The sequence below is a fragment of the Streptomyces adustus genome (assembly GCF_009377175.1).
GTDB lineage: Bacteria > Actinomycetota > Actinomycetes > Streptomycetales > Streptomycetaceae > Streptomyces > Streptomyces adustus.
Window position 1 is genome coordinate 115,344 of sequence record NZ_VJZD01000001.1, and the last position, 41,869, is coordinate 157,212.

Sequence of the window (41,869 nt, forward strand, 5' to 3'; positions counted from 1 at the left end):
TAGTCGAGTTCGAAGTCCGCCGTCCCGGTCAGCTGATGGAACCCGTAGAGGTGGCCCCGGGCCCGCTCCGTGGTCTCCAGCGCCTTCGACAGCGCGCCCAGGGCGCGTACCGTCTTCTCGTCGACACCGTGGGGCACCTGGTGGGCCTCGTCCAGCTCGCGATCGTTCTCCATGGTGATCCTCTGCCCGCAAGGCACCCCGCCCAGCGGTCGACTGCGCCGTGCGGCCTACTCCGGGCTCACCCTCCGACTGCGACGGGTCCTCCTGGCCACGGCCCATCGTCGGCCCCCGCAGCCGGGGGTGACGCACGGACAGGCACGGACTTCACCACCCGCTTCCCCGGAGTGGCGGGCCACCACTCCGCCGTCGCGTGCGGTTCCGATTCCGCGGTGACCGGTACGGAGCGCATATCGGGGGTACCCGCCGGACAGCCGGGACGGAAGAGCGACCGCTGTCCCGGTTCCGGATTCGATCCGATGCGCGTGACGCGGTGAATGCGGGACCGACGAGGTCCGGGGGGACGCAGGACCCGCCGCGCGCGACGTACGAGCCAAGAAGGGTTCGGCAGAAGCCTTTTCCGCCGTCCCCCATTGACCGGAGGAGTTGTTTTTCGCGTGACTGAGCATGTGTGGAACTACCAGCCGACCGCCGGCCGTCTGGCGGGTGCGGACCTGACGGGCTACAAGGTCGAGGCGACCGACGGGAGCATCGGGAAGGTCGACAAGCACTCCGACGAGGTGGGTGACGCCTACCTGGTCGTCGACACCGGCGTATGGATCTTCGGCAAGGAGGTCCTGCTGCCGGCGAGCACCGTGGTCAGCATCGACCCCGACGACGAGAAGGTCCTGGTCGACCTCACCAAGGAGCAGATCAAGAACGCTCCCGAGTTCCACCGGGACAAGCACCTCGGCGACCCCGGGTACCGGGACGAACTGGGCGCGTACTACAGCACCCCGTACGGTGGCCCCTTCGCCTGACCTGGCCACGCACCGCTCTGGTCCCGGCGCCTCTCGGGGTGCCGGGACCAGGCACGTCCGGGGGCACGGCTTCTCAGGTGACCGTGCAGGGCAAGCGAAGCCGCGGCTGTCCGCCTAAGGTCGCCTGAGGGAGCAGGCCGACGTACCGCCCTGCCTCTTCCCGGCCGGGCGACTTCACCCCACACCGGCCGGGATCTCTCCCGGGCCGACGCTCACGCGTGGGCCACGACCTCGCCGGCCATGACCCGGGGAGGGTTGGGGAGCAGCGCCGCGAGGTGGTCCCGCACGAAGTCCGCGGCCCTCGCATTCGACGCGTCGGCCCCGGACCGGTCCTGGTAGACGCTGGTCGAGACCATCACTCCGTCCCCGGCATCGATCCAGTAGTAGGCCACGAAGCCGGGGACCTGGCGCAGGAGCGGCACGAACCCCTCGTTCACCAGACGTGCGGCCTCGGCCGGATCGGCCACCCCTTCGTACCGCCGGACTGCTGCGTACATCGCCAAACTCCTCACGGCGTCACGGGTTCGTCCTCTGCCTGGACCTCGTACCCCCACGACCGCCGGCCGGGCTCCCGAGGCGTCCGGCAATCACCCGAAGGGCCGCCTCGGACGATCCGAACGGCGGCTGTCGCCGCCCCCTTGCTCCACCTATCGAGATTCGATAGATTCCCATCGTAACTCGATTGAAGGATGGGTCATGGGAAAGCTGACCGTGCAGGCGCTGCGCGCCGTGCTCGTGGTGGTGCTCGCCGGCACCGTGCTCGTACAGGCAGGGATGGTGTGGGTGCTGGTCAGCGGGAGCGACCCGGAGGACGGGTCGATACCGCTGACCGCATTTCGCGTGATCACGATCCTGGGGATGGTGTCGGCCCAGGTCGCCCTGGTCAGCGTCTGGCGGCTGGTGGCGATGGTGCGACGCGGAACCGTCTTCTCCCACGCCGCCTTCCGGTACGTGGACGCCGTGATCGGCGCGATCGTGGCGGCCGCCCTCCTGTGGTTCGCGGTCACGGCCGTCAACGCGCCGGGCCAGCGGGAGGACCCTGGGGTCACCGTCATCATGGGCGGGATCGGCCTGGCCATCCTGGGGGTCGCACTCATCGTGCTCGTGCTGCGGATGCTGCTCGCCCAGGCCGTGGCACGCGACGTCGAAGCGGCAGAGATGCAGGCCGAGTTGGACGAGGTGATCTGATGCCGATCGCCGTCGACATCGACGTGATGCTGGCCCGGCGGAAGATGTCCGTGGGCGAGCTCGCGGACCGGGTGGGGATCACACCCGCCAACCTGGCGGTGCTCAAGAACGGCCGCGCCAAGGCGGTGCGTTTCGCGACCCTCGCCGCGCTCTGCGACGTGCTCGAGTGCCAGCCTGGTGACCTGCTGCGCTGGGAGGCCGAGGACGCCGAGGACGCACAGGCGGGATGAGGCGGCCGATGAGCGCGCCGCCGTAGACGGTGAAACCGACGCCGACGAGCCAGGACTGCACCACCAGGATGATGCCGACCGCGCCGTAGGAGACCGCGTTGGACACGATGAGCGGCGCGAAGACCAGTTCGGAGAAGATCCGCAGACCGGCGAAGGCGGCCACGGTCGCGACCGCGCCGGGAAGCAGGCGCAGCCAGGTGACGCGCGAATCGAGGAGGAGGTGCTGGAGCCACCAGAAGTAGAGCACGCCGCCGCACGCGCCCACCACGATCCGGGGAGTCGTCGAGGCGGCGGAGCCGAGCCAGGGAAGGCCGTGCCAGGTGCTGAGGAGGATGAGTGCGATCAGTCCGGCCAGGCCGACGACCTGGCGCCACAGCGTGTGCCAACGGCCTGGCGGCAGCTGCCAGATCCGTTGGTAGGCGTTCTGGACGGCGGCCATCAGCGAGATGCCGAACACGGCGAGGCCGACCAGGCCCAGCACGGTGGTGGCGCTCAGGACGGCGTGTCGGGAGGCGAACAGTCTGTCCACCGCGTGGGCCGAACTGCCGGACACGCCGATACCTTCGATGATCCAGTCCGTCACCCCGCTGCCACGGGCGGGCAATGCCGCCGTGATCACGATCAGCAGGGGCACCAGGGTGACGAAGAACAGGGTGGCGAACGCCATCGCGCGGTGCAGCAGCTCGATCTCCCGGCCGGCGCGCCACACGCTCCTGGCAGCCTCGCCCACCTTCCGGCCCAGCTTTTCGACGCGCGTGACGTTCCGTTCTCCGGCCACGTATGCACACTTTCCTCGGCAGTACGGCGGCGGCCCGAGAGATCACCTCCCGGTTGCGCGTCGCCGACCTCCGTCCCCGTGTACCTCGGTCAGCGCCGGCCATGCCCGGGGCCGCGCCGGGAAGCCGGGCTCGCCGACCGTCTCCGTCTCCGTCTCAGCGGGTCTTCTGGAGCACGAGCAGCGCCATGTCGTCGGCCTCTGCGGCCGGGCCGGCCCTGCTCAGGCACCCCTCCCGCAGGCCGGGCGACATCGGCCCCGGCCCGGAATCGCGGCCCGAAGCCCGGTCCGCACGCTGTGGCGCCGGTCTTTCCCTCGGACGGACCGCCTGTCTACGCTGATACGCCGGACACAGGCGGGGCGGCGCGGCTCCGCGAACCAGCTGACTTCGACGTGGAGCTGCTGCATCTGCTCGCGCCCAGCAGGGCGCACCGTCTGGACCGGCTGCACGGATACGATGCGCAGCCCGACGACTCCGCCTGGCGGACCTGGGTCGACGAGACCGTGGTCAGCTGGGCAGCCTGTCTGCTGGCGGATCCCGCTCTGGCCGCAGCTGCCGGGCGGGCCGTCAGGGAGACCGAGCACCGCGGCGACGCGGGTGACCCGCAGCGGCTGACCGAACCCGGCCACCGGGATCGCGAAGCCACTGTCCTGCTCCGCCATCCCGACCGTCTCGAATCCGTCGCCGCCCTGCACCGGTCCGAGCTCATGGAACTGCTCAGTGCCGAGGGCGCCGGGCTGTCGTGACCGCTTCACCGGTGCATCGCGGGAAGTTCCACGGTGATGCGGATCCCACCGGCGGGGCGCGGGGTGAGGGTGAGGGTGCCGTCGTGTGCGTGGGTGATGGTCTTGACGATGGCCAGGCCGAGGCCGACGCCGGCGTGGTCGGTGTGCAGGCGTTCGGTGCCGCGCTGGAACGGTTCGGTGAGGGTCGAGACCAACTGTGGGGTGAGCTTCTCGCCGGTGTTCTCGACAGTGAGCACCACGGTCTCAGGGCGCACGCTGGTGTCGACCCACACCGTGCCCTGTTCGGGCAGGTTGTGGACTATGGCGTTGTGCACGAGGTTCATGGCGAGTTGCAGCAGGAGCGCCGGTGATCCGAGGGTGTGACCGACGGCGCCGCCGGTCTCGACGGTGACGCGGTGCTTCTCCGCGAGGGGCAGGAGTGTTTCGGTGGCCTCTTCCGCCAGGAGGGACACGTCGACCGGTTCGCGGGCGAAGGAGCGCTGGTCGGCGCGGCTGAGCAGCAACAGCGCCTCGGTGAGGCCGATGGCCCGGGTGTTGACGGCGTGGAGGCGGTCGATGAGTTCGCCGGTGTCGGCGCTCGGATCGGTGCGGGCCACGTCGAGAAGTGTCTTCGAGATCGCCAGTGGTGTGCGCAACTCGTGTGAGGCGTTGGCCGCGAATCTCTGCTGTTCGGCGACGTGTGCTTCGAGTCGCGTGAGCATCGCGTCGAAGGCGTCGGCGAGTTCGTGGAACTCGTCGCTGCGGCCTTCCAGGTCGATCCGGTGGGAGAGCGAACCGTTCGCGGCCATGCGTGTGGCGCGGGTGATCCGAGTAAGCGGGTCGAGCATGCGACCTGCGAGGATCCATCCTCCGAGCAGGCCGAACACCAGCAGGAAGGCCAGCACGACGGCCGCGATCGGGGCGAAGTCCCGCAGGACGGAGTACTGGTAGTCGGGTTGGAGCAGCAGCCCGACGTGCGGCACACGAGTGAGGAACACCCACACCGCCGCCAGCAGCAGGCCGCCGGCCACCATGAGGAATCCGGCATAGCTGAGGGTGAGTTTGACGCGGACGCTCAGACCGGGCTGCCTATCCACGGTCGGCGCCCGCTCCGGACCCGCGGGTCCTCCAGGTCTTGTCGCGGGGGCGGTTCCTGTCGCCGGGCCGGCCGGCCGCGATCGCCGCCGGGCGCAGGCCCTCGCGGGTGGCTTCTGCCGGATGGGGCTCGTCGTCGACGATCGACACACGCATGCGATCGATGCTACGAACCGGCGCATATCGTCGGCATATCGAAAACCGGATACGCCCCGGCAACACCATGTCCGTTTGACTGGCAACATGACTCGCACCCCGCCGCCACCAGCACGAACAGTGACCCCGCATGCGCGCAACGAGGACAGCCGATGACCCAGGTCGGTACGGCGGAGACCGGGCAGGGCGACACCGGTCCCCAGGATGCCCGCCCAGGCGCGCTGCGCGCGGTCGTCCGTCGGGCAATACGAGCCGGCTCCCGGCCGGGGCCCTGGAAGCACGGGCCGGTGCTCGCGGCGCTGGCGGTCCTGCTCGCCCTGTTCATGCTGCTGCACGCGAGGATCCCGAACCGGATCGGCAACCTCGGCAGCCTGGCCGAGACCTTCCTGCCGTGGTTCGGCCTGTTCATCCCGGTGCTGCTGGCCGCGGCACTGTGGCGCCGCTCCGCCTCCGCGACCGCCGCGCTGCTGCTGCCGGTCGTGGTGTGGGGGAGCCTCTTCGGTGGGCTGCTCGGCGACAAGTCCCACCCGGGCCGCGACCTCACCCTGGTCAGTCACAACGTAGACGCCGACAACCCCGACCCGGCCCGCACCGCGCGTGACCTGGCCGCCTCCGGGGCGGATCTGCTGGCCCTGGAAGAGATCACCGCGCAGGCGCAGCCGCTGTACGAGAAGGCGCTGGCGAAGGCGTACCCGTACCACACGGTGCTGGGCACGGTCGGGCTGTGGAGCAGGCTGCCGCTGTCGGACACGCGACCGGTCGACACCAGGCAGGACGTCGGGCCGCTGGGGGACGCCAAACCGGCCGACGAGAAGATGTCGTACAACCGGGCACTGCGCACCACGGTGGCCACGGACCACGGGCCGCTGGTCGTCTTCGTGGCCCACCTGGGATCGGTACGCGTGTCGCCAGCGAACGGCTTCTGGACGGAGAGCCGGGACAGAAACGCGCGGGCGCTCGCCGAGGCCATAGCCGCCGAGCACGACAAGCGGGTGGTACTGCTCGGTGACCTGAACGGCACCACGGACGACCGTGCGTTCGCCGGCCTCACCTCGCAGCTGCGCTCGGTCCAGGAGGCGGCCGGGGACGGCTTCGGCTTCAGCTGGCCGGCGGCGTTCCCGATCGCGCGGATCGACCAGATCCTGGTGCGCGGCGTGCAGCCGGACAGCTCGTGGGTGCTGCCGGCCACCGGCAGCGACCACCTGCCGGTGGCGGCCGGCATCAGCTGGTAGACACCGCAGGGGCCGTGTTCCTGGATAGGCTGCCGATCGGGTTTCCGACAGGGGGGCAGCGGTGATCGGGAGCGGGGACGCGGTCCGTGAGATAGCGGTGCCACCGAGTCTGGGTGCGGTCGCCGATCTGGCGCCGGTGCGCGATCGGGACCGGCCCGTGTGGCTGGCTCTGGGCGAGGACGGCACGATCGGCCGGTGGGACATGGCAGCCGGGGTTCACGAGGCCCTCGGGACCACCGTCGTTTCCCCGGAGTCCGACCGTGAGCCGGGGAACGGCCGTCGGCCGCGCAGGCGCCTGCATGCTTCCCACGACGGCAGGTTCGCCGCCGTGGTCAACGACTACGGGCGGTTCGGGGAGGTGATCGACCTGCGGACCGGCAAGGTCACGCTGACCCTGGACAACCAGGGTGGTCACGAGGAGACCGTGCCGTTCTCGCTGGAGTTCGCGCGGAGCCGGGGGCGTTGCGTCGTGATCCACCGCACGGCCTGGAACCGTCTGGATGTCTCGGACGCGCAGACGGGAGCACTGCTGACCGAGCGGTCGCTCTCCGCGCCTGCTGACGAGGACGCCGCGGTGGAGCATCGCCTCGACTACTTCCACGGTGCGCTGCGGGTGAGCCCCGACGGGAAACGGGTCCTGGACGACGGCTGGGTGTGGCATCCGGTCGGGTTCCCCTCGGTGTGGGATCTCGGCCGATGGATCGAGGTCGACGTCTGGGAGTCCGAGGACGGTCCGAGCCGGGTCGATGTGTGCGGCCGGGAGTACTACTGGGATCACTCGATGACCTGGATCGATTCGGTCCGGGTCGCCGTCGAGGGCATCGGCGACGACGCCGATGCCATGCGGCCCGGGGCGCGGATCTTCGATACGACTCGGACCTTCGAGGGCGACCTGTGGCGTTTGCCGACTGCGGTGCAACTCCTTGCGTTCGAAGGTCCGACCGGGCGTTTCTTCAGCGACGGCACCTGCCTGTTCAGTTGTGACGAGACGGAGCTGTCGATCTGGGATCCGGTCGAGGGGAAGCTCAAGGGCGTCGTCCCCGGCTTCTCCCCCACGCATCATCACCGGTCCGCCCAACAGCTCGTGCGGGTGGTGGGTGACGTGGCGCGCGTATGGAGCGGCTGACCGGCCGCGCCGACCGGGCGACGGCCGGTTGCCCGGTCGCTTTCGGTTGCGGTCAACCTGGCTGGAAGAACGCGAGTATGTGCCGGGCGGCGTCCGGCGATGCCAGGAGTTCCTTTATGCGCGCGGATTGCCGGCCGGCCGCGCTGGTGCGTTCAAACATCTCGCGTTCGTATTCCTCGACGGCGGCGGGAATGCCGTCCGGGCACGCGGCCAGCGCGAGACCCAGCAGGACACCGTCGAGCAGCGCCATGTTGGCACCCTGGCCCACCGGCGGCATCAGGTGCGCGGCGTCGCCGACCAGTGTGACGCCTGGTGTCGACGGCCAGGTCAGGCCGACCGGGAGCGTGGTGATCGACCGCGGCAGGATCGTGTCGTCGCAGGCTGCGATCAGTGCGGTGAACCGTGGGTCCCAACCGGCGAAGAGGTCGATCAGCCGCGCCCGGGCGGCGGCCGGGTCGCCGAACGGGATCCCGCTGGTGGCGAACCAGTCCTCGGCGGTGTTGTAGAAGCTCAGGCCGACCCGTACGCAGCCGTCGCCGTTGCGCTGGGCCGCCAGGGACTGCCCGGCGCCGAGTACCCAGTAGTTGCCGCGCCCGACCATCGCCGCGAGGTCGGGATGGGTGCGGTCGATGTCGGGGATGACGAGTTCGACGACGTTCTGGCCAATGTGGGTCGGCCGGGCGTCGGTGAGCTGCGCGCGGACCCGGGAGTTCGCGCCGTCGGCGCCGACCAGCAGGTCGTACGGCGCGCAGCTGCCGTCGGCGAAGTACAGCAGGCCGTCGTCGGCGGATTCGACCGCGCACCCCCAGCGCACCGTGTGTCCGGGCAGGGAGTCCAGCAGCAGGTCGCGCAGATCGGCGCGGTCCACCTCGGGCCGTTCGAGCGGGGCGTCGTCGGGCGTGTCCTCCTGGAGCAGCAGGGTGCCGTCCGGCTGGAGAAGACGCATGTCCTGCCCCGCACGCCGGGCGATCGCGTGGAACTGCTCGATCAGACCGGCCTCGCGCAGCGCTCGCTGCCCGGTCCCGGAGTGAAGGTCGAGCATGCCGCCCTGCCCGCGTGCGTCGCGCGAGGAATCACGTTCGTACACGACCGCGTCGATGCCGTTCACGTGCAGCATCCGGGCCAGGGCCAGACCGCCCAAGCCGGCTCCGACGATGGTGACTGGCCGATTCACCGGCGGAACCGGGGCGCGAGCACCGTACGCACGGCCTTGGTCACCTTGCTCGGGGTGGACCCGTCCTCGTCCTCGTCTTGGTCCTCGGGTTCCGGTTCGAGCATGCGCTGGATCTGCGACAGCAGTTGGTTGGTCGTCCGCCAGAGCGGGACGAGCAGGCCGGCGACCGGTCCGACGCCCTGGACCGGGCCGCCGGACAGCTCGGTGACCTTCCGGGCGATCGTGACCGTTGCCGGATCCCGAAGGATCAGATGCACCTCGTCGTCGACCAGCCGGATCTCCATCCTGCGCGCGGCGGCTTCCTCCGGGTTCGCGTCCGTGGTCGTCTCCGGATCCAGCTCGTCGATCTTGGCGGCGACCGCGTCCGGGTCGACCCCGAGTTCGCGCAGCACCCTGGCCGCCATGCTGTTCTCGGTCCGCAGCATCGCCTCCAGCAGGTGATGGCTGCCGACCGGTGCGCCACCGGCCAGCGCGCTCGCGGTGGCGACGGCGTCCTCGGTGGCAGGTGTGCCGGCCGGCCATGGGCCTGCCGCGACCTCTTGCGAGCCCCCCAGTTCCGCCAGCACCGCGGCCCGGATCCTGCCGATCGGATCGATCCGCTCGGCGAGCACCTTCGCGCCGACGCCCTCGCCTTCCCTGACGAGGGCGAGCAGGACGTGTTCCGTGCCGATCGAGGTGTGGTGCAGCTGCTGCGCCTCGCGCAGCGCGAGATCCAGCGTCTTCTTCGCGCCCGGCGCGAACGGGATGTGGCCGCTCAGCTCGTGTGTGCCGGGCTTGACCAGCGCGGCGATGTCGGCCTGTGCCGTCTCCTTGTCGTACCCGAGCTGGTGCAGCACCTTCGCCGCCAGGCCGTCCGGTACGTCGAGCAGCCCCAACAGGATGTGCTCCGTGTCGATGTGGCTGTGCTTGAGCCGCCTCGCCTCCTCCTGAGCCGTGACGACCACCTTGCGAGCTTTCACCGTGAACCGTTCGAATGACATGCTTCCATGGTCCCAACCCTGTCAATACACTGCTATTGACAGGGTCACCATGGTGAAAGGAGGGTGCGATGGAGACACCGTCGGACTGGGAGGACCGGCTCGCGCGCTGGCAGAACGAGCTGGAGCTGTTCGAGCAGCTGGACGAGACCCCCTGGGTCACGCTGGCCAGGGCCGAGGCCGAGACCGGTGTCTCCCGCTCGGCGCTACGGGCCTGGTACCGCAACGGCGAGATCCGGTCCCGGCTGGTGGACGGCCCGAACGGACCACAGCGCCTGGTCCAGCTGGCCGCGGTGATCGAGCGCGCCGCCGCGTCACCGCGCATCCAGCGCAGGGCGGAACGGGAAGTCAGCCTGGAAGCCCAGGTCACCCTGCTACGGCACCGGGTCGACCAGCTCGAACTCCGGCTGGCCGCGCTGGAGCGGAAGTGACCGGCGGCCGCCTGCCGACGGAACACGGCCGACGCACGCGACCTCACCCCGTACACACGAAGGAGAGCACGGTTACGTCCATGCCGGCGCCACCGGTGCCATTGCGGACAGCGCCGGCGGTTACGCGGCCCTCACGCTGTTCGACCAGGACTCCGATGTGCTCACCGCGAGTACAAGATCAATCTCCTCGCGCCCGCCGCAGGTGACCGTCTCGAAGCGATCGGGACGATCCGCCTGGACAGGGCGCCCGAGTGAGGACGCGGTTGCCGCAGCCGTCTTTGGCGGTGATTCACCCGTACCGGGGAGGGAACCCGGCTTGGGTCGCCTGAGCAGGACGGGAAGTGAGGACGGCTCGTGGGGTACGAGTTGCGCGCGCAGTACGCGGAGGGTGCCTCGCCGAGCTCCGCCGGGCCCCTTCTCGAAATCTGGCACATGACGGAGGAGGGCGAGACCCAGGCTCTGTGCGGGCGGCGGCTCGATCCGGCCGCGTGGACCCAGCCGTCCACGGCCTGGGGCACGCCCGCGGCCGATCCCTTCTGCCGCGAGTGCGGGGTGCGCTATCTGCGCATGGGCGTCGGCTGACGTTCGTGCCCTGGTCCTGCCCGGCGGCGTCGCCAACCCCGGCAACCTGCGCATGAACGACGCGGCGGTGGCCTTCGTGACGGGTTTCTTCGAAGCGGGACTGCCGGTCTCGGCGATCTGCCACCCACCGTGGCCCCTGGTCGAGGCGGATGTGCTGCGGGGGCGCACTCTGACGTCCTGGCCGAGGCTGCGTACCGACATCCGCAACGCCGGCGGCACCCATTACGACGAGGAGGTGCACGTCTGCGACGCGGGTTCCAGCACACTGATCACGAGCCGCGAGCCGGCCGATCTTCCCGCGTTCTGCCGGGCGTTCGTCACCGAGTTCGCCAAGGCCGAGAGCGGGACTTCCTGGCCCAGGCGCTGGACGCGGTCGGTCGGTCGGTCCGGGCGAGCACGATGGATCGTGGAAGTACTCGCCCGCGGACGGGTCGTCGCAGCACCCGCCCGCACCCGCGTCCACCCACTGCTCGGTCCGCTCTGTGGACTTACGCAGCGTGTTCCTATGGAGCGCCGCTCGGCACCTGTCCGGCGCGTTCATCGGGCCACCGCGTGCGCGCCATGTCCTTCCGGATTTCGGGACGGGAGCACATGCGGGTCTCCTCCAGCGCGTCACGACTGGACGCGGACTTCCTGCGGCGCGACAGGATGTCAGGCGGTCCCCTCGGCCAGCGCCTTGATGCCGCGAAGGGTGGCTTCCATCCCGGCGCGCAACTCCTGGAGCCGGAAGGCGACGAACTCCTCCTCGCGGTCCGGCCAGCGCTCCAGGGCCAGCGTCAGTCCGCTGCGGCCCGGCCCGATGCGGACCGACTGCCGCAGTCGGCTGCCCCCGCCCTCGGCGTCGAGTTCGTAACGCCAGTTCGCCATGGCGTTCGCCGGATCCAGTGTCGGTTCCCCATAGCGGCCGTCCGCATCCGTGACGGCCCAGGCGAACACATGCGGTTCGTCCAGCTCGACCACATGCGAGACGGTCCGCCATTCGCCGAGCTGCCGGTGATGGTTGTAGCCCTCGAAGCACGCACCCGCCGAGGGCCCGTCCGCGCCGTCGAGCCATGCGACACGCTGTAGTTCAGGGCTGAGCCGGGCGGGCAGACCGATGTCGGTCACCAGTTCCCAGACTCGCGGTACAGCCGCAGCGACATGAACATCACAGTGCACACTCGGACCATCAGCGAATCGCACAACGCCCCCTCGATGCCGGTTTCCCTGATCATCCACGGCCTTGATCCACGTGAGCAACAGTCCCTGACACGCCGGTCGGTGATGTCGGACACGGGGACGACCAGCCCGCCGCGTCCGGGCGGCGGAGGCCGCAGCAGGCAGAGGCCCGCGCCGCATTGAATCCCTTCAACACGCAAGATAAATTCCTTACTTGCTGAGCCATTGCGGTCCGCGGACGCAGGGAGGCACGTACGTGAGTGGACACCACGACGAAGGCCACACCATCGCGGGATGGACCGGTTTCACGGTCGCCACGATCGGGGCACTGGCCCTCGGCATGGGCATCGTCAGCTGGCGCCCGGGCGTCTGGGTCGGGCTCGCCGTGCTGGTGACGGCCGTTCTGATCACATGGGCCCTGCATCTGGCGGGCTGGGGCAAGCCGCCCGTACCGCGCAGCGTCGACCAGCGGCGGCTCTCGGCGCGGGACCACTCCGTGCGTGACGGGCACGCGAACTGCCTCGGGTGCCGGCTGGCAGGGCGCCACGGCGGCCGGGCCCGTACGACCCAGGCGCCCTGACGGTCGGCCGAAGGGTCGTAGGACCGGAACGAGCGTGGCGACGGCGGTCGCCCCCTCGACGGATCAGCCGTGAAGCTCCTGATCCAGGCCAGGGCGCCGGGTCAGCGCCAGCACGCTCAGGCCGAACATCAGGACCCCCAGGGGGAGATGGACCGACGGGATGTGCGCGATGCCGAGCACGACCTGGATCGAGGCCAGTACGAGGAACCCCGACGCGTGCCAGACCGGCCGGGGCGAGCCGCCGCCCGGCTTCCACGCCAGCACCGCCGCGAGCACGTACAGCATCGACGCCCCGTACATCACCCGGGCTCCGACACTGTGCAACGTCTCTCCGTAGGAAGCGGTCAGCAACAGGCCCGCGGAGACCGCCTGGAGAAAGATGGTCAGGGTCTGGAGGAGGATGGCGATCCGCAGGAACGAGGAGCCCCGTCGTGCGCTCGCCGTCCTCGTCATCTCGATGGTCATGTCGCAGTCCCCTTTTCCGCCCTCGGGCGACAGATCGATAAGGTCTCACCAGTCCGACGACGCAGGCGGACGAAAGGTAAGGCGAGGGGGCGACCGGAAGCATGGGAAGTGTGCGGGCCGGAACCGCCGAGGCAGCCGACGAGCGACGTCAACTGGTCAATGTCGCGTACCGGTTGCTCGGTTCGGTGACCGACGCGGAGGACGCCGTGCAGGATGCCTACACGCGCTGGTACGGGCTGCCGCAGGACCGGCAGGAGGAGATCCTCTCCCCCGGTGCCTGGCTGACGACGGTCACCAGCCGTATCTGTCTGGATCTGCTCGGCTCGGCGCGGGCCCGCCGTGAACAGTACGTCGGCGCGTGGCTGCCCGAACCGCTGCCCGACCGCACCGAGTGGAACCACTCGGCCGGAGCCGATCCCACCGGCCCTGCGGACCCCGCCGACCAGATCGTCCTGGACGAGTCGGTGGCCATGGCCTTCCTCGTGGTCCTGGAGTCGATGACGCCCGCCGAGCGGGTGGCGCTCGTCCTGCACGACATCTTCCGGTACCCGTTCGCCGAGATCGCCGACGTGCTCGGCCGCACTCCCGCGGCCTGCAAGCAGCTTGCGGCCTCCGCCCGGCGGCGGGTCGGCGTCGCACGCGCTCCGGTGACCGGGACCGGCCGGGCCGAGGTGGTGCGGCGAGTCAAGGAGGCATGGGAGACCAAGGACATCGCAGCCCTCGTCGGTCTCCTCGACCCGGCCGCCGTGATGACCGCCGACGGCGGCGGCCTGGTCGGCACGGTACTGCACCCGGTCGAGGGCGGCGCGCGCATCGCCCAGTACATGATCGCCATCGCCGACAAGGCTCCGGGGCTGGAACTCCTGGAGCGATCGGTCAACGGTGTGCCGGGCCTGGTGGCCCGGCGGGCCGGGACCGTCGTGACCGTAGCCGCGTTCGACGTCTCCGACGAGCGCGTCACCCGGATCTGGGCGGTCCGCAACCCGGAGAAGCTGCGACCGTGGACGCAGCAGGCCGGCGGCAACCACTGACCGGTACCGTCAGGAGTTGCTCCAGCTGCGGGTGCTGAGCACCAGCCGGTAGCCGTCGGGGTCCTCGATGCTGGCACCCCAGGTGTCCCAGTACGAGTTGCGCGCCTGCACACGCTTGCCGCCGTGGGCTTCCAGGCGTGCGAGCAGGGCTTGCGGTACCTGTTCGTCGAGATAGACGACCAGCAGGTCCTCCTCGGTGGGCTGTGGTTCGACTGCGGCGTCATAGACGAGTTCGAGGTGCCAGGACGCGTCCGGCCAGCCGACCATCAGCAGATCGTGCTCGTCCGGGTTGCCCGCGCTGTCCGCCCGGAACAACACGCTCAGCCCGAGCCCGCCGACCCAGAACCGCTCCGCGGCGGCAAGGTCACGGGAGGGCCGGGCGATACGGATGTGGCTCTGGCCGGTGGCGGGCATGGCTGCTCCTCGACATCGATCACGTTCTGACTTCGGCAGCCTAGGAAGTGGTGTCCCCCGCCGCATCGGCCCAACGGCACAGGAGCGATCCGTCGTGGGACCTACGCCCCGGGCCGAGAGCCGGTTCCGGACCGAGCCGGTTACCTACCGAGCCGGTTCCGGACCGCCTACGGCGGCCTGTGCGGGATGCCGTGATCGTCAGCCGGCCCGGTGGAGGACCGTGGTCAGACGTGCCGGCCCTTCCCGCTCGTAGCCGTCCGCGACAGCCCGGTCGATGACGCCTTTCGCCGCGGCTAGCATCCCCACATCGATGCCGTGGCCGCTGGCGGCGTTGATGACATGCGTGATGCCGGATGCCGCCGAGGCGATCGTGGATCGGTCCCCGGGACAGTGCCCGGCCTCGATCTGCCCGGCGAAAGGCGTGATCACCTCCGGAAGGAGTCCGCCGATTCCGGTGGCGAGGGCGGCGAACCGTCGCGGCTCGATTCCCTCGGCGGCCGCGAGGGCGAAGGCGTGCGCGATGCCGTTGACCGAGGTGGCGAAGATGTCCAGTAGCGCGACCTCGTACGCGCAGGCCCGGCCGGGATCGTCACCGAGATGCGTCACGGTGCCGCGCACGGCGTTCATCGTCTCCTGAACGGCCTCGTGGACATGGCGGGGCCGTGCGGTTCCACACGGTCACCGGATGACGGGCCGCAAGGAGAGCAGCGGCCAGGGCACGGCCCATCGGGCCGGGGCCGAGAACGGTGACGGGCCTGAGTCGGGTGCTCTCATCAGCGGTTTTCATCATGCGCCGAACGCTAGACCTTCACATTGACGTCAAGGTCAAGCGCTGTTGGACTCTTCGTCATGAGGATCGGTGAACTGTCACGGCGCACCAACGTCAGCCGGCGCTCGCTTCGCTATTACGAGGAACAAGGACTGCTCATTCCGAAACGCCTGCCCAACGGATACCGCGAATACGACGAGCGCAGCGTCACCACCGTGCGCCGCATCCAGATCCTGCTCTCCGCGGGACTCGGCACATCCGCCGTCGCCGAAATTCTTCCCTGCACCGTGGACGACAGTGTCGTCCTGTCCGGTACGTGCCCGGAACTCATCGACGGCCTGGCGAAAGAGCGTCGCCGGATCGACGCGACGATCGACGACCTGATCGCCGCTCGGGACATCCTCGACTCGCTCGTCGGACGCCCGCTGCACGCCGGGGCCGCCCCCTCGCACTGAAGGGCAAGCCTCGCCCTGCCTTGGGGAGGCATCTCAGGCTTCCCTGTTCTTGCAGGTCAACTGGGCTGAGATCATTCCAGCGTTGTGGGTCGGGCGGCGGCTGCCGGAGGATTTCGTGCGGACTGATGCAAGTCGTTCACCGAGTTCTTGGAGGTCTGATGAAGTCCGTCATCCGGAGGGCTGCGGGATTCGCGGGGGCGAGCGTGGCTGTCGCGGCCATGTCCTTGACCGGCGCGTCCGCGGCCCACGCGGAAGCCCCCACCCAGGGTTGTCCTTATCCCTATGTCTGCTTCTATCTGAACAATGACGACCTGCTGGCGGGCAAGCCGATCTCGAAGTACCGGGACGTCACCAGTAGTTACCAGGCCGTCAAGCCCCGGCCGCACTACGGGGTCATGAACACCCGAAATGACGACGTGGTTTATCTGCGCCTCCAGGACGGAAGCTCGATCTGTCTTCCGCCGAACAACGAAACCGTGTTCACCGACGGCTACAGCGTCACCGGAATCAAGATCTCCAGCAGCCCCAGGTGCTGAATCAGGCGCCTCGGCCATGAACGCAGCCGCCGCCGACCGCTCACCGAGGTAGGTGGCGTGTCCGAGGCTTGGACACGGGCCGGCACGGACGGTCGGCGGCGTGCACCGAGGAGGGGCTGCGGACGGCCGGTGGAGTCGCGCGTCGCGGCGCCCGCGTCGCGCTGGTCGGCGCGCTGTCCGGCCAGCTGTCACCGCACCGGGACGGTGCCGGCGCTCCGGCGCGGATCGACACCTTCCGGCTCATCACCCAAGGGATCACCCCGCGCGGCTACAGCGGCACGGACCATCCCGACGTGGCGCAGGAGTGGGCCGAGCGGTTCGGGAACTGGCTGCGCGCGGGTGAGATCACCTTTCCGCACGTACGGATCCAGGGCATCGAACGTGCCCCGAGCGCGTTGCAGGAACTGTGCGAGGAGCGGCACTTCGGCACCGTGATCGTGGAACTTCCGCCCCGCTGAAGCGCGTTCGCCGCCGCGTGGCGCGGGCGAGCGCCCGACACGGAACGAGGCGAACACGGGTATGCGCATCGGAGACGCGGCGGCGGCGGCCGGACCCACCCCGCGGGCCCGCGGTTCTACGAGGAGCGCGGACTGCTGACCGCGCCACCGCGCACGGCCTCGGGCCAACGCCGGTACGGACCGGACGACGTGGCCCGGCTCCGCGTCATCCGCGAGTTGCTCGGCCTCGGGCTGACCGTCGAGGACCTGCGCGTCGTCGCCGACCGGATCCAGCTCCTGGCCGAGAATCCACACCGGCCCTGCGCCGAGTGCGCATCGAGCTCGCCGGGCACGGGTGTGGTCGAACGCCGACTGGCGGCCATGGACGCGGAGATCGGCCGCCTGACCCGGCTGCGCGACCGGCTGGCACGGCGGACGGGGCAGTCGTCGACCGCCCTGCGCTGACCGAGTCCGGCAGGTGGTGCAGAGGCGGGCCGGGGGTGTGCGCCGCGCGGCGAGCGTCGAGCTGATCGCCCGGGCCGACATCCACCTGCCCGCCAGCCGCTGCGGCCGGAACCGGCTCGCGGGCCACCACCACGGTCGGACGACGGAGCGGCAGGCTGCGACAGCGCGACAGCGCGACAGCGCGACAGCGCGACAGCGCGACAGCGCGACAGCGCGACAGCGCGACAGCGCGACAGCGCGACAGCGCGACAGCGCGAGCCTCCCAGGGGCTCCGCTTCGGTGTTACGGGACTCCGTTCGACCGACCTGGCCCGCACCGGCCGGTGTGCCGCGCCTCGCACGACGGATCTCTTGGGCACTCTCGTGAACATGGGCCGACCGGCCCCGTGCAAGGACCCGACAGCACCTGCCCCGGCGTCCCCGCCGGTCGGAGGGTGGGGACATGCTCCAGCCCGCAACCCGACGGAGGAGATCGGCGCCATGGTCCGTTATGTGTACGACTTCGCAGAAGGTGGCCGCGACCTGGCCGAGCTGCTCGGCGGCAAGGGAGCCAACCTCGCCGAGATGACCCGGCTGGGGCTGCCCGTCCCACCGGGCTTCACCGTGACCACGGACGCCTGCCGGGCCTTCCTCGCCACCGGCGCCGAGCCGGCCGGTCTGATCCAGGAGGTCTCCGACCATCTGACGGCCCTGGAGGAGGCGGCGGGACGCCGACTGGGGCAGCCGGACGATCCCCTGCTGCTGTCCGTACGCTCCGGGGCACGCTTCTCCATGCCCGGCATGATGGAGACGATCCTCGACATCGGGCTCAACGACGAGTCCGTACGCGGCCTGGCCAAGGTGTCCGGCAACGAGCGCTTCGCCTGGGACTCCTATCGCCGCCTCGTGCAGATGTTCGGCAGCACGGTCATGGGCGTCGACGGCTCTCTCTTCGAAGGCGTCCTGGACGACCTGAAGCGGGCGCGGGGCGCCGCGGGCGACCTGGACCTGACGGCGGAGGATCTGGCCGGGCTCGTCGAGTCGTACCGAAGTCTCGTCCACCAGGAGACCGGTGAGCACTTCCCGCAGTCCCCGGCGGAGCAGCTGCGCCGGGCGGTGCTCGCCGTGTTCGAGTCCTGGAACGGCGAGCGGGCCCGGATCTACCGCCGCCGAGAGCACATCTCCGACGACCTGGGCACCGCGGTCAACGTGCAGACCATGGTGTTCGGCAATCTCGGTGCCGATTCCGGCAGTGGTGTCGCCTTCACCCGGGACCCGTCCACGGGGCGGTCCGGCCTGTACGGCGACTACCTGGCGAACGCGCAGGGCGAGGACGTCGTCGCGGGCATCCGCAACACCGTCCCGCTGACTGCTCTCGCGGAGCTGGACCCGGTGTCGTACGAACAGCTCCGCTCCCACATGGGCGTGCTGGAGACGCACTACCGGGATCTGTGCGACATCGAGTTCACGATCGAGCGCGGTCGGCTGTGGATGCTTCAGACCCGGGTCGGCAAGCGCACCTCCGAGGCCGCGTTCGCCATCGCCGCGGAGCTGGCCGACGAAGGTCTGATCACCCCGGACGAGAGTCTGACCCGGGTCAGCGGGGAGGACCTCGCCCGGCTGATGTTCCCCCGGTTCGACACCTCGGCCGTCGGCGAGGCCCTCGCACACGGTCTGCCGGCCTCCCCCGGCGCGGCCGTGGGAGCCGCGGTGTTCGACTCGGCCGAGGCGGTCCGCCGTGCCGCACAGGGCGAGCAGGTCGTCCTGGTGCGCCAGGAGACCACCCCGGACGATCTGCCCGGCATGATCGCCGCGCAGGCCGTGCTGACCAGCCGCGGCGGGAAGACCAGCCACGCGGCCGTCGTCGCCCGGGGCATGGGCAGGGTGTGCGTGTGCGGGGCCGAGGCACTCGCCGTGGACACCGCGGCGCGCCGGTTCACCGTGGGGGACACCGTCGTCGAGGAGGGCACGGTCGTCTCCGTCGACGGGTCGGAAGGTGCCGTGTACCTGGGCGCCGCTCCGCTGGTCGACTCCGCGGTGATGCGCTACTTCGAGACGGGCGAGCGGTCCGACGCCCTGGTCGGGACCGTCGCCGACGCCATGGAGCGGGCGGACGGGGTACGGCGCCTGGAGGTGCGGGCGAACGCGGACACTCCCGAGGACGCGGCCCGCGCCCGGCGCTTCGGCGCTCAGGGTGTCGGCCTGTGCCGCACCGAGCACATGTTCCTCGGCGAGCGCCGCAAGCTCGTCGAGGCGATGATCCTGGCGCGTGACGAGAGCGAACGCGCGCGGGTGCTCGGCGAGCTGCTGCCGCTCCAGCGGCAGGACTTCAGGGGCATTCTGGAGGCGATGGACGGTCTGCCGGTCACCATCCGGCTCATCGACCCGCCCCTGCACGAGTTCCTGCCCGACCGCACCGGGCTCGCCGTGCGGATCGCCGCCGCCGAGGCGCGGGGCGAGCGGCCGGAGCCGCACGACGCCGAACTGCTCGGCGCGGTGAACCGTATGCACGAGGAGAACCCCATGCTCGGCCTGCGTGGCGTGCGTCTGGGACTGATCGTCCCGGGGCTGGTAGCCATGCAGGTCCGCGCGATCGCCGAGGCGGTCGTCGAGCGGACGCGGGCCGGCGGCCGGCCCAGGGCGGAGATCATGGTGCCGCTGGTGGGCGCCGTCGAGGAACTGCGCATCGAGCGGGCGGAGGTGGAACGCGTGCTGGCCGAGGTCTCCGCGGAGTCCGGCGTCCCGGTACGGCTCCCGGTCGGCACCATGATCGAGCTCCCGCGTGCCGCGCTCACGGCCGGCCGCATCGCCGAGGCGGCGGAGTTCTTCTCCTTCGGCACCAACGACCTCACCCAGACCACCTGGGGCTTCTCCCGCGACGACGTCGAGGCGGAGTTCTTCTCCGCCTACCTCGACAAGGGCATCTTCGCCACCTCGCCGTTCGAGAGCCTCGACCGCGACGGGGTCGGACGGCTGGTCCGCATCGCGGTGGACGAGGGCCGCGCCACACGTCCCGACCTGAAGATCGGCGTCTGCGGCGAGCACGGCGGGGACCCCGAGTCCGTGCACTTCTTCCACGCGGTGGGACTGGACTACGTGTCGTGCTCGCCGTTCCGCGTCCCCGTCGCGCGCCTGGAGGCCGGACGCGCCGCGCTCCCCGGGACGAGGACGAGCGACAGCAGGTGAGGAAGGCGGCACCGTACGGCCCGGACCGGCAGGGCCGAGCCGCACGACCGCGATCGCGCGCCCCGGATCGCCAGTGCGGTGACGGCCCGTGAAACCGTCGACGGGCTGACCCGCCCCCGCGCTTCGGGGCCGTTCGGCCCCCGCCGAGGACCATCGGGACCTGATCACGGACACCACCGGGGAGAGACGCTGTCGGTGGAACAGGAACCGGCCCGCAACCCCGCGGCGCCGCTCCCGCCCGAGCGTCACCACCCTCGTCGCGCCCGTCATCCGGCGCACCGCACTTCCCTGGAGGTTCCATGCTGTCCGCGGAGTCCGAAGCCCTCGTACGGGCCACCCTGCCGGCCGTGGCCGGGGCGCTCGACGAGATCACCACCCGCTTCTACGCCACCATGTTCCGCGAACGGCCGGAACTGCTCGACGGGATGTTCAACCGCGGCAACCAGGCCAGCGGAGCCCAGCGCCGCGCGCTGGCCGGTTCGATCGCCGGGTTCGCCACGGCGCTCCTGGAGAACCCCGGCACCCGGCCCGACGCGCTGCTGTCGCGGATCGCGCACAAGCACGCCGCGGTCGGCGTCACCGACGACCAGTACACGATCGTCCACAAGTATCTGTTCGGCGCGATAGCGGACGTCCTCGGGGCCGCGGTCACAGCCGAGGTCGCGGCGGCCTGGGACGAGGTCTACTGGCTGATGGCCGGCGCCCTGATCAGCCGGGAGGCCCTCCTCTACCAGGACGCGGGTGTCCGGCCCGGCGGGAGCTGGCGGCCGTGGACGGTCGTCGAACGCCGTACGGAGACCCCCGACGCCGTGTCCTTCCTGCTGCGCCCGGCGGACGGCGAACCGGCACCGCGGGCCCACGCCGGCCAGTACGTCAGCGTCCGGGTGCGGATGCCCGACGGCGTGCACCAGTTGCGCCAGTACACCCTGTCCTCGGATCCGGGCGGCGAGCTGCGCCGGATCACCGTGAAGCGGGCCACGGGCGACGGCGCGGAGCCCGACGGCGAGGTCTCCACCCTCCTGCACGAAACCGTCGGTGAGGGCGACGAGCTGCTGCTGTCCGCGCCGTTCGGCGACGTCTTCCTCGACGACCCGGCCGACGCCGTCACCCCGGTCGTCCTGGTCTCGGCGGGCATCGGCTGCACCCCGATGACCGGCATCCTGGCCCACCTCGCCGCCCTCGGCTCGACCCGGCCGGTCCTGGTCCTGCACGCCGACGGCTCCCCCGCCGACCACGCCCTGCGCGCCGAGACACACGCGCTCGTCGAGCGGCTGCCGCACGCCCGGTCCGTGTTCTGGTACGAGCGCCCGGGGCCCGAGGAGCCCGACGCGCGGACCGGTCTCATGGACCTGGGCGACACCGAGGTCCCCGACGGGGCCACGGTGTTCCTGTGCGGCTCGCTCCCGTTCATGCGCAGCGTGCGCGGACAGCTCCTGGCCGCCGGTGTCTCCCCGCGTCGCATCCGCTACGAGGTCTTCGGCCCCGACCTGTGGCTGCCCGGTACCGCGGCCTGACCTCCCCGTCGCCGCGGTCCGACCCCGCTCTGTCGTTCCGTCTCCGAAAGAAGGATCCCGTGACCACCGACAGCACGCGACGGTCCCCGCTGGTCCGGTTGCGTTCCGACGGCGCCGTGGACGAGGCCACCCTGGCGTACGCCCGTACGAAGGTCGACGCCGTCCTCACCCGACCGGGACTGCCCGCCGTCACCGGCGAGGTGCGTATCGCACGGGCGGCGGTCCACCACGCCGGCCACCCTTGGTCGGCCACGGCCGACGTGCGCGTCGGCGGCCGTCAGATCGTCGCGATGGCCGAGGAGGCGACCGGTACGGAGCTCGTCGACCGGCTCCAGGACCGGCTGCGCCGCCAGACCGACAAGGCCGCCCACACCTGGGACGACGGCCACGGCACGACGGCCCCGCCGTGGCGCGGCGGAGCGCTCCAGGACGGCGTGAGCCGGTAAGGAACGCAGGCCCCGGTCGGTGACCACCACCGACCGGGCCACCGCGTCCGTGCCACACGACTGACATGGAGCCGTCACACCCGACAGGAATGCCGGCTCATCGACCACCCGTTCCAACTGACATGACTGTGGGCGTAACACTCAACGCATCCGACGCGCAGAACCAGGTCGACGCCAGTGTGCAACTGGCCGAGGAGGCCGCGGCCGCGCGGCTGCGGTCCGTGTGGTTCGGCCAGGGTTTCGGCGCGGACTCACCCCAGCTCGCCGCGATCGTCGGGCGCGCGGTACCGGAACTGCACGTGGGCACCTCCGCGATCCCCGTCTTCGGCCGGCACCCCCTGCTGGTCTCCGGTCAGGCCCAGACCGCCCAGGCCGCCACCCACGGCCGGTACCACCTCGGGCTGGCACTGGGCACGAAACTGCTGACGGAGACCGGCTTCGGCCTGCCCTTCCGTCGGCCCATCGCCCGCCTGCGCGAATTCCTCACCGCACTGCGCCAGTTGACCGAGACCGGCACGGCCGACTTCCACGGTGAGCTGCTCACCGCCACCACGCCGATCCCCGGGCGCGTACCGGGCGCGGAGTCCGGTGTCCCGTTGCTGGTCGCCGCGATGGGCCCGCAGGCGCTGCGGGTCAGCGGTGAGCTGGCGGACGGGATCCTGCCCTACCTCGCGGGACCGCGCGCCCTCTCGGAACACATCGTGCCCGCCCTGACCGCCGCGGCCGAGGCCGCCGGACGGCCCGCGCCCCGGATCGTGGCGCTGGTGCCCGGCGTGGTCACGGACGACGTCGACGCGGTGCGCGCCAAACTCGCCGAGAACCTCGCGTTCTACGAACAGATCCCGTCCTACGCCCGGGTCATCGAGCTCTCCGGCGCCCGGCGCGCCGGCGACCTGGCCGTGATCGGCGACGAGAAGGCGGTCGAGGCCGAGGTACGGCGCTACCGCGACGCCGGAGCCACCGAGGTCGTGTTCTCGGGCACCGAGATCGCGGGCGCGGCGGACCGGCGCCGCACCTGGGCACTCCTCGGCGAACTGGCCGCCTGAACCCGCCAGCCCTACAGAACCCCCAAGGAGATTTCATGACCACCGAGGCGACCACGGCAGACCTCCACGCCTTCACCGAGCAGTGGTTGGAGTGGTACCGCGAACAAGAGGCCCGGCTCTCTGCCCCGCACGGGTTCCTGGCGATCACCGGCCTTCACTGGCTCGACGACCGGCCGCAGCGTTTCGGCGACGCGCCCGGTACCTGGCACACCGGCCCCGACGGGGTCGTCGTCACGCTCGACGACGGTGAGGAACTGGTCGTCGACGGCAAGCCGGTGTCCGGTGAGCACCGTTTCGGCGTGCTGCCCGAACGCGGTGGCGTCGACGCGATCTGGAAGGACGCCGTCATCGAGGTCGCCAAGCGGGGCGGTCAGGACATCGTGCGTCCACGGCACCCGGACGCGCCGCTGCGCACGGCCTTCACCGGCACACCGGCCTACGCCCCGGACCCGCAGTGGGCCGTGACGGGCCGTTACATCCCGTTCGAGGAGCCGCGGCCCACCACCGTGGGCGCCGTGGTCGAGGGTCTGGAGCACGTGTACGACGCGCCCGGCAGGATCGAGTTCGAGCTGGACGGGCACCGGCTGTCGCTGACGGCGTTCCCCGGGGCCGGTCAGGGCCGGTTGAGCGTGCTGTTCACCGACGCGACCGCCGGGGTCACCACGTACACCGCCAGCCGGACCCTGTCCGTCGAAGCGCCCGCCGCCGACGGCACGGTCGTCCTGGACTTCAACCGGGCGACGAACCTGCCGTGCGCCTACACGGACCTGGCCACCTGCCCGCTGCCGCCTGCGGAGAACCGGCTGGCGGTGGCGATCGAGGCGGGCCAGAAGCTCCCGCGCGAGCGCGGCGGTTCCTGAACCACGGCTTCCCGGACGTGACCGCGGCCGCCCCCGACCCGCCGCGGGCGCGTCCGGGGCGGCATTGACGTACGTCGGAACCGCTCCGTACGATCAAGAACGGCATTGAGTGTCAGCGTCAAGCCCTGGCTCGCTGACCGGCAACCCTCCCGCGCGGCGGGGTGCTCCAGGTGAAAGCCCGGCGGGATCAGCGACGATCCCCGCAAGCGCGTGGCCCTGTGTTCAGGGCCGACCAGGTGGAGGACCGTGATGCGACACGATGGTGGCCCCGGCGCCTCCTCCCTGGTCGCCATGGTGTTCTCCCGGCTGGCGCGCCGTCGCCACATCGATCTGAAGCGCTCGACCAGCTGCCTCTGTCAGGCCTGACGGCCCTTCCCGCGGCCGGACTTCGGCGACCTTTGCCGCCGACGGTCGACGTCCGTGGCAGACATCGGCGGTCGACGTCCGTAATGCCCCACAGGTGGCCGACGTCCGCCGCTGGTCGACTTCTGTGACCGGCCGTCGTGGCATGTGCCCGGGCCCGGCCCCCGTTTCCTCCTCATCTTCCTGATCTTCCTGATCTTCCTGACCGTGCCTCGTGCGGTACTCCGTGCCTGGCGACGCATGAAGGAGAACCTCTCGTGAGAGCATTACCGGATTTCAGAACTCCCCGATGGGCAAAGCTCACCGCCCTTCTCACCACCGGCGTGCTGCTGACCGCCTGCGGGTCGGGCACCGACGGCTCCGGCACCGGAGACGGCAGGCCGCACTCCGGCGGCAGCCTGACCTTCGCGGTCGGTTCGGACGCGGGCTGCGTGGATCCCCAGCAGGTCGGCAGCAACGACACGATCTACTCGGTGCGCCAGATCGTGGACTCCCTGACGGACCAGGACCCCAGCACCGGCAAGATCGTGCCGTGGCTGGCGAAGAGCTGGGACATCAGCGCCGACACGACCGCCTTCACCTTCCATCTGCGCCCGGGTGTCACCTTCAGCGACGGGTCCCCGCTGACCGCCCAGGTGGTCAAGGACAACTTCGACGCGGTGCCGAAGCTCGGTCTCCTGGGAACCCTGGCCGAGGGCTATCTGAGCGGTGTCGAAAGCACCACGGTGATCGACCCGCTCACCGTCAAGGTCACCTTCCAGCAGCCCAACGCTCAGTTCCTGCAAGCGACTTCGACGCACTCGCTGGGGATCGAGTCCTCGGCGAGCGTGAAGAAGTCCCCGCAGCAGAAGTGCAGTGACGGAGTGATCGGGTCCGGACCGTTCGTGCTGAAGCAGTACGTGCAGAACCAGTCGATCACGCTGACCAGGCGCTCTGGCTACGCCTGGGGTTCCTCGCGGTGGAGCAAGCAGGGCGAGGCGTATCTGGACCAGGTGGTGTTCAAGGTCGTACCGGAGGCGGGCGTACGCGCCGGAAGTCTCCGGTCCGGCCAGGTGGACGCGATCGGCAGCGTGGGCCGGGCCGACGAGGCGGCACTCAAGGGCGGCCAGGTCGCCCTCCAGCGGCGGGCCAACCCCGGCATCGTCTTCGGACTCGGCTTCAACAACGCGCGGCCGATCCTGAAGGACGCCAGGGTCCGCCGGGCGATCCTGTCCGCCGTCGACCGGAAGCAGATCGCCGACACCGTCTTCCCCACCGGCACCCGCGCGGCCACCAGTGTCCTCGCGCACACCACGCCCGACTACACCGACCTCGCCCCGGATCTCGCCTTCGACGCGGCCAAGGCGAAGTCACTGCTGGAAGGGGCCGGTTGGCGGGTGGGCGGCGACGGCATCCGCGTCAAGGACGGGCAGAAGCTGAGCCTGACCATCGACTGGGTTCCCAACGCTGCCACGAACCAGCCCGCCTTGGAGCTCATACAGCAGCAACTGAGGTCCGTCGGCGTCCAGGTGACCCTCAAGCAGCTTCAACTGCCTCAGCTGTCGCCCATCCAGCAGTCCGGCGACTACGACGCGATCTGGGGAAACATCACCCGAGCCGACCCCGACATCCTGCGCAGCTCCTTCTCCACGAAGCTGGCCAACTTCTACCGCGTACCGGCGGGCGGCCTGGACACGACGCTGTCCGCGCAGGCCGCCACCAGCGACCCGGCCGAGCGCAGCCGACTGGTGGCCCAGGCACAGCAGTCGATCGTGCGCGACGCCTACAACGTGCCGGTGGTGGAGCTCCAGACCCAGCTGGGCGTGTCCACCAAGGTGCACGGCCTCGCCTTCGACGCCTCCAGCCGGATCCAGCTGCACGACACCTGGATCGGCTGACCCGTGCGCGGCTACGTGCTGAAACGGCTCGCACAGGCGGTCGGGGTGCTGTGGGCGGCGTACACGGTGTCGTTCCTGGTGCTGGACTACCTGCCGGGCGACCCGGTCACGGCGATGGCCGGTGCCGGAATGGACTCGGGTCAGGTCGATCCCCGGCAGATCGCCGCGCTGCGGCACGAGTACGGCTTCGACAAGCCGGTGCTCGCGCAGTACGCCGAGTATCTCGGCCGGGCGGTGCGCGGGGACTTCGGCAACGCGGTCACCACCGGCCGCCCGGTCAGCTCGACCCTGGCCGACGCACTGCCCCAGACGCTCCAACTGACGGCCACGGCGCTGCTGTTCGCGGTGGTCCTGGGCGGCGGACTGGCGGTGGCGGCCACGTACACCAGGCGGCGTCGGCTGCGGCAGCTGCTGCTGTCGCTGCCGCCGCTGGGGGTGTCCGTCCCGACGTTCTGGGTGGGGCTGCTGCTCGTCGAGGCGTTCTCCTTCCGGCTGCGCTGGTTCCCCGCGTTCGGCAACGACGGGCCGAGAGGGTTGGTGCTGCCGGCGCTGACCCTGGCGGTCCCGACCGGAGCCCAGCTCGCACAGGTGCTGGCCAAGAGTCTGCTCACCGCGCTCGACCAGGCGTATGTGGAGACTGCGCGGGCCAAGGGCGCGGGCCGGTGGCGGGTCCATCTGCGGCACGCGCTGCGCAACGCTTCCCTGCCCGCGCTGACGGTGGTCGGCCTGCTGGTGGGGCAGCTGATCGCCGGTTCGGTCGTCGTCGAGACGGTGTTCTCCCGTGACGGCCTGGGCCGGGTGACCGCGGCGGCGGTCACGGCCCAGGACATCCCGGTGGTGCAGGGGGTGGTGGCGTTCGGCGCACTGGTCTTCGTGACGACGAATCTGGTCGTCGACCTGATCTATCCGCTGCTCGACCCGCGGATCGTGGTGGCCTCGGGCAGAAGGGCGGGCGTCGCATGAGCCGGAGTTTCGTCGAGGACCCCGCCGAGGCCGCGCCGGGCCTCGCCCGGCCGGTCGGTGCGTCGCCGGATCCCGCGCCGGATCCCGCGCCGGGGCGTCGCGTCGACGTACGGCGGACGCTGCGGTTCCTGGTGCTGCGTCCCGGGCTGCTGCTGTCGGTGGTCGTGCTCGTGCTGGTGGCGGCGGCCTCGTTCCGGCCGGGGCTGTTCACCTCGCGGGACCCGCTGAAGGGGGTGCCGACGCAGAACTTCCGCGGCCCGAGCGGTGCGCACTGGTTCGGCACGGACGAGCTGGGACGCGATGTGTTCGCCCGGGTGGTGCACGGCGCCCAGCTGTCCCTGAAGGCCACGCTGATCGCGGTGCTGGTGGCCTTCGTGGTGGGCGGTCTGCTCGGCGTGGTCGCCGGGTTCGTCGGCCGCTGGGTGGACGACGTGCTGATGCGCTTCGTCGACGTCCTGCTGTCCATCCCCGCGCTGTTCCTGTCGCTGGCCCTGGTGACCGCGCTGGGGTACGGGACGGTGAAGGTGGCCGTCGCGGTCGGCATCGCCAGCGTGGCCTCCTTCGCCCGGGTCGCGCGCGCCGAGGTGCTCCGGGTGCGCCAGGCGGTGTTCGTCGAGGCGGCGCGCTCCTGTGGGTCCCGCTGGTACTCGGTGCTGGGCCGGCATGTGCTGCCCAACGCCGCGGGTCCGGTGATCGTCCTGGCCACCCTCGACCTCGGCGCCTCCATCCTGGCGGTGTCGGCGCTGAGCTTCCTCGGCTACGGCGCGCCCCCGCCCGCGCCGGAGTGGGGCACGTTGATCTCCGAGGGGCGCAACTACCTGGCCAATGCCTGGTGGTTGACCGCGCTGCCCGGTCTGGCGATCGCCGCGACCGTGCTGGCCACCAATCGCGTCGCGAGGGCGCTGGACGGCGAATGGTCCCGGCAGCGATGACCGACGAACGAGAAAGGGGTGAGCACGGTGAAAACCGTGAGCACGGTGAAAGCGGTGAGACCGGTGCGAAGGGTGGAATCGGTGAGCACGCCGAAAGTGGTGGGGACGTGACCGCGCCGCTGCTGGAGATCCGCGGCCTGTCCGTCTCGTACCGCACCCGCGGCGGCACCGTGGCGGCCGTCCGGGGCGTGGATCTCGACGTATGGCCGGGAGAGGTGACGGCGGTCGTCGGCGAGTCGGGCTCCGGCAAGAGCACGACCGCACACGCGATCACCCGGCTCCTGCCGGACAGCGGCAGCATCGACGCGGGCACGGTCCGCTTCGGCAGGCACGAGCTGACCACGCTGTCGGAGGCGGAACTGCGCGCCGTGCGCGGGGCACGGATCGGCCTCGTCCCGCAGGACCCGACCGTGTCGCTCAATCCGGTCAAGCGGATCGGCGAGCAGGTCGCCGAGGTGCTGCGCATCCACGGACTGACGAGCCGCCGTTCGGCCGCCGCCGAGGCGATCGCGGTCCTGGAGCGGGCCGGACTGCCCGACGCGGCCGTCCGGGCCCGGCAGTACCCGCACGAACTCTCCGGCGGGATGCGGCAACGTGTCCTGATCGCCGTGGCGATCGCGGCACGACCCGAGCTGATCGTCGCCGACGAGCCGACCAGCGCGCTCGACGTCACCGTGCAGCGGGTCATCCTCGACCATCTCCAGCGCCTCGCCGAGGAGTCGGGCACGGCGGTCCTGCTGGTGACGCACGACCTCGGGGTCGCCGCCGACCGGGCGCAGCGGCTGGTGGTCATGGCGCAGGGCCGGGTGGTGGAGGCGGGCCCCACCCGTGACGTCCTCGCCGACCCCAGGGACGCGTACACCCGGCGGCTGCTGGCGAGCGCCCCGAGCCTGGCCGGTGCGCGCCGCCGTCCGTCCCCGCCCGTGCCCAGGACCCACACGGCGCCACTGCTGGAGGCGCGCAACCTGGTCAAGGAGTTCCGGCTGCCCCGCGCCGGGGAGGGGCCCCGGACCCTGCGCGCGGTCGACGACGTCAGCTTCACGCTCCAACGCGGACAGACCCTCGCCCTGGTGGGCGAGTCGGGCTCGGGCAAGTCCACCACCGCGCGGCTGGCGCTCCGGCTCGCCGACGCGACCGCCGGGCAGGTCCTGTTCGACGGCTCCGACGTCACCACCGTCGCAGGCAGCCGTGCCAGAGAGCTGCGTCGCCGCGCCCAGCTCGTCTACCAGAACCCGTACGCGTCCCTCGATCCGCGTTTCTCCATCGGCGAGGTGATCACCGAGCCGCTGCGCGCCTTCAAGGTCGGCGATCGCGCCTCCCGGCTCGCGCGGGCCCGCGAGCTCCTCGACCGGGTGGCGCTTTCGGCGGCCGTGCTCGATCGCAGGCCCGCGGAGCTGTCCGGCGGGCAGCGTCAGCGGGTGGCGATCGCCCGCGCGCTCGCCCTCTCCCCCGACCTCGTGGTGTGCGACGAGCCCGTCTCCGCGCTCGACGTGTCGGTGCAGGCCCAAGTACTGGAACTGCTGGTCGAGTTGCAGGACCGTACCGGGGTGGCGTACCTCTTCATCTCCCACGACCTGGCCGTCGTACGCCAGATCGCCCACCAGGTCGCCGTCATGCGGGCCGGCCGTGTCGTGGAGACGGGCCCCGTGGACGACCTCTTCGCCCGCCCACGACACGCGTACACCCGGGAGTTGCTCGCGGCGATCCCCGGCGGTCGGGTTCCGTCCCCCGCGGCCGAAACGGTCGCGACAGTTCCGGCGACGCGCACCAGGTGCGTGCCGTCACCAGCACGGCTGAACCCTCGCACCCGGTGGGGGACCTAGTCGTCGGGTTCGGACGGTTCGTTCGTGAGGTCCGTGGGGTCTGAGGGGTTCGAGGGGGTCGCTCCGGCTGCGACGAGGAGGGCGGCGGTCTCGACATGGGCTCCGCGGTCCGCCCACTCCAAGGGGGACCAGCCCCTGCCGTGATCCTCACGCAGGCCGGGGTGCGCTCCATGGGCCAACAGTGCGCGCACGGTCTCGGCGTGTCCCCAACACGCGGCCGCGCACAACGGTGTGCCGTCCGAGCCGTCCCCCCTGCTCTCGGTGTCCGGGTCGGCACCGGCCTCCAGGAGCAGGCGGGTGATCTCGGCCTCTCCCTGCACCGACGCCAGATAGAGCGGGGTGGTGCCGTCGCGGTCCCCCCGCTCCGGGTGCGCTCCACGCCGCAGCAGCGCCCGCACCTGCACGGGGTCGGCAGCCAGGATCGCCCCGAAGAGCCGGTGGGAGAGCTTCTTCCGACGCCGTTGATTCATGGTCGTCGAGGTTAGCGATCACCACGCCACGGCGACACCCCGTGGTCCAGTTGTCCCCACCCCGAAGCGGTGGCTCACCGGATGGGCAGCGACAGGCGTGTGCGGCGAGCGTATGTCTCGGCAGATCCCTTGAGCCGAAGGAGAAGAAAGTGAGTCGTCCTGTGGAACGCGCCCTCGCGCGCCGCACGTTACTGGCAGGCGCGGCGGCCGCCGCTGCGGGAACCGTCTGGGCGGGTGCGGGGCGGGCCGCCGCCGCAGGGTGGAGGGGACCGGTGCGGCAGGCGGCGGTGGACGCCGAGACGGCACGGATCCGGCAGGCGCTGATCGAGCTGCGCCGGGACATCCACCGGCACCCCGAGGCCCCGGGGCAGGAACGCCGCACGGCCGCCGTGGTGGCCCGCGAGCTACGGGCGGCGGGACTGACCGTTGCGACCGAGGTCGGCGGCCACGGTGTCGTCGGTGTCCTGCGGGGCTCGCGTCCCGGCCGTACCGTCGCCTATCGGGCGGACATGGACGCGGTTCCGCCCACGGACATCGTCGGAACGGGCCCCGCGCCGGCCCATGTCTGCGGCCACGACGTCCACACCGCGATCGGCATCGGCGTCGCCCGGGTCCTGGCCCGGCTGCGCCCGCGCTTGAGCGGAACCGCGGTCTTCCTCTTCCAGCCCGCGGAGGAGAGTCTCTCCGGCGCCCGCGCGCTGATCGACGCGGGCGTACTGGAGCGGCTGGGCATCGAGGAGATCCATGCCCTGCACTGCGGACCGTTCCCCGTCGGCCGGTTCGCGTCGACTGCGGGCTACGGAATGCCGGGCCAGGACAAGGGCGAGGTGGCGCTCACCGGACCGGACGCGGTCGATGCCGCCCGGCGCCTGGCCGCCGAGCTCGGCGCGCTCGCCACGGTGGCCCTGCCGCAGACCCCGGCGGACCTGGAGCGCATCATCGCCGACGCCCAGACGCCCGACGGGCCGCTCGCACGGTTCGTGGCCCTCCGGGCCACCGCCCAGGAGGCCAAGGTGAGTGTGTCCTATCGCTGCTGGCCGCAGGAACGGTACGTAGAGGTACGCGACACCGTCCGCCGAGCGGCCATGCCCTACACAGGGGCCGAGGTGCGCTTTCCGACCGAGCCGTTCCCGGCCCTGGTCTGCCCGGAGCACGACGCCCACCTGCTGACCCGCCGGCTGCGCCGCGCCCTCGGCCCGCACACGGTCACCGAACTCCACGCCGCTTTCCCGCCCTTCAGCGGCGAGGACTTCGCCCTCTACTTGAACCGCGTCCCCGGCACCTACACGTTCCTCGGTGTCCGGACCCCCGGTGCACCCGTCACGACGAGCTACCCGCACTTCCCCGACTTCCTCCCGGACGAGCGCGCCATCGGCATCGGCGTACGGGCGATGGCCGGCTGGATCGCGGAGCGCACCCACGCGGCATAGCGCCTGCCATCGCGACGGCCGTCGTCGGCACCGCGACGGCCGTCATCGGCGTTTCGGCCAACCGCCCTGTCCAGCAGACCTGTTGCGGGGACCGGGTCCATGCATCCGGCACGTGCCGACAGGCGCGCAGTCCCGGGGTTCCAGGTCCGGCCGAAACACATGTGTTCGATATCCCGGGCCGGTCGTTGAGCCCCACGACCATGCTGGACCACCGTCAAGGGGGATCGACGTGACCTCGGCCGACCCGAACCGACAGCAAACCACCGCGCCTCCTCCGCCACCGCCGGCGGAGATCACCTACAGCGGGCAGTACTCCGTCAATCCGCTCGCCGAGGTCTCCTTCCCGCGGATGTGCGCACAGATCCCCTCCGTTCTGGGCCGGATCGCCCGGCTGGCGTGGCGAACCGACCGGCGGGCCGTCCAGTTCCTGCTCGGCTGCCAGGTGGTCACGGGCGTCTCGGCCGCCGTGCTGCTGACCGCCACCGCCCGCGCCATGAGGCCCGTCCTCGGCGACGGCTCCGCCGGCGACCGGCTGCGCGGAGCCGTCCCGGCACTGCTGGTGGTCGCGCTCGCCGCCGCGCTGGGCCGCGGTGCGGCGGCCGTGGCCATGTACGCAGAGCGGCGGATCACCCCCAGGCTGACGACGGAGACGGACAGCTCCCTGGTCGAGGCGGTGTGCCGGGTGGAGGCGTCCGCGTACGCGGAGGAGGGGTTCTCGGACCGGCACGAGGCGGCCGAGATGGGGGTGATCCGCACCCAGGTGATGGTCACCGACGCCCAGCGGTTCCTGTCCGCGCTGATCCGGATGGTCACGGCCGGCGGTGTGCTGTCGGTGTTGAACCCGCTGATGCTGCCGCTGCTCCTGCTCGCCGTGCTGCCGGCCAGGGTGGGGCTGTCCTGACCGCCCGGGTCGACTACGAGATCCACTACGCCAACGTCGCCGACCGCAACGTACGCGGCATGATGCGCTGGTGGGCGACCACCTCGAAGTACGGCGACGAGGTGCGCGCCAACTCGATGAGCGACTACCTCGTCTACTGGTACCGGGCCCTGTCGGACCGATGCGACCGGCGCACCCTGGCCGCCGCGCCGCGGACCCTGCGGATCGCGGTCCTCTCCGCGTCGACCGGCGGGGTCTTCCTCGTCGCCACCTGGGGAGCCCTCGCATGGCTGGCGGTCTCGGGCCGGATCGAACTGGCCGTCGCGGCCACGGCCGTCATCGCCGTGCAGACCACGCTCGCCGCGCTCTCCCAGGTCGTCGTCAACGGTGCCGCGGTCTTCCACACCAGTCTCTACCTGAGCGACATGCAGGCCTTCCTCGACGACGCCGCGGCTCGCGCCCCCGAACGCGGGGCCGTCAGGCACGGCGCCAGGACCGAGCAGATCCGGCTCGAGGAAGTCGTCTACCAGTACCCGGGGAAGGACAAGCCCGCCGTCGACGGCGTCTCCCTCACCCTGGAACGCGGTCAGATCCTCGCGATCGTCGGAGCGAACGGCTCGGGCAAGTCCACCCTCACCCGTCTGCTCACCGGCATCTACCTGCCGGACAAGGGCCGAGTCACCTGGAACGGCACCGACCTCGCCGAGGTGGACCCCACCACCGTCTGGGCGCACACCGGCCTGGTGCCGCAGATCTTCGCCCAGTGGCCGATGCCGGTCCGCGAGAACGTCACCCTCGGCCAGCCCCGCACCCACGACGACGCACCCGTCTGGGAGGCCATCGACGCGGTCGGCCTGCGCGAAGCCGTCGACGACCTGCCCGCGGGCCTGGACACCCTGCTGTCCCGGGACATCTTCGGCGGCTCCGAGCTGTCCGGCGGCCAATGGCAGCGCGTGGCGTGCTCAAGGGCCCTGTACCGCCGCCCCGGGCTGCTGATCCTGGACGAGCCGACCTCCCAGATGGACCCGCGCGGCGAGCACCAGATCTTCGAGCAGATCAAGGCCATCGCCGCCGGCCGCATCACCATCGTGGTCACCCACCGACTGGAGAACACCAGGATCGCCGACCACATCGTCGTGATGGAGCACGGCCGGATCACCGAGCAGGGCCGGTACGACGACCTCGTCCACGCCGGCGGGACCTTCGCCGAACTCCTGGAACTCTCCCAGGACCGCTGACCGCCTCCGCCTCGTGGCAAACCCGCCCCGAGCCCGTAGTGTCAGGGCCATGAGCACCGCGTTGCCGACCCTGCACGGACGGCGGGGTGTGGTCCTGAGGCCCGCCGACCACCGGGACATCCCGTGCCTGGCCGCGATCCGCGCCACGCCGGAGGTGCACCGGTGGTGGCGGGGCGGCCCCGACCTGGCGGCCGAGGTGGCCGACGACCTCGCCGATCCGGACACCCAGGTGTTCGTGGTGGAGTACGAGGGGCGGGTCGTCGGACAGATCCAGTGGTACGCCGAACAGGACCCGGAATACCGGCACGCGGGCATCGACGTCTACCTCGACCCGTCGGCGCACGGCAGGGGCCTGGGGACGGACGCCGTCCGCACCCTGGTCCGGCACCTGATCGAGGACCACGCCCACCACCGCCTCGTCATCGACCCGGCAGCCGACAACGCGGCAGCCATCGCCTGCTACCGCAAGGTGGGGTTCCGTCCGATCGGCATCATGCGGGCCTACGAACGAGGCGCGGACGGTCGCTGGCACGACGGTCTACTGATGGACCTCCTCGCCACCGACCTCACCTGACACCGCTCACGTATGCCAGGTCACATCCACTCCACCCGCACTGTGAACCCGCGTGCGCGCAGTGTCGCGGAACCGGTGAAGCACCCCACATGACGCACGTCACCCACTACCCGCGATAGTGGACGAAAAGCCACATGTTTAGACGCGCACATATGCCTTGACCTGCGGATTGAGAGCCAGCTCACACAGGGCGCCGGCGCCTCGAATGCGGCCACAACTAGTAAAAGGGGTCATTGCGGACATCGGTCGGGGCTGGTTGTCTTGAGGACGTCGCCAGGCACCACGGCCCCCCAGGGGTCACGGTGCCTCCGCATGCCAGGACCGACGAGCACCACACGGTCCCCCGGCGAGCGAGCGACCTCCTTGTCCCCGATGAAAGCGAGTCTCCGTGTCCTTCGCCGCCATCCGCCGCATCGCCAGCCCGAAGAAGGCCCTCACCGTGACCGCCATCGCCGCCGCCACCGCGGGCATGGCCCTCGCCGCGGCCCCCGCGCAGGCCGCCACGACGTCCGCCTCCTCCGCCCAGGCGATCGCCCACCGGATGATCCCGGACACGGCCCAGTACAACGCCTTCAACCAGATCGTCACCCACGAGAGCGGCTGGAACCACACCGCCACCAACTCCTCCTCCGGCGCCTACGGCCTCGTCCAGGCCCTGCCCGGCTCGAAGATGGCCACCGCCGGCTCCGACTGGAAGACCAACCCCGCCACCCAGATCAAGTGGGGCCTGGACTACATGAACTCCCGCTACGGCAGCCCCGTCCAGGCCTGGGACTTCTGGCAGACCCACCACTGGTACTGATCCACCGATCAGCCAGTCACCCCCGGCGCGCCGACCTGAGCGCGCCATCCGCGAAGGCGGCGGCCCCCGATCCCCGGGGCCGCCGCCTTCGGGCATTTCCCGGCACATCGACGTGGATGGCACTTCCGGCACCATCCACGGCTGCGGATCTAACCGTTCACCTCGTACCGACCGACCTCCAGGAAGTACCTCAGCTCCTCCGGCGTACCGTCGATGGCGTCCTCGGCAGCCGCGCGGAGGGCGGCGCTGATGGTCGGGTCCGCCAGGATGCGGGCGATGGCGACCCGGTCGTCCTCGGCCTTGGCGAGACGGTAGCCGGTCTCCCGGAAGGCCCGCAGCGCCTCCGGACTGCCGTCGTCGAGAGCCTTGTTGGCCTCCCGCACCACCGCCTTGTCACCGTTCTGGGTCGCCAGGTACAGAATGCGGAACACGGCGACACTGTCGTCCTCGGCCTGAGCCAGGCGATAACCGGTCTCCAAGAACGCCCGCAACGCCTCCGGACTGCCGTCGTCGAGAGCCTTGTTCGCCTCCCGCACCACAGCCTTGCCGCTGTTCGGGTCCGCCAGGATGCGGGCGACCGCCACGCGGAGGTCGTCGTCCGACATGTCGTCCACCGCTGCCGGGGACGTCGCCGTCGCAACCGTGGACGCGGTCGATGGACCGGTGGCGAACGCCGGGGTGGTTAACAGCAAAGCAGGCGTCAGGGCGGTGGCCGCGACGAGCAGGGCAGCGCGGGTCGGTCTCATGGGTGTGTACCTCCGTGGTCGAGTCGTCGATGAGAAGATCATCTCCGATGTGTGCCACGGCAACCGATGCCGGGAATCGGCAGTCTTCATGGACTGATCGTTGCCGTCCCCACACCTGGTCGGATGCGGCCGCAGCTTTCGTAAAGCCTTACGGAGCAAGGTTCATGACTGCCAGTCAGCTCGATGTCATCGTATGCACCAGCAGGCCTCGAAGAGCGGGCAGGACGCCTGCCATGCTGCTTGTCATGCGCCTACAGATCACGTCAGCCGGGATGACCGACATCCACCAGGTTCTCGCCGATCACCACCGATACTGGGGGGAGCGCGACCTTCGGCCCCTGCACCTTGTGGCACTGGTTCAGGAATTCGGTGAAACCTGTCTGGTCGCCCGCGCCGGGGACGGTATCCACGGGTACGTCCTCGGTTTCGTCACTCCGACCGGCACCGGGTACGTACACCTGATCGCCACTCGGGACGACGCCCGCGGCACCGGTCTCGGACGCCGTCTGTACACGGAGTTCGCCGACGCCGCGCATCGGCACGGCGCGCAGCGACTCAAGGCGATCACATCACCCGGAAACACCGGCTCGATCGCGTTCCATCGCCGCCTCGGTTTCGACGTGCAGACCGTCGACGACTACAACGGGCCCGGTCGAACCATGATGGTGTTCCGGCGCGCCCTGCCGTTCGACGTCGACCTCCGGGAACCCGAACCCAGCTGAAGGCCTTGGCGATCGACGACTTGGACCGTGTCGGTACCGCGGGCGGCGAGGAGCTCACCTCCCGTCACCCACGCCTGACGGGGACCGGGCGTGTGCCCGCCGCCGCCTCCGCGCCGACCGGTGCCGAGGGTGCGGCCGGCGTCCGGTCCACCCGGGTCATGCCTACACCCGCGAGGACCACGGCCATGCCCAGCAGCACCCGGCCGCCGAGGCGCTCGCCCAGGACGGCCGCGCCGAGAAGGACGGAGACCACCGGCAGCAGGTAGCCGACCACGGCCGCACTGGTGGCGCCCTCGTCGTTGATGATCCGGTAGGTGAGGTGGAACGTGATCGCGGTGCACACAACGCCGAGGACGACGGCCGCGGCCAGGACGACGGGGCCGGGATCGATGGATTCCAGGCCGCCGATCGGCATCATGACGGCGGTCAGCCCACTGGCGGCGACGAGCTGGGCGGCGGACAGGGAGATGGTGGGGGTGCCCTTGCGGACCAGGGTGCGGCCCATGTACGTGAACGCGACGGCGTAGCTGGCGGCCGCGCCGAGGATGGCGAGGGCACCCCAGCCGACCGCCCCGGCCGTCCGCCAGGGGGCGAAGATGACGATCGTGCCGGCGAAGCCGAGCAGCAGGCCCGTCAGCCGGAGGGGCCGCAGGCCGCGTTCCGAGCCGAGGAGCAGCCCGAGGGCGACGGACCAGAGGGGGGTCGTGGAATTCAGGACCCCGGCGAGACCCGAGTCGACGGTCTGCTGCCCCAGACCGAACAGCGCGAACGGGAGCGCGTTGCAAAAGAAGGCCGCGACGGCGATGTGGCGCCAGACGGTGACACCGCGAGGCAGGCGCCGGCCCGTCGCGTAGCAGGCGACGGTGAGTACGAGCGCGCCGAGGGTGCAGCGGATGAGCGTGACCTGGAGCGGGGAGAACCCGCGCAGTGCCAGTTCGGTCCAGAGGAAGGTCGAACCCCACAGCAGGGCGAGGACGGCCACCCGGATGCCACCCCACAGGCGCCATGTACCGCTGTTCACGAGGGCATTCCTCCATTCGCTTCGATCGGCGGGCCCGGCGGACGGTCCGGCAGGCCCCTCCGGCCCCGGTCCGGGGAGAGCGGGCTCCCCGGACCGGGGAGAGCGGGCGCCTCGGTCCGGGGAGCGGGCGCCTCGGTCCCGGTCCCTCGAAGGTGCCCCAGCCGACCTTTGAGGACAAGCGAAAAGTTCTACCTGCTCTGTTAAGCTCCGCTACATGCTTGACGTGAGGCGACTCCAGGTCCTGCGCGCGGTGGTCACCAGCGGCACAGTCACCGCCGCCGCGGCCCACCTCGGCTACACACCGTCAGCTGTCAGTCAGCAGGTGGCGGCGCTGGAGAAGCAGGCCGGTACGGCGCTACTCGAACGCGTCGGCCGCGGAGTGCGGCCCACGGCCGCCGGCCTGCTGCTCACCGAGCACGCGGCTCTGATCGGTTCGGCGGTCGCCCGGGCCGAGACCGCCCTCGCCGACCTCCGTGCCGGGCGCACCGGACACCTGACGGTCCGCTACTTCGCCACAGCCGGGTCCACACTGGTGGCCCCCGCCCTGGCCCGGCTGCGCGCCGAGCACCCGGGCGTCCGCGTCGACCTTCGACTCAGCGACCCCGTCGACCCGTTGCGGGAAGTGGCACAGGGACGGGCCGACCTGGCCGTGGTCGTCCAGGCACCCGACCGCGGCAGCGACGGCTTCCGACTCGTCCCTCTCCTCGACGACCCCTACGCCGCCGTGCTGCCCCTCGGTCATCCGCTCGCCGGCGAGGAGGTCATCGACCTGGGCGCACTGTCCGGCGAGCAGTGGGTCGGCAGCGAGCCGCCCGGTCCCTGCCTGGAGCCGGTGATCGACTCCTGTGCGGCGGCCGGCTTCAGCCCCGATTTCGTCATCCAGAGCGAGGACTACGCCACCGCCCAGGGCTTCGTCGCGGCCGGACTCGGGGTCGGCCTGATGCCGCGGCTGGGGCTGCGCAACCGGCACCCCGGGGTCGTCGTACGCCCGGTGCGCAATCCCGAGCCGGTCCGGGTGATCTCGGCGGCCGTACGGGAGATCGCCTTCGAGCAGCCGGCCCTGCGCGGCCTGTTGTCCGCACTGCGCGAAGCGGCCGGCACAGTCGAGCCGGCCGACGTCTCCACAGCGTCCTAGCCTGCTGGCTCCCAGGCCCAGACCAGTTCGAACTGGTGCGGCTCGCCGTCGAGTTGCGCCACGATCCGGGCCGGCCTCCCGCAGCGCGTCCAGCAGCCGCTGCGTCGATGCCGCCATTTAGGCCAGCAGGGCCTCGCGCTCCCGAGGCGCGGCCGGGGCGTCCCGCGCCACGGACTCGGCCGGGACGGGCCCCGCAGCGACGGTGGCGGCCCAGGAACGACGCCCCTCGCCCAACTGCTGCACCAGATCGAACAGCGTCCGGTCGGGGCAGGTCGGCACCTGCGCGTCGAGGCCGGGCGCAGGGAACAGCGATATTCCCAGCTGACGCGCTATCGGGCCGGATCGGTGTCGTAGTCGTGCCGGGCCCGCTCGACCCGGTCCAGGTTGGCGGCGGCCCATCCGGCGAGGTGCGCGAAGAGCGGGGCAAGGCTGCGGCCCAGCTCGCTGATCTCGTACTCGACCCGAGGAGGGACTTCCGGGTGGTACGTCCGTACGACCATGCCGTCACGCTCCAGTTGCCTCAGCCGCTGGGTCAGCACCTTCGGCGTGATCGCGCCGATCCGTCGTTCCAGCTCGACGAAGCGCTGCCGACCGTGCGCGTTGAGCGTCCACAGGATCGGCGTGGTCCACCGGCTGAACACGATGTCCACGACCGCACTGGTCGGACAGGCGAGTTGAGGGTCGGTCACGACGGCCGCCCCGTCGGTTCCACCGGCCACGTGTCCCCCTCGGGATAGTCACTTTCCTCTAGGTACCTACTATACCGAGGCTGTTAGCGTCCTCGTGTCGTCCGGAGAGCAGTTCTCCGCGACGGTCACGCCCGGCCGGGCGTGACAACCATGCTGAATCGACACGGGAGTTGTTCATGTTCGTAGTGACGGGGGCCACCGGCAACGTCGGCCGATCGCTCGTCCAGTCCCTCGCGGCGACCGGTGTCCGGGTGACCGCGACATCCCGGGGGATCTCGGCGGCGGACGTACCGCAGCACGTCGAGTACCGGCGGGCGGACCTGGTCGACCCAGAGAGCCTTCGGCCCGTATTCGACGGCGCCGACGCGCTGTTCCTCCAGAACGGGGGCCCCAGCGCACACCAGCTGAACCCACAGGACATCCTCGACGTGGCCAAGGCCGGCGGCGTCGGCCGAGTCGTCCTGCTGTCCTCCCAGGGAGTCGCCACCCGGCCCGGGTCGGCCTCGCACGGGGACACCGCGCGCTCCATCGAGGACGCCGTCCGGCAGTCCGGCATGGCCTGGACGATCCTGCGGCCCGGCGGCTTCAGCTCCAACGCGTACGCCTGGGCCGAGTCGGTGCGCACCCGAAGGACCGCCGCCGCGCCGTTCGCGGACGTGGGCCTGCCGACGATCGACCCGGACGACATCGCCGAGGTCGCCGCCTCGGCCCTGCGGGAGGACGGCCACACCGGACGGATCTACGAGCTGACCGGGCCCGTGCTCAGCACGCCCCGCGAGCGGGCGGAGGCGATCGGCGACGCACTCGGCGAACCCGTCCGGTTCGTCGAGCAGACCCGTGACGAGGCCCGCGCGGAGATGCTCCGGTTCATGCCCGAGCCCGTGGTCGAGACGACTCTGACCATTCTCGGCGAACCCACCCCCGCGGAGCAGCGCATCAGCCCCGATGTCCAGCAGGTCCTCGGCCGCGCGCCCCGCAGCTTCGCCGACTGGGCTCGGCGCCACATCGCCGCTTTCCGGTAAGGCGCACAAGTGACCGACAGTAAACGGCACTTGGGTAAACACTTCACCTGGTCCAGACCAAAGACTCGTCTGGTCTAGTCCAACGTGATTGACGTGATCGCGACAGTGCCCGGAAGCTGGGAATCCCCCACCCCTCTGGAGGCACAGTGAGACGTCTTCGCGCATGTCTGGGCGCGGCAGCCGCCGTGAGCCTGGCCGCGGCCGGAACCACCGCACTCGTCGCCGGCAGCGCCTCGGGCGCGACCACCGCGCTCAGCAACCGGTGGTACGCCGCCGCCCCCTACCTGATGCCGACGGACAACGACCCGCCGGACGCGGGCACCATCATGGACGCGACCGGCCTGAAGGCGTTCCAGCTCGCCTTCATCCTCGCCCCCAACGGGGGCGGATGCGCGCCCACTTGGAGCGGAACGTCGGCCGTGTCCTCGGACACCGCCGTGCAGTCGGTCATCAACACCATCCGCGCCAAGGGCGGCGACGTCTCCGTCTCGATCGGCGGCTACGGCGGCACCAAGCTCGGCCAGGCCTGCTCGGACGCGACCGCCACCGCGGCCGCGTACCAGCAGGTCATCACCAAGTACGGCCTGCACGCCATCGACTTCGACCTCGAGGAGCCGGAGTACGAGAACACGGCGGCCGTGCACAACGAGATCGGCGCCGCCAAGATCCTCCAGCAGAACAACCCCGGCCTGTACGTGTCCGTCACCACGGCCGGAACGGCGGACGGAACGGGCTGGTTCGGCAAGCAGATGCTGCTGGAGGCGAAGTCACAGGGCTTCACCCCGAACAACTTCTCCATCATGCCGTTCGACGGCGGCTTCAACGGCGCCGCGTCCCAGACCAGCGCGCTCGCCAACTTCAACACGATCCTCCAGTCGACGTTCGGCTGGGACCAGGCGACCGCGTACGCCCATGAGGGCTTCTCCGGGATGAACGGCCGCAGCGACACGGGCGAGTACTTCTCCCAGGCCGACTTCCAGACGGTCCTGGACTTCGCCACGAGCCACAACATGGACCGCTTCACCTTCTGGTCCCTCAACCGGGACCGCCAGTGCTCCCCCGCCGACAACGGCGGCCGCACGTCCGGCACCTGCTCCAGCGTGGCCCAGAACAGCTGGGACTTCGCGAAGTACTCGGTGAAGTTCGCCGGCGCCACCCCGCCCACCGGCACAC

General features: G+C 70.9%; 45 protein-coding genes, 6 pseudogenes and 1 riboswitch (1 of these 52 running past the window's edge). Of the genes and pseudogenes, 34 read left to right on the plus strand and 17 right to left on the minus strand.

Annotated features, from left to right (window positions below; all coding sequences use genetic code 11):
* Positions 1-173, minus strand: partial view of a hypothetical protein gene (locus tag FNH09_RS00510; RefSeq protein ID WP_152883867.1) — the start only. 271 nt of this gene lie to the left of the window's left edge; 173 of the gene's 444 nt are visible here — the first part of the coding sequence; it begins with the start codon at positions 171-173; its stop codon lies off the left edge, out of view.
* A gap of 441 nt (positions 174-614) precedes the next feature.
* On the opposite strand from FNH09_RS00510, the gene FNH09_RS00515 reads away from it, so the two are divergent.
* Positions 615-977, plus strand: coding sequence for a YlmC/YmxH family sporulation protein (locus tag FNH09_RS00515; protein WP_162467915.1), 363 nt, complete (start codon positions 615-617; stop codon positions 975-977).
* Positions 978-1,189: 212 nt separating this feature from the next.
* On the opposite strand, the gene FNH09_RS00520 is transcribed toward FNH09_RS00515, so the two are convergent.
* Positions 1,190-1,474: a hypothetical protein gene (locus FNH09_RS00520; protein WP_152883872.1), complete on the minus strand. Its 285-nt coding sequence runs from the start codon at positions 1,472-1,474 to the stop codon at positions 1,190-1,192.
* A 199-nt stretch (positions 1,475-1,673) separates the two neighbouring features.
* Here FNH09_RS00520 and FNH09_RS00525 point away from each other — a divergent pair, with 199 nt between their 5' ends.
* Positions 1,674-2,165 carry a DUF2975 domain-containing protein gene (locus FNH09_RS00525; RefSeq protein WP_152883874.1) on the plus strand — a complete coding sequence of 164 codons (492 nt, stop codon included), beginning with the start codon at positions 1,674-1,676 and terminating at the stop codon, positions 2,163-2,165.
* Positions 2,165-2,395, plus strand: a complete 231-nt coding sequence (locus FNH09_RS00530; protein ID WP_152883877.1) for a helix-turn-helix domain-containing protein — start codon at positions 2,165-2,167, stop codon at positions 2,393-2,395. Before FNH09_RS00525 ends, FNH09_RS00530 begins: the two co-directional genes overlap by 1 nt.
* A 22-nt stretch (positions 2,396-2,417) precedes the next feature.
* On the opposite strand, the pseudogene FNH09_RS00535 reads toward FNH09_RS00530, so the two are convergent.
* A pseudogene (locus FNH09_RS00535) lies at positions 2,418-3,173 on the minus strand (YhjD/YihY/BrkB family envelope integrity protein); the annotation flags it as partial.
* Between the two features lie 390 nt (positions 3,174-3,563).
* Here FNH09_RS00535 and FNH09_RS00540 point away from each other — a divergent pair.
* On the plus strand, positions 3,564-3,917 hold the full coding sequence (locus tag FNH09_RS00540) for a hypothetical protein (RefSeq protein WP_152883880.1): 354 nt from the start codon (positions 3,564-3,566) through the stop codon (positions 3,915-3,917).
* Between the two features lie 5 nt (positions 3,918-3,922).
* Here FNH09_RS00540 and FNH09_RS00545 read toward each other — a convergent pair whose 3' ends face one another.
* Complete coding sequence (locus tag FNH09_RS00545) at positions 3,923-4,993, minus strand: ATP-binding protein (RefSeq protein WP_162467916.1); 1,071 nt, start codon at positions 4,991-4,993, stop codon at positions 3,923-3,925.
* Complete coding sequence (locus FNH09_RS48015) at positions 4,986-5,147, minus strand: hypothetical protein (RefSeq protein ID WP_162467917.1); 162 nt, start codon at positions 5,145-5,147, stop codon at positions 4,986-4,988. Before FNH09_RS48015 ends, FNH09_RS00545 begins: the two co-directional genes overlap by 8 nt.
* 152 nt (positions 5,148-5,299) lie before the next feature.
* Here FNH09_RS48015 and FNH09_RS00550 point away from each other — a divergent pair, with 152 nt between their 5' ends.
* A complete protein-coding gene (locus tag FNH09_RS00550; RefSeq protein ID WP_152883885.1) occupies positions 5,300-6,379 on the plus strand; it encodes an endonuclease/exonuclease/phosphatase family protein in 1,080 nt (359 codons plus the stop codon).
* A gap of 61 nt (positions 6,380-6,440) precedes the next feature.
* A complete protein-coding gene (locus FNH09_RS00555; RefSeq protein WP_338017411.1) occupies positions 6,441-7,505 on the plus strand; it encodes a YncE family protein in 1,065 nt (354 codons plus the stop codon).
* A 52-nt stretch (positions 7,506-7,557) separates the two neighbouring features.
* Here FNH09_RS00555 and FNH09_RS00560 read toward each other — a convergent pair whose 3' ends face one another.
* Together FNH09_RS00560 and FNH09_RS00565 are read right to left on the minus strand one after the other, a co-directional pair.
* Positions 7,558-8,679 carry an FAD-dependent oxidoreductase gene (locus FNH09_RS00560; RefSeq protein ID WP_338017412.1) on the minus strand — a complete coding sequence of 374 codons (1,122 nt, stop codon included), beginning with the start codon at positions 8,677-8,679 and terminating at the stop codon, positions 7,558-7,560.
* Complete coding sequence (locus FNH09_RS00565; protein ID WP_152883888.1) at positions 8,676-9,659, minus strand: Clp protease N-terminal domain-containing protein; 984 nt, start codon at positions 9,657-9,659, stop codon at positions 8,676-8,678. The genes FNH09_RS00560 and FNH09_RS00565 overlap by 4 nt, the downstream gene beginning before the upstream one ends.
* 68 nt (positions 9,660-9,727) lie before the next feature.
* Between FNH09_RS00565 and FNH09_RS00570 the strand changes: the two genes are divergently transcribed.
* From FNH09_RS00570 to FNH09_RS00585, 4 genes and pseudogenes are all read left to right on the plus strand, one after another.
* Positions 9,728-10,087: an excisionase gene (locus tag FNH09_RS00570; protein ID WP_152883891.1), complete on the plus strand. Its 360-nt coding sequence runs from the start codon at positions 9,728-9,730 to the stop codon at positions 10,085-10,087.
* Positions 10,088-10,151: 64 nt separating this feature from the next.
* A pseudogene (locus tag FNH09_RS48020) lies at positions 10,152-10,318 on the plus strand (PaaI family thioesterase); the annotation flags it as partial.
* A gap of 123 nt (positions 10,319-10,441) precedes the next feature.
* On the plus strand, positions 10,442-10,669 hold the full coding sequence (locus tag FNH09_RS00580; RefSeq protein ID WP_162467918.1) for a hypothetical protein: 228 nt from the start codon (positions 10,442-10,444) through the stop codon (positions 10,667-10,669).
* A pseudogene (locus FNH09_RS00585) lies at positions 10,668-11,006 on the plus strand (DJ-1/PfpI family protein); the annotation flags it as partial. The gene FNH09_RS00580 and the pseudogene FNH09_RS00585, both read left to right, overlap by 2 nt.
* Positions 11,007-11,320: 314 nt before the next feature.
* Here FNH09_RS00585 and FNH09_RS00590 read toward each other — a convergent pair.
* Positions 11,321-11,887 carry an SRPBCC family protein gene (locus FNH09_RS00590; protein WP_338017413.1) on the minus strand — a complete coding sequence of 189 codons (567 nt, stop codon included), beginning with the start codon at positions 11,885-11,887 and terminating at the stop codon, positions 11,321-11,323.
* 196 nt (positions 11,888-12,083) lie between these two features.
* Between FNH09_RS00590 and FNH09_RS00595 the strand changes: the two genes are divergently transcribed.
* Positions 12,084-12,407, plus strand: coding sequence for an HGxxPAAW family protein (locus FNH09_RS00595; protein WP_152883896.1), 324 nt, complete (start codon positions 12,084-12,086; stop codon positions 12,405-12,407).
* Between the two features lie 63 nt (positions 12,408-12,470).
* On the opposite strand, the gene FNH09_RS00600 is transcribed toward FNH09_RS00595, so the two are convergent.
* Positions 12,471-12,872 (minus strand): hypothetical protein, encoded by a 402-nt coding sequence (locus tag FNH09_RS00600; RefSeq protein WP_152883899.1) that lies wholly within the window; start codon positions 12,870-12,872, stop codon positions 12,471-12,473.
* A gap of 101 nt (positions 12,873-12,973) precedes the next feature.
* Between FNH09_RS00600 and sigJ the strand changes: the two genes are divergently transcribed.
* Positions 12,974-13,903 carry an RNA polymerase sigma factor SigJ gene (gene sigJ, locus FNH09_RS00605; protein ID WP_152883901.1) on the plus strand — a complete coding sequence of 310 codons (930 nt, stop codon included), beginning with the start codon at positions 12,974-12,976 and terminating at the stop codon, positions 13,901-13,903.
* Between the two features lie 9 nt (positions 13,904-13,912).
* Here sigJ and FNH09_RS00610 read toward each other — a convergent pair whose 3' ends face one another.
* The 3 genes from FNH09_RS00610 to FNH09_RS49990 form a co-directional block, all read right to left on the minus strand.
* Complete coding sequence (locus tag FNH09_RS00610; RefSeq protein WP_152883904.1) at positions 13,913-14,317, minus strand: VOC family protein; 405 nt, start codon at positions 14,315-14,317, stop codon at positions 13,913-13,915.
* A gap of 198 nt (positions 14,318-14,515) precedes the next feature.
* Entirely contained in the window at positions 14,516-14,944 is a 429-nt protein-coding gene (locus tag FNH09_RS00615) for an imine reductase family protein (RefSeq protein ID WP_202919554.1), read from the minus strand.
* Positions 14,907-15,107: an NAD(P)-binding domain-containing protein gene (locus tag FNH09_RS49990; RefSeq protein ID WP_202919555.1), complete on the minus strand. Its 201-nt coding sequence runs from the start codon at positions 15,105-15,107 to the stop codon at positions 14,907-14,909. The genes FNH09_RS00615 and FNH09_RS49990 overlap by 38 nt, the downstream gene beginning before the upstream one ends.
* A gap of 59 nt (positions 15,108-15,166) precedes the next feature.
* Between FNH09_RS49990 and FNH09_RS00620 the strand changes: the two genes are divergently transcribed.
* From FNH09_RS00620 to FNH09_RS00685, 14 genes and pseudogenes are all read left to right on the plus strand, one after another.
* Entirely contained in the window at positions 15,167-15,541 is a 375-nt protein-coding gene (locus FNH09_RS00620) for a MerR family transcriptional regulator (RefSeq protein ID WP_152883907.1), read from the plus strand.
* 158 nt (positions 15,542-15,699) lie between these two features.
* Positions 15,700-16,077 (plus strand): hypothetical protein, encoded by a 378-nt coding sequence (locus FNH09_RS00625; protein WP_152883910.1) that lies wholly within the window; start codon positions 15,700-15,702, stop codon positions 16,075-16,077.
* Between the two features lie 68 nt (positions 16,078-16,145).
* A complete protein-coding gene (locus FNH09_RS00630; protein WP_338017414.1) occupies positions 16,146-16,535 on the plus strand; it encodes an MDR/zinc-dependent alcohol dehydrogenase-like family protein in 390 nt (129 codons plus the stop codon).
* Between the two features lie 61 nt (positions 16,536-16,596).
* Positions 16,597-16,979, plus strand: a pseudogene (locus tag FNH09_RS00635) (MerR family transcriptional regulator).
* 479 nt (positions 16,980-17,458) lie between these two features.
* Complete coding sequence (gene ppdK, locus FNH09_RS00640) at positions 17,459-20,143, plus strand: pyruvate, phosphate dikinase (protein WP_152883912.1); 2,685 nt, start codon at positions 17,459-17,461, stop codon at positions 20,141-20,143.
* 299 nt (positions 20,144-20,442) lie between these two features.
* Entirely contained in the window at positions 20,443-21,657 is a 1,215-nt protein-coding gene (locus FNH09_RS00645; protein WP_152883915.1) for a globin domain-containing protein, read from the plus strand.
* Between the two features lie 59 nt (positions 21,658-21,716).
* Positions 21,717-22,103 (plus strand): hypothetical protein, encoded by a 387-nt coding sequence (locus tag FNH09_RS00650; RefSeq protein WP_162467920.1) that lies wholly within the window; start codon positions 21,717-21,719, stop codon positions 22,101-22,103.
* A gap of 122 nt (positions 22,104-22,225) precedes the next feature.
* Complete coding sequence (locus FNH09_RS00655; RefSeq protein WP_152883917.1) at positions 22,226-23,149, plus strand: LLM class F420-dependent oxidoreductase; 924 nt, start codon at positions 22,226-22,228, stop codon at positions 23,147-23,149.
* Between the two features lie 35 nt (positions 23,150-23,184).
* Positions 23,185-24,009, plus strand: a complete 825-nt coding sequence (locus tag FNH09_RS00660; protein WP_152883919.1) for a DUF1684 domain-containing protein — start codon at positions 23,185-23,187, stop codon at positions 24,007-24,009.
* 101 nt (positions 24,010-24,110) lie between these two features.
* Positions 24,111-24,224, plus strand: a riboswitch (SAM riboswitch).
* 34 nt (positions 24,225-24,258) lie between these two features.
* On the plus strand, positions 24,259-24,375 hold the full coding sequence (locus FNH09_RS49690; protein ID WP_152883922.1) for an MYXO-CTERM sorting domain-containing protein: 117 nt from the start codon (positions 24,259-24,261) through the stop codon (positions 24,373-24,375).
* 254 nt (positions 24,376-24,629) lie between these two features.
* On the plus strand, positions 24,630-26,249 hold the full coding sequence (locus FNH09_RS00670) for an ABC transporter substrate-binding protein (RefSeq protein ID WP_162467921.1): 1,620 nt from the start codon (positions 24,630-24,632) through the stop codon (positions 26,247-26,249).
* A gap of 3 nt (positions 26,250-26,252) precedes the next feature.
* Positions 26,253-27,212: an ABC transporter permease subunit gene (locus tag FNH09_RS00675; protein ID WP_162467922.1), complete on the plus strand. Its 960-nt coding sequence runs from the start codon at positions 26,253-26,255 to the stop codon at positions 27,210-27,212.
* Positions 27,209-28,144: an ABC transporter permease gene (locus FNH09_RS00680; RefSeq protein WP_152883924.1), complete on the plus strand. Its 936-nt coding sequence runs from the start codon at positions 27,209-27,211 to the stop codon at positions 28,142-28,144. The genes FNH09_RS00675 and FNH09_RS00680 overlap by 4 nt, the downstream gene beginning before the upstream one ends.
* Complete coding sequence (locus FNH09_RS00685) at positions 28,141-29,967, plus strand: dipeptide ABC transporter ATP-binding protein (protein WP_152883927.1); 1,827 nt, start codon at positions 28,141-28,143, stop codon at positions 29,965-29,967. Before FNH09_RS00680 ends, FNH09_RS00685 begins: the two co-directional genes overlap by 4 nt.
* Here FNH09_RS00685 and FNH09_RS00690 read toward each other — a convergent pair.
* Entirely contained in the window at positions 29,964-30,437 is a 474-nt protein-coding gene (locus FNH09_RS00690; protein ID WP_152883930.1) for an ankyrin repeat domain-containing protein, read from the minus strand. The two genes, FNH09_RS00685 and FNH09_RS00690, sit on opposite strands and share 4 nt — an antisense overlap.
* 149 nt (positions 30,438-30,586) lie before the next feature.
* Between FNH09_RS00690 and FNH09_RS00695 the strand changes: the two genes are divergently transcribed.
* From FNH09_RS00695 to FNH09_RS00715, 4 genes and pseudogenes are all read left to right on the plus strand, one after another.
* On the plus strand, positions 30,587-31,867 hold the full coding sequence (locus FNH09_RS00695) for a M20 metallopeptidase family protein (RefSeq protein WP_338017416.1): 1,281 nt from the start codon (positions 30,587-30,589) through the stop codon (positions 31,865-31,867).
* Between the two features lie 349 nt (positions 31,868-32,216).
* Positions 32,217-33,985, plus strand: a pseudogene (locus FNH09_RS00705) (ATP-binding cassette domain-containing protein).
* A 49-nt stretch (positions 33,986-34,034) separates the two neighbouring features.
* Positions 34,035-34,559, plus strand: coding sequence for a GNAT family N-acetyltransferase (locus FNH09_RS00710; RefSeq protein ID WP_152883933.1), 525 nt, complete (start codon positions 34,035-34,037; stop codon positions 34,557-34,559).
* A gap of 388 nt (positions 34,560-34,947) precedes the next feature.
* Complete coding sequence (locus FNH09_RS00715; protein ID WP_162467923.1) at positions 34,948-35,361, plus strand: aggregation-promoting factor C-terminal-like domain-containing protein; 414 nt, start codon at positions 34,948-34,950, stop codon at positions 35,359-35,361.
* Between the two features lie 149 nt (positions 35,362-35,510).
* On the opposite strand, the gene FNH09_RS00720 is transcribed toward FNH09_RS00715, so the two are convergent.
* A complete protein-coding gene (locus tag FNH09_RS00720; RefSeq protein WP_152883936.1) occupies positions 35,511-36,107 on the minus strand; it encodes an ALF repeat-containing protein in 597 nt (198 codons plus the stop codon).
* Positions 36,108-36,352: 245 nt separating this feature from the next.
* Here FNH09_RS00720 and FNH09_RS00725 point away from each other — a divergent pair, with 245 nt between their 5' ends.
* Positions 36,353-36,829, plus strand: coding sequence for a GNAT family N-acetyltransferase (locus FNH09_RS00725; RefSeq protein WP_420802727.1), 477 nt, complete (start codon positions 36,353-36,355; stop codon positions 36,827-36,829).
* 64 nt (positions 36,830-36,893) lie between these two features.
* On the opposite strand, the gene FNH09_RS00730 is transcribed toward FNH09_RS00725, so the two are convergent.
* A complete protein-coding gene (locus FNH09_RS00730) occupies positions 36,894-37,850 on the minus strand; it encodes a DMT family transporter (protein WP_338017417.1) in 957 nt (318 codons plus the stop codon).
* 214 nt (positions 37,851-38,064) lie between these two features.
* Here FNH09_RS00730 and FNH09_RS00735 point away from each other — a divergent pair, with 214 nt between their 5' ends.
* The gene (locus tag FNH09_RS00735) at positions 38,065-38,985 is read left to right on the plus strand and encodes a LysR family transcriptional regulator (protein ID WP_152883941.1); all 921 of its coding nucleotides are present in this window, start codon (positions 38,065-38,067) and stop codon (positions 38,983-38,985) included.
* Between the two features lie 57 nt (positions 38,986-39,042).
* Here the strand turns inward: FNH09_RS00735 and FNH09_RS49995 are convergent.
* Together FNH09_RS49995 and FNH09_RS00745 are read right to left on the minus strand one after the other, a co-directional pair.
* Positions 39,043-39,318, minus strand: a pseudogene (locus FNH09_RS49995) (maleylpyruvate isomerase N-terminal domain-containing protein); the annotation flags it as partial.
* Positions 39,315-39,704: a winged helix-turn-helix transcriptional regulator gene (locus FNH09_RS00745; protein ID WP_162467924.1), complete on the minus strand. Its 390-nt coding sequence runs from the start codon at positions 39,702-39,704 to the stop codon at positions 39,315-39,317. The gene FNH09_RS00745 and the pseudogene FNH09_RS49995, both read right to left, overlap by 4 nt.
* Before the next feature lie 146 nt (positions 39,705-39,850).
* Between FNH09_RS00745 and FNH09_RS00750 the strand changes: the two genes are divergently transcribed.
* Complete coding sequence (locus FNH09_RS00750) at positions 39,851-40,696, plus strand: NAD(P)H-binding protein (protein ID WP_152883943.1); 846 nt, start codon at positions 39,851-39,853, stop codon at positions 40,694-40,696.
* A 146-nt stretch (positions 40,697-40,842) separates the two neighbouring features.
* Positions 40,843-41,869: glycoside hydrolase family 18 protein (locus FNH09_RS00755; RefSeq protein ID WP_338017419.1), on the plus strand; the 1,027-nt coding region annotated here is incomplete at its 3' end.

Bases quoted from the DNA above. Each gene is read 5' to 3' on its own strand.
- FNH09_RS00520 (WP_152883872.1), bottom strand. From the start codon at position 1,474: ATGTACGCAGCAGTCCGGCGGTACGAAGGGGTGGCCGATCCGGCCGAG.
- FNH09_RS00525 (WP_152883874.1), top strand. From the start codon at position 1,674: ATGGGAAAGCTGACCGTGCAGGCGCTGCGCGCCGTGCTCGTGGTGGTG.
- FNH09_RS00530 (WP_152883877.1), top strand. From the start codon at position 2,165: ATGCCGATCGCCGTCGACATCGACGTGATGCTGGCCCGGCGGAAGATG.
- FNH09_RS48015 (WP_162467917.1), bottom strand. From the start codon at position 5,147: ATGCGTGTGTCGATCGTCGACGACGAGCCCCATCCGGCAGAAGCCACC.
- FNH09_RS00550 (WP_152883885.1), top strand. From the start codon at position 5,300: ATGACCCAGGTCGGTACGGCGGAGACCGGGCAGGGCGACACCGGTCCC.
- FNH09_RS00565 (WP_152883888.1), bottom strand. From the start codon at position 9,659: ATGTCATTCGAACGGTTCACGGTGAAAGCTCGCAAGGTGGTCGTCACG.
- FNH09_RS00570 (WP_152883891.1), top strand. From the start codon at position 9,728: ATGGAGACACCGTCGGACTGGGAGGACCGGCTCGCGCGCTGGCAGAAC.
- FNH09_RS00600 (WP_152883899.1), bottom strand. From the start codon at position 12,872: ATGACCATCGAGATGACGAGGACGGCGAGCGCACGACGGGGCTCCTCG.
- sigJ (WP_152883901.1), top strand. From the start codon at position 12,974: ATGGGAAGTGTGCGGGCCGGAACCGCCGAGGCAGCCGACGAGCGACGT.
- FNH09_RS00610 (WP_152883904.1), bottom strand. From the start codon at position 14,317: ATGCCCGCCACCGGCCAGAGCCACATCCGTATCGCCCGGCCCTCCCGT.
- FNH09_RS00615 (WP_202919554.1), bottom strand. From the start codon at position 14,944: ATGAACGCCGTGCGCGGCACCGTGACGCATCTCGGTGACGATCCCGGC.
- FNH09_RS49990 (WP_202919555.1), bottom strand. From the start codon at position 15,107: ATGATGAAAACCGCTGATGAGAGCACCCGACTCAGGCCCGTCACCGTT.
- FNH09_RS00620 (WP_152883907.1), top strand. From the start codon at position 15,167: ATGAGGATCGGTGAACTGTCACGGCGCACCAACGTCAGCCGGCGCTCG.
- FNH09_RS00625 (WP_152883910.1), top strand. From the start codon at position 15,700: ATGAAGTCCGTCATCCGGAGGGCTGCGGGATTCGCGGGGGCGAGCGTG.
- ppdK (WP_152883912.1), top strand. From the start codon at position 17,459: ATGGTCCGTTATGTGTACGACTTCGCAGAAGGTGGCCGCGACCTGGCC.
- FNH09_RS00645 (WP_152883915.1), top strand. From the start codon at position 20,443: ATGCTGTCCGCGGAGTCCGAAGCCCTCGTACGGGCCACCCTGCCGGCC.
- FNH09_RS00655 (WP_152883917.1), top strand. From the start codon at position 22,226: ATGACTGTGGGCGTAACACTCAACGCATCCGACGCGCAGAACCAGGTC.
- FNH09_RS00660 (WP_152883919.1), top strand. From the start codon at position 23,185: ATGACCACCGAGGCGACCACGGCAGACCTCCACGCCTTCACCGAGCAG.
- FNH09_RS49690 (WP_152883922.1), top strand. From the start codon at position 24,259: ATGCGACACGATGGTGGCCCCGGCGCCTCCTCCCTGGTCGCCATGGTG.
- FNH09_RS00680 (WP_152883924.1), top strand. From the start codon at position 27,209: ATGAGCCGGAGTTTCGTCGAGGACCCCGCCGAGGCCGCGCCGGGCCTC.
- FNH09_RS00685 (WP_152883927.1), top strand. From the start codon at position 28,141: ATGACCGACGAACGAGAAAGGGGTGAGCACGGTGAAAACCGTGAGCAC.
- FNH09_RS00690 (WP_152883930.1), bottom strand. From the start codon at position 30,437: ATGAATCAACGGCGTCGGAAGAAGCTCTCCCACCGGCTCTTCGGGGCG.
- FNH09_RS00710 (WP_152883933.1), top strand. From the start codon at position 34,035: ATGAGCACCGCGTTGCCGACCCTGCACGGACGGCGGGGTGTGGTCCTG.
- FNH09_RS00720 (WP_152883936.1), bottom strand. From the start codon at position 36,107: ATGAGACCGACCCGCGCTGCCCTGCTCGTCGCGGCCACCGCCCTGACG.
- FNH09_RS00725 (WP_420802727.1), top strand. From the start codon at position 36,353: ATGCGCCTACAGATCACGTCAGCCGGGATGACCGACATCCACCAGGTT.
- FNH09_RS00735 (WP_152883941.1), top strand. From the start codon at position 38,065: ATGCTTGACGTGAGGCGACTCCAGGTCCTGCGCGCGGTGGTCACCAGC.
- FNH09_RS00750 (WP_152883943.1), top strand. From the start codon at position 39,851: ATGTTCGTAGTGACGGGGGCCACCGGCAACGTCGGCCGATCGCTCGTC.